The sequence below is a fragment of the Psychrobacter proteolyticus genome (assembly GCF_039762275.1).
GTDB lineage: Bacteria > Pseudomonadota > Gammaproteobacteria > Pseudomonadales > Moraxellaceae > Psychrobacter > Psychrobacter proteolyticus_C.
This window is the reverse complement of sequence record NZ_JBDLOB010000004.1, coordinates 230,686-280,115: the sequence shown is the minus strand read 5'-3', so window position 1 is coordinate 280,115 and position 49,430 is coordinate 230,686. Positions and strand designations below refer to the sequence as shown.

The following is a 49,430-nucleotide window of genomic DNA, read 5'->3' as shown; positions in this document are numbered from 1 at the left end:
GATTGGCGATCCTGTGACCGTCGATGGTGATGGCAACTGGAGTGTGGCAGTTGATGCCGATGACGTGGCGGCCATGGGCGAAGGGGATGAAACCCTAACCGCCACTGCCACGGACGCCGCTGGTAATATCAGTGCCCCTGTGACCAAAGACATCATTGTGGATACGGTTGTACCAACGGCACCAACTGATGCCCCTGTGGTCACTGACAATGTCGACATTGATGGTAGCGAGCTCACTCCAGCAGAAACTGTCATTAATGGTGGCCTGACTAACGACAACACACCAGGCGTTGTTGTACCTGCCGAGCAAGTAGCTAACGGTATCCCGCAACTGTTGGTTGATGGCAGCGTCGTACCTTCAACCTCTACGCCTAATGATGATGGCAGCGTGACCTTAACGCCAACCACGCCATTGACTGATGGCCCTTATACACTCAGTTACAACCTTATTGATGAGGCAGGTAACGTGAGTGAGGATTCGTCAGTCACCAATGTGACGATTGATACTACTACCATAGTTGCTCAAGATGACTCAGCCGATATAGATTTAGGTGAGTTACAAGCCACTAATAACCCACCAGTAACTGACAATAACGTCGCCGTACTTGGTATCGCTGAAGGAAATGGAATTGCCCAAAGAAGTAGTTTCGTGCAAAGGAGTAGTTTCGTTACGAGAAGCGATATTACTGCAAGGGATGTAGACTCAGATGGTATTCTTGGCTTTACTGTAAGTGATGGCGCGATTGGTACAGTTAGTATTGATGTCCAACAAATAGCGCTAGTTGCAGTAGCGGATGCCGTTAATATAGAAGTCTACAATAGCAATGGCGACCGTGTTTATGTTGGTACTACTGGTGGTGAACCACTAATAGGTGATGTAGTCGGTTTAGAGGTACTAGGCATTACTGACAACGACACATTGACAGCGACTGTATCTGGTTTAGAGCCAGGAGACTATACAGTAATAGTGCGTAAAAGTGATAGTGCATTAACTACTTTAGTCGAAGATATAGAATTGGCAGACTTAAGCGACTCTGGCATCGTTTTAGGCTTGAGTAATCAAACGGCTGTCTTAAATGCAGTAGAGGCCTCGCTAAATGCTGACACAGTTGGTCTGGGCACCACAGTCAAAGGTATTCTTACAGTTGCTTTAGGTGTGACAAATGAGCTAAGCATCGATGAATTGGTGACTTTGCTCCAAAACAACACTGTATTAAACAATTTACTTGGGGGCGTAGTTGATCCAGTATTAGATGCTGTTGCAGGTGCATTACTTAGCAATACCCTAACGTTGCTAGAAACGACCAATGTGACGACTACACTAACGGAATATAATTTCGATTCAAATGCAATCCTCACAGGTAATGTCATTAATCCTGATGGGTTAGCAGAAGATGAGTTGGGTGAAGATATAGTCACCGCTAATACTAAGCTGACTGATATCAATAGTGAAAATACTTTATTAGAGCCGACTTCTGAAATTGTTGACGGTCTCAACGTATTTACCATACAGGGTCAGTACGGTATTTTAATCATCAATGAGCTTGGTAACTACATTTACAGGGCCAATGGTGACTACGCATCGTCAGGTAAAACAGAAGTATTTGAATATACTATCTCTAACGGTGCAGCAGGTAACAGTGACACCGCACAACTGGTGATTAATATCAGCTCCACGGCTCCTAGTACGCCCATATCAGTGGCTACTGTCACTGATAACGTGGCCAATGATGGCAGCGGTGACGTACTGAACCCTGCAGAAATCATTGTCGATAATGGGTTCACAAATGACAACACGCCAAGTTTGGTGATTGATGCCAACATTGTTGATGATGGAGACACACCTCAGTTGGTAATTGACGATATTGTGGTTGATGCTATAGTCGTCAAAAATGCGGATGGCAGTTATACGCTAACACCGCAGACGCCTTTAGATGATGGCGAGTATGCGCTAAGTTACAACATCAAAGACGCTATAAACAATGTCAGTGGTAATGCACCTTCTGTGACTATCACAGTTGACACAATTGCTCCAGCTGCCCCAGTTGTTGAAGTGAATACAGATGGCACTGAAGTAAGTGGCACAGCAGAACCCAACTCGTTGGTTGAAATTGATATTGATGGCGATGGCGATGGCGTACCTGACTACAGCGGTACTACAAATGGTGCTGGCGACTATGTCATTGATACTAGTGCTAACCCACTAATTAATGGTGAAACCGTTACCGCAACGGCTACTGATGCTGCAGGTAACGTAAGTGCGCCTACTACTGTCATCGTACCTATCAAGGTGGATGCCATCGACGATAGTACTACAGCTGAAATAATCGTTACACCAGTGACGACTACTGAGATTAAAACGGACTCGGCAACATCAGTATTGAGTCTGCTTGGTGCAGGGAATATTGAAATGCAATTTGATTTTGATATTGCTGAAAATAGTACAGGCTCTGTAGAAATAAGTCTTGCGGCATCTGGGGTGGTAGATCTTCTGAATAATAGTAGTGTGGTTCTCCAAATAAAAGATGCGAATGGCACCTTTGTTGATATTGGGAACTCTGGTACTAATACTGGATTGATTGATGTGCTCGGTCTCTTAGGTGGAAATGCGAGTTACCAATTAACAGATTTACCAACCGGTGAATACCGATTGATAGGTTACGTCAGTCCAGCAATTGGTCTGATTACTACTGGAACCCTGACGGCGAATATCGTTGAGACTGATTCAACAGCGATAGCATCGGTAGCAACTGCAAATGCTACGGGCAATGTTATTGACGAGAATGATGTAGCAACCGCTGATACGGTAGTTACTACAGTTAATGGTGAACCAATTAACAGTAGTGGTACGACAAATATCATAGGTGACCACGGAATCTTGGTTATAGACGCTGATGGTGCCTATACTTATACGCCAAACTCAAATGTTGGTGGTATTGGTAAATCAGACACCTTCTCTTACACGATCGTTGATACAGTTACTGGCAGTACTGATAGTGCCACATTGACAGTAGGTATCGAGAGTGATTACCCAGCGGTCGATTTCCCAATTGATGCGGTAGATGATGTGGCAACCACAGAGCTGATTGTAAATCCAGAAACGATAGAGCAGCCTATCTCTGGTCAAGCTAGTAACGTGTTAGGTCTTTCCAGTGTGACAAGAACGTTCACTATTGACCCAGGTGATATAGGATCAGCGTTACTTACCCTTGAATCGAGTGACCTTCTAGGTGGTACTAGCTTTATGGTACAAAAACAGATTGGTACCTTCTGGGTTAATGTTGCTACTCAGACAGATGCTGGTTTGCTCGACCTTGGCGGTCTTCTAGGGGAGCGCTTAATTATTACGTTAGAAAATTTGGAAGCAGGTAACTATCGTGTTATAGCTGAGGCATCTGGAGCACTTTCTAGCGTTAATCTTAATGGATTTGTTACGAAGACTGATCCAGATGAGCCAGGTACCTATGGCTCTCAAGCTGCTGTTGGTAATGTGATCAGTGACAATGATGATGTCACGCTATCCACGGTTGTTTCGTCAGTTGATGGTACGAGTGTTATTGGCACCACTGTCATAGACGGTCTCTACGGAACACTCACAATAAAACCAGATGGTTCGTATTTCTATACACCTGATCCAGACCTAAGTGTCATCAACCAAGTAGAAACGTTTGAATACACGATACTTGATGATTTTAATAATACAGATAACGCTACACTGACTATAAATATTACTAGTGACTGGCCAGCACCAGAACCAGTCGCTGCACGTAGTATGATGGTAGATGAGAGCTTCACACTAGCTGACGAGACTGACGACGCTATTGAGCTTCCTGATACCTCGTTAATCACTTCAACCGAAGGGCTCGATATCCTAAGCTTTGATGGGGCAGATCAAGTCATTAGCTTGTCTGATCTGATCCAGCCAGAGGTACTAGATATTATCGATATCAGTGGAATAGGTGCAAATACTTTGAACATAGCAGCTAACGATGTTGATTCAACTATCTATGTTAGAGGGGATAGTGATGATACCGTCAACTTAGAAGGCGATAGTTGGTCTAATGTCGAGCAGACTGCCTCAGGTGGTGAGGTTTATAATGTCTGGCAATCAGATAATGATATTTCTAAGCAGATTCACATCGATACAGATATCACCAATATTATCTAGTGCTGAGTAATTGAACTTTAATTTTAAAACGCTCCCAAACTGGGGGCGTTTTTTACAAGGTATACATAACCGTTTTGAGCTATAGTTAATAAGCCTTAAGGGTCTATAGGATAGTGCCCAAAATACTAAAAATAGTGAATAAAGGACAATAAAAAAATGAGCGAAACCACCAGTATGAATGGCCTAATTACTCACTTAAAAAATAAATTACCAGCTATCTATGAACACTGGGTACAAACGCATATTACCCAAGTAAATACTGAAAATAGTACTGGGAATTTTCAGGATTCTGCAGTAGATACGTTGCCTATCACCTTCATTTTATCAGTCTCTGATAGTCATAAAAAAGCCAAAGTAGTCACTTTCATTATTGATGATTTAATAAAACTAGACGAAATAGATCGCATTAGCAACTTCTCTGACTTTGAACAAATATTTCCCATAATTATAGACAAGCTAGAAAAGCTATCCACAAAATTTGATGCCCCTATTATGTGGCTAAGGCTAGAATGGTTAAATCAAGCCTCATTTACCACTTGGTCGGATTTTCAGCAAAGCTTAAAACGATTTAAGCGTAATTATTATCGCTCTGGTATCGCATTTGAAGGTGTACGTGAGCCGTGGTTATTACTAACTGAGATGGAATTGAATGCCAATGCTTGCCTTTATATGGGTAATACTGTTTCTCATGCAGGGGTCAATGCTAACAACTTGAACGTGTATTTAAAGGCGCGTCATGGCAGCAGCCAAATCCCCAGCTTTCACGATGATCTGCCTGTTGTTAGCTTTAATACCGCTGGTGTATTTATAAATATAGAGACAGGTGAGTACCACACTCTCGAAACCAAACCTCGTCATAAGGGCCATCGTAAATTACGACCCTTATTGGCAAGCAGCACCCAACCCATTATTGAGCAGGCTACGAATTACTTAGCCAGACAGGTACAGCCTTTTGGCCAGTATGTGTATGGATACTTTCCTTGTTTTGGCCGCACGATAGATACTTATAATAGCCTGCGTCATGCCAGTAGCACCTATGCACTGATAGAAGGCTATGAAGCTTGTCATAGTTTTGAGGCCTATCGTAACGATGAGGCTAAGCTTGCTTTGGCTAATATGAAAGTTAGTATTGATAATGCCATGAGCTATTTGATTGATGAGCTTATTCAAACCTATGATGACAAAGCATATGTGATTGATACTGGTGGAGAGATTAAGCTGGGTGCCAATGCGGTTGCGATACTGGCCTTGGTTAAATATCTGCAAGTATTTGAGGATACGCCTTTTGCAGGTAAATATCATGAGCTAGCAACCAAGTTAGCGTTAGGTGTTATCGCGATGCAACAAGAGGATGGTAGCTTCGTCCATGTATTGCATAGTAAGGATTTATCACTCAAAGCCGAAAATCGCATCATCTATTATGATGGCGAGGCGGCATTTGCTTTAATGCGTCTATATGGACTGACTAAAGATGAGCGCTGGATCAATTGTGTCACTCGCGCTTTTGACTATTTTATCGAAGCCAAGCATCATCAAGCACACGACCACTGGTTATCATACTGCTCAAATGAGTTGATTATATATAAATCTGAAAAAAAGTACTTTCAGTTTGCAGTCAATAATATTGCAGGCTATACCGATTTTATCAAAAACCGTATCACTACTTTTCCGACATTGCTTGAGCTATCCATGGCATTTCATAAAATGCTATTAAAGCTAGATGAGCATCCGGAGTTTCATGATGTGTTAGCGGGTTTTGATGTTCAAGGGTTTTATCAGGCATTACATGCACGTGCCAATCATCTTATAAATGGTTTTTTCTTTCCAGAAATGGCCATGTTTTATAAATCTCCGCAAACTATTTTGCATGGGTTTTTTATCCGTCATCACTCGTTCAGAGTGCGAATTGATGATGTAGAGCATTATTTATCAGGGCTTATTGGTTACTTTGATTTTTTAAAAACAGTCAATTACCCAAAGCTCGCTGCAAAGAAATATCAATCAACTCATAATGTAATCCACACAGGTAATGAAAACAAAAATCAGCCAGTAGAATCCGATAGTCAGCATTTGAAACAACCCGTGTTAGCGGCCAATTCGCTTGTCCTTGCCACTAAGGGTAGGTGGCTAGTCACACCGCCAGTAGATTGGTCTGCAACAGGATTATGTATTTGGTCACCCAGTTTTGAGTCAGGTCAGTTAATCGTGGCTCGAAGAAAAAATATGGCGGTGGGTTATTTGTCTGAAAAATCGATTGAGTCTTTAGTGAAAAAAGGCGCTTCTGCCATTATCACTGATGATGCCATAGCATATAAAGACTCAAGTATTCCTGTGTTGTACGTGCGCGATATACGTCAAGCGACTATTGCGATTGGACGATATGCTCGGCAAGTCTTTGATGGTCAAGTGATTGGTATTACTGGTAGTGCTGGGAAGACTACAACAGTGCATATGCTGGCACATGTACTGAATGGTTTCGGCGGTGCGAGCTACACTCAATCTAGTGCAAATCTACCGGTAGGCATTGCATGGAATTTGGCTTCTATGCCTCATTCTATAAGTCACTGGGTATTAGAGATGGCGATTGGCTCTATGTCTGCCAATACCAATTTAGTCCGCCCTGATATAGCGCTCATTACCAATATTGCACCCGCACATCTTGAGTATCATCATAATGTTGAGACTATTGCTCTCAAAAAATCACGTATTTTTGAGGGTATGACACCAGGTTCTCTCGCCATTGTTTGCCGAGATATTGAACAGTATGATTTGATTGAGCGTTTGGCAACCACGTGGGGGATTCATGTCGTCAGCTATGGTGAACATGACGATGCAACAATTAAGCTACTCAGTTATCATCAAAAAGAGGCACAAGCACAGATAGCAGTTGATGGTCAGACTTATTTGCTGAATTTACAGACCCGTGGTCAGCACATGGTGCTAAATGCGATGGCTATTTTGGCCGTGGTCAACCATAATAATTTACCTATCCGTGCGGCCATTACTCGACTAGAAAGTTTTAAAGCCGTGACTGGGCGAGGGCAAGTACTTGAAACGACTTATCAAAACCGATCAATTACACTTTATGATGAAGCTTACAATGCCAACCCATTATCCATGCAGGCAGCACTCGAAACCTTTGAACAGTTGCAGGCACCTACCCATCAAAAAGTATTGATTTTGGGTGATATGTTGGAGCTAGGGGGTGACAGTAGTAAGTACCATTTACAGTTGGCTCCTATCATTGAAAAGATGAATTTCAGAGCTTTGATTTTAGTCGGTAGTCAAAGCAAGGTGCTGGTCGATAAGCTTAAAAGTCTAGATATAACACTTTATCACTTTGAAGACGTACAAGCCGTAAGCTTACAATTATATGAGTTCATTAAAGATCATGACCATGTTTTTATTAAAGCCTCTAATGGCATTGGGCTCAATAAGCTATTCATAGAGAGTAAAAAATCTATTGTTTATCAGCAAGAGTTAGCAGTAGTTGAGACAAAAGATACTACTGTTAAGGAGGATTTTAATACAGACGCCGCCATACTGTTTGAGAGTTTTAAATTAAGAAATAATGAGATAACCGATCAGCGTCTTATCATAGAAAACAAGTCAGCAATACCAAAAATGATGGCATCATTGGCTAAATTAATGACGGTTATGTTGGTCTGGGATAAAGTGATGCAGGATAGAATCGATCCTGTTACAACTACGGTAGAGATGCCTGTCAGTTTATTAAGGGGTAGTAGTGAGTACTATCAGTTCTATAAAAAGGGTGAAAAAATACCGTTAATAGTACTTATTGAGTCTGCTTTAGTCGCTAGCTCTAATGAAGCAGTATTTGCTTTAGCCTGTTGGCATTCCGGTAATGAGCAGACATTTGTATCACAAATGGTTCGTAAGTCACATTTGCTCAGCCTAACCAATACTCATTGGACCAGTTGCTCGGGTCTTGACAGAAAGGCTGACACGACAGCTCAAGATATGAGTAAGCTTGCCAAAGTGTTTATCAGTCAGTATGGGGCAATAGCTTCTTTTTGTTCTCTAAAATATTTTGAATTTAATGGAAAAAGAGTTTTTAATACCAATAAGCTTATGCGTTCTTACCCCAATATTCTAGGATTAAAGACAGGTAACTTAGTCGGTATAGGCTCTAACTTAATAAACTATTGGACAAATGGTGATGTGCATTATCTAAGTATTGTGCTAGAGGCTGAGAGTCGAGAGGTATGCTATGAGCTGTCTGAGAAAATCATGAATAGCTTTGCTTAAATTTAGTTATTTGTATTATGTAATATGAATTTGATAACAACTGATATCTGAATATGAGCTTTAATAAAGTTACATAACCTTAGTTAGCTTGATTGGCTATATGAGTTATTGCCTTACCAGCTTAGGTTTAGTAAGGTTTAACACAGAAGTGTTGAATACATATTTGAGAGCGCATCAACAAGGACGATTACTAAAATAATATGAAAAATTCGTCAAATCGTAAGCAGTTACTTCGTAGTATTTCAGTGCGCCATTTTATGACCGCTTTGGCGACTGGTATATGTTTTACAGTGACTTCACACGCAGCAGTAGCAGATTTCCAAATCAATAGCTTAGTGGCGCAGGCAATTCAAACGCATCCTTTAGTAGGGTCGGCTCGAGCGAGTCAAGAAGCAACTACCGAAGGAATTAATGCGGCCAAATTAAACCTTTTACCAACGCCAAGCGTAAGCTCAGGTTACGATAGAGACAATGATTTTGTCTCAGAGGTGACCATTCGACAGCCTCTATGGACAGGGGGTAAGCTCACAGCAGATGTGAATCAAGCCATATTTGATGACAAGGCTGCGGTAGAGTATATCTACGAGCAGCAAAACCTAGTGGCCAAAACAACGATTGATGCTTGGCAAAGCTATATCCAAGCCGTCGCTACGCAAAGTGTCCATGTAGAGAACTTAAAAGAGCTGAATGATTTTGAAGCCATGATGCAGCGACGCGTGGGTCAAGGCGTATCAGCTCGTATTGAGCTTGATTTGGTGACTAACCGTATCCTACAAGAGCAAACATCTTATCAAGCGGCAGTTGAGCAGCAACGTATCGCCGCTGCTAGGCTAGAACAAATCATTGGTCAGCCACTGTCTCAAATGAGTGTCACGAGCATACCGAATCTTAAGGTGTTGGTAAATCAAGCCAAGCAGCAATCCGTTGACTTTGAAAGGATGGCGTTCGATAGAGCTGGCTTTTACAATCCTACCGTCGTAAAAGAGCACTTCCAGATTGAGTCCGCGAAGCAAGGTGTCGAAGCACAGCAAGCGGCTCGTTACCCAACTATCTATGCCCAATATGAGCATGCTTACTATCATGAGGATAACGAAAACGATGGTAAGTTCTCAGTAGGATTGAGCTATGCACCAGGTGCTGGATTTTCGAATTTTGCGCTAGCACGAGCTTCACAGGCAGAGGTCAACAGCCTAGTACAAAACCAAGAAGCTGCACGCCGTAATGTCATCGAGAACATTCAAGTACAATATCAGCAGTTTGTCAGTGCCAAAGACCGAGAAACCTCGTTGGTTGCTGCTGTAGCGGGGGCACAGATTGTGGTCAGCTCTTATCGCCGGCAGTTCATTGCAGGCCGCAAGTCATGGCTTGAAGTACTAAACGCTGTCCGTGAGCATAACGATTATCAAGTCCAGCTAGTACAAACTCGTGCAGAAATGTTGGGTGCGTTTTATAGATTACAAGTAGATTTTGGCATTATGCAGTGGCAGCAGTTTTCTCATAATCGTGACCCAGTGACTTTGTTTAGCCCAGTCAACTCTGTTAAGCAATGGCTCAATAAGCAAGACAAAAACAACGCTAGTAGTCATTTCGGTTATGGAAACAACGCAGCAGAAGAATATATCGATATTAAGCTGCCCGCGACGGCAGAGCAAAGCTTGAACAATGGTGAGTATCTCATGTTAAATGATGATTACAGTATTACGCCGATAACTGAACAAGAGAATATGACAAATAATTAAATCAACAAGTCATATAAACAGGCGTAAATTATCCTACATACGCAACCATCTAAAATATTAAATAAGCGATTCATATGAGTGCACAATTACAAAAGACACCGTCTCAGTCTGTTGACCACCATGAGCTGCAACACTCAGAGCAGGTCGATCTGACCGAAACGTTGACTGATGCGATTAAACATTTACTCGGACAGCAAGGCTATCCAGTAGACAATATACGACTCCATGATGTTGTCAAACGTCATAGTGAGCAGTCGGACAGACAAGGTCAGAGCATTCATGAGTTAGGCGGTGTCATTGCAGTACTACAAGGCATTGGCATAACCGATACACCAGAAATACTAGAGCAGCCTGATGCCGCTTTTTTACCCTTACTCGCGTATCGAACGGATTTAGGTTGGGGCGTGATTGATAGCCAAACGCCGCAAAAAAGTTGGAACTTTAGACAAGCGAACCAGCAGGTACATACGCGTGCCGAAGAGTTGACTTTGGTCATGCGTATTCGTCTAAAAGAAGATCATATTAAGCAGCGAAAGGCCTCATTTTCTGATCTATTAAAGTCTGATTTGGGTAATTATAAAGGTATTTTAGCTGAAGCCGTTATTGCTACTTTTCTAATTAATATGTTGGCATTAGCTGTTTCTCTATTTTCTATGCAGGTTTATGACCGTGTCATACCAACGCGTAGTGAATACACGCTGATCATTTTAGCCAGTGGCGTCTTCTTGGTGATCATGTTTGAAGCGTTTATGAAGTTTTCTCGCTCAAGAATCATGGATAAGGTCGTTGTCGGTCTTGATCAGTACCTATCTCGAGAAGTGTTCCAACGTCTACTCAAAGTACGTATCGACCAAATGCCGGGGTCAGTTGGCTCTATGGCAGCACAGCTACGTGGTTATGAGCAAGTACGTAGCTTTTTTACGGCGAGCACGCTTTTTGGTTTAGTCGATTTGCCCATGACCATTATTTTTATCAGCTTAATAGCTTTTATTGGCTCGCCATTAGTCGCTGTTGTACCAGTAATAGCGGCGGTCATCGCAATTACGATGGGACTGATTGCACGCAAACGCATCGATGCTATTGCATCAGAGGGCGCGACTGCCTCTTATTATAAGACGGGTCTGTTAGTAGAAGCTGTAGAAGGTGTCGAGACAATAAAAGCAGGAGCAGGCAGTTGGAAGTTTCTCTCGCGTTGGCTAGATGTGATGGATGTCACCATCAAAAACGACTTGGATATGAAGCATGCCAATGACAACTTAACGTATTTTACGCAGATGCTACAGCAAGTAAGCTACGTTGGTATCGTGATAGTCGGGTCATTTGTCGTTATGCAAGGTGATATGACAATGGGCGGACTGATTGCCTGCTCGATACTTGGTGGTAGAGTGTTGGCGCCTGTGATGGCGATACCCAATCTGCTAGTACAGTATGCTCATGCCAAAGCCGCTAAAATGAATATTGAGAGTCTGTTTGCACTAGAGCAAGACAACCAAGGCGTTGCATATCCATTATCGCCTACGCATATAAAAGGCGCGTATCAGTGCGATGGATTGTCGTTCAATTACCAAGGCAACGATCGACCAGCCATTACGGTTCCGCAACTGTCGATTAAACCAGGAGAGCGTATAGCGATACTTGGGCCCATTGGTTCAGGTAAATCTACCTTGCTTAAGGTGCTGGCAGGACTGTATGCACCCACGGAAGGACGTGTGTTGTTAGACGGACTTGATATACATCAAATCAGTCGTGAGACACTTAGTGAGCGCTTGGGTTATCTGCAGCAAGATCATCGATTGTTTCAAGGAACCCTGCGTGAGAACTTATTAATCGGTATGGCAGCGCCTAATGATGATGTCCTTCAAGAGACTTTAAACAGAACAGGGCTAATAAACTTAGTATCCAGTCATTCAAGTGGTCTCGACCTACCGATCAGTGAAGGCGGTAAAGGACTATCGGGCGGACAAAAGCAACTGGTGGCATTTACCCGTTTATTATTGACCAAACCTGATGTGTTTTTGCTAGATGAGCCTACAGCTTCTATGGATAACCGACAAGAGCAGCGCTGCCTACAAGTGTTACGTCAGGAGTTGACAAAAGGGCAGACGTTTATTGTGTCGACCCACAAGACAGCATTGCTAGACTTGGTAGATCGGCTGATCATTATGGATAACCAGCGTATTATTATCGATGGTCCAAAACAAGCTGTACTTGATGAGCTCAGAAAAAACGATCAAGCAAAAAATAAAACCACCGTACAGCAAAAAGATAGAATTGTTGATAAAACCAACCAAAAGTCAAAAGAGGGTGCTGAAGAAAATAAGCCTGCTACCTCTAGAGTTAGAAATATCAGCGTAAAACCCATCAGTGCTAAACATTCAACAGACGATCAAGGGAAGTAGGCATGTCAGAGTATAAGTACACACCCACCAAGCCCAAGGTTAATCGTTCAAGATTGAGCATTTGGATAGCATTAATCGGGATCGTCACTTTAATTGTTTGGGCATCATTTGCCAAGATTGACCAAGTGACCCGTGCGCAAGCAACGGTAATTGCCAGTGCTCGAACGCAAGAAATCCAAGCGTCAGAAGGCGGCGTATTGACTCAGCTGGCTGTCACAGAAGGTGAAGAGGTTAAGGCAGGTCAGTTATTGGTAGTGTTGGAGGAAGAGCGTGCTAAAGCAGCTGTTGATAATTCTGCTTCTAAAACAGCTGCATTGACTGCTAAGCTAGCAAGACTAAATGCTGAGATTTTTGAAAAACCGTTGGTATTTCCTAAAGGGGTACAGGACTATCCTGAGTACGTACAAAACCAAAGGGCACTATACAACAGACGTCGTCAAGCTATCAACGAGGAAGTCTCTTCCCTTGAGAAAATGCTAGTGCTGGCACGTCAAGAATTACGCATGAATGAGCCTTTATTAAAGTATGGCGATGTCAGTCAGGCTGATGTTATCAAGCTCAGTCGCCAAGTTGCTGACATCGAAGCGCAGATTAATAACAAGCGCAATAAGTACTTTGAAGAAGCACAGGCTGAAATGACCAAGGCTCAAGAAGAGCTAGATACAGAGCTTGAGCAATTGCGAGATCGGGCGCAAGTACTTGAAGAGAAACGTTTGATGGCGCCCACAGAAGGTAAAATTAAGAACATCAACGTGACCACTATTGGCGGTGTCGTCAAGCCGGGCGAAGTTATCATGCAGATTTTACCGACCAGTAGTGACTTGGTTATAGATGCCAAGGTCAGTCCTGCTGATATTGCTTATGTCAAAGAAGGTCAAGAAGCGACGGTTAAGCTCGATGCTTATGATTACTCTATCTTTGGAGCCATGAAAGGAACAGTCAACTATATCAGTCCAGACACGCTAATGGAGCAAACACCTAAAGGCGAAGAGCCTTACTACCGTGTATTAATTGTGATTAATGGTGCTGAATTTAAAGGGCGCGGTGATGAGATTGTCATAAAACCTGGTATGACAGCTTCTGTTGATATTAAAGCAATGGAGCGTACGGTATTGTCTTATTTGACTAAGCCAATTACCAAAACCTTATCAGAAGGTTTGGGTGAGCGCTAACAGCTTAATATTGAGTGTTTATTGACGAGATAATAAAAATCCTAGTTAATCGCTGGGGTTTTTTTATGTAAAGGTATTGAGTCTAATTGTGCTACTACTCATAACTCTTATATTCTTAGTTAGAGTTTTCAGGAAGTCTTTGGCTATTCGCCTCATTTCTTAACTGTTGTTGCTCATCAATTTTCTGCTGGTTACGCTTTTTGACTTCGTTGATAGCCGCACTCAATTGATCGTTTATCGCTTCCACTTCAGATTTTGCTGAAAGATAGTCTTTATCTATTTTGACGTTACTTTTTTGAGCAGGAACGTCTATATCCAACAAGCTTGCATTGTTTCTAATCTCTTCTAATTTATCATCAGTGTTCGCAACTATAGATTGGGTATTGCTATCTGTTTGAACATTTAGCGCCTTTTCCTTTTGCGGAGCAGTACTGTTCGCTTGAGATGATTCTATCGATGTAGAAGCTGGTTTTTTGGGTTTATCATCGACGTTATTGGCAGCTGAAGAAGAGGGCGCTTTTCTGCCTTCCACGTTGGCTTTTTGCTCATCACTACTTGTTAGGTGAGATGTTTTAGGCTCGTTACCAATCTCAGATTTTTTATTGACCGTGTCTTCTACACTGTCGTTAGTGTCATTAGATGTCTTAGTGCTGGTGACAGTGGTGGTATATACCTTTTCAGGTAGATCTTCATTGTTGATAGCAGCAGGTTTAGTCGTGTTTGTTTGGCTATCAGCTACTTCTACTGAATCCGTCTGATGAGTATTGAGATAGAAAACAAAGAAAACCCCAACATGTACTAATACTGCAAGGCACAACGCCCAAAACCATTTTTCGCGGAACTTCATCATTATATGGCTTTACCTTTATCATATTAGTACACGTGCGACACACCTTGAGGTTATCAAATAATTGGGATTGTTGATAGAGAGAATAAGCTAAGCCTGTTCAGTATTATCTTTAATTTCAGAGTCTCTATTTCCAGAGTCATTGCTCTCAAAGTCATTGGTTTCAAAGTCACTGCTCTCAAAGTCAGCCAGCATTTCTGTGATTAGTTGATCTTTTTGATGCCATATTTGCTCTACCCATCCAAACATCTGTGCTTTTATAGCCTCATCTGTTTCATAGCCGCCGTTTTTGATCGCAGTGAACAGGTCTTTGGGTATATCAATATGTCGCACATCGACGCCTAAACGTTTGATATTGCCTTTCCATAGATCGCTATAAGTGGGTACACCGTCAGGGTAGACAATCGTCATGTCCAAAATCCCATCGATCTCTTCCCCTAATGCACTCATAGCCAGTGATAACCCGCCAGCGCGTGGCTTAAGTAAATGCGTATAAGGGGATTCTTGTTTATCGTGTTTGCTAGCGGTAAAGCGAGTCCCTTCTAGATAGTTCAATAGCGTAAAAGGCTTGTCCTTGAGCAATGCACATGCTCGTTTCGCTTCTTCGATATCCTTACCCTTTAGAGCAGGGTTTTTAGCGATGGCTTCTTTAGAATGTCGACGCATCATAGGAAAGTCGAGAAAGTAGAAAGCCTGACCAATGACAGGGATGTATATGAGCTCAAACTTGGTAAAAAAGCGCGTTAATGGCAAACGTTTTTCGCTGATATATTGCACGATACTGGTATCAACCCATGACTGATGATTGCTCACCAGTAGATACTTACCGTTGGTATGCACATCATCAGGTAAGTTAATGCGCCAGTCTTTGCGCGGTAATACGTTATCGATCAATGCATTGTTGCTATTGATCCAATAGTTCGTCACATCGATAACGGCTTTGTCAGCGATGGCAGCACCAGTGATGGCCTTGGTAGCACCCATGACCCAGACAGGTAGACCAGCTAACATGCTATTAAAAGTGATAACGCTGGTTGCCGTCGTCAGTGAGGCAGCTTTGCCCAATTTTGGAGCGCGTTCATGTAGTTTTTGAACGATTGATTTCAATCGCATATCGAATCCTTTTACTCATACCTATGATGAGATATTGATAATGTTGCTGCATGATTCTAGCAGAAATTAATCTCAGTGTACGAGTGTTAACAACAAATAATAAACAGCATTGATAAATCAGAACGTACGATCGTATCAAGATTTAGCCAAAAAGAAAGACAAATCAAACCATAAAAACAGTCTGTTTTATTTATAAAAATAAACCGATAAAAAAAGAAATATAGATTACTCAAAAGGAAAAATGTTGATGATGATATTTCGAGCTCAAATATAGCCCTTATATGCTGGCTAGTCTATGAGTTTCGTCTAGAAACTCTTTTTGTAGATTGACCTTACTACTCACACGTTAGTACTGAGCAAATACTGATGAAGTTAGATATGAAGCGACTGCGTTTGATAGCAATTAAATTATCAATAAACAAAAAAAGGGCGTATCAAGAATTATCTCGATACGCCCTTTGCAATTCAACTGGTTAGATATTGATCAGCTAAATAATCGAGTGAATCAACACTCTATATTTACTATATTAATTAGCCGTGCATACCACGGATAGGGTAGTTGTTTTCTGGGTTTCTAACAAAAGCCAAACCGTTTGCCAAGGCTTCAAGATCTGGTCTAGAGAACGGTGCGTTCGAGATATCAACAATGTGTACTTTTCCTTCAGCATTGATAACGAACACAGCAGGCTCAGCGAAAGGATGATCGGTTTCTTTTTCTGAACGTGGGTCAGAGATATATAGACCTAGCGTATTCATCTGCTCGATAGTCAGACCATAAGCCATAGGGAAACTAACATCTATCTGATCTAGATGACCTTCTAACTGCTCTTTGCTGTCTGCAGATACTGCGATGATATCGACGCCGACGTCATAGAAAGATTGTTTTACTGTCTCTAAGGTATTTAAGTATTTTGTGCAAATTGGGCAATGCTTACCACGGTATACAACGACTAGTTTCCAGTCATGACCGTTTTCAGGTTTGCCTAATGAAGTCATTTCACCGTTTAATACTTGTACTTCCATTTCAGGAAACGTAGTACCGGCTTGAATTTTTTGAGCATAATCTGTTGACATAGTTCTTATCCTTTTTAGTAGTGTCTTTATAGTTAGTTGGTATTTAACAGCCTTACATTAGCAGTCTTAAGTGCAAAAGTATTGGATGTTTACAGTAGTTCCAAGTAGTAATAGGAAAAGTTAACATTACCTTTAAAATCGATTAATAAGACTACTTAAGTAAGCTAGTAAGTCATAGACAAAGCGTCTATTTTTTCGCTTCTTCAGTTGTCTGAGCATCTAGTTTATCTTGAGTTTTTAACTCAAAATCTGAGGCATCATGACGTTCGTGTAATTGCTCAGCAGGTTCACCCCAAGTGCGATTCACCTTGCGACCACGTTGCACAGCAGGACGTTCTAAAATCTCAGCTGCCCAGCGACGCACATTTGGATAGCTCTCAACTTGTAGGAACTCTCCTGCATTGTATGCTTCACCTAGTATTAGATTGCCATACCAAGGCCAAGTGGCGATATCTGCAATCGTATACTCATCGCCACCTAGATAGCGATTTTCTGCAAGCTCTCGTTCTAGTACATCTAACTGGCGTTTCACTTCCATCGTGAATCGATTGATAGGGTACTCAAATTTTTCTGGTGCATAAAAGTAAAAATGCCCAAAACCGCCACCCAAGTAAGGAGCAGAGCCTTGTAACCAGAAGAGCCAATTCATGACTTCAGTGCGTGCTGCTGCATCTTTAGGCAGTAGTTTTCCGAATTTTTCGGCAAGATAAAATAAAATAGCGCCACTCTCAAACACACGACTACCAGTCTCTGTATCCAAAAGCACAGGAATTTTTGAGTTTGGATTTAGCTCAACGAAACCTGATGAGAACTGTCCGCCCTCACTAATTTGAATCAGGTGCGCGTCGTACTCAGCTTCTGTCACACCTAATGCCAATAATTCTTCGACCATAATGGTGACTTTTTGGCCGTTAGGGGTACCCATTGAGTATATTTGCAACGGATGTTTGCCGCGAGGTAGTTCTGCTTCATGCGTTGGACCAGCGATAGGGCGGTTGACACTTGCCCACTTACCACCGCTTTCTGCATCCCATGTCCAGACGCTGGGTGGCTCGTAATGATTAGAGTTTGACATAATGATGATACCTTTTTATATACTGTGCTCAGTAGGGTGTAATTGGTAAATCAGACCCAGTTTATTGTTTTTATTCTGGCATGTCTGCTAGTTGCTTTAAGATGTTTTTGTAGTTTTCTACACCTTGTGCGCCGCTCACCAGATGACGACCATTAAAGATAACGGATGGTACGCTCTGAACACCTTGCTGCTTTGAATGCTGTACGGCTTCACGTATCACATTGGCAAAGCGTTGATCTGCGATAACGGCAAGCGCCTCAACACGATCGAGCCCAATATCTGCTGCGACGTCTGCCAGTACGGTACTGTCAGCCACGTTTTTATTATCAACGAAATGCGTAACGAATAATGCTTGTTTTAGATCGTGCATACGTCCTTGCTGATCAGCCCAATGCAGCAATTGATGCGCATTAAAAGTATTGTAGGTACGAAACTCATCGGTAAACTGAAAGTTAAATCCAGCTTCTGCACCTGCTGCTGTCATTCTAGCTCGGTTCTCTTTAACGTCCTCAGCAGTTGTACCGTACTTCTCCATAATATGCTCACGATAGTTTCGTCCTTCGTGCGGCGTATTAGGATTTAATTCAAATGGATGCCAATGAATCTCATGCGGCGTGTTGGTTTGTTTTAGTGCCTCGGCCAGTTGACTATAACCGATAGCGCACCAAGGGCATACAACGTCTGACACGATGTCTATTTGTAAGGGTTTTTTTGCCTGTTCCATAGGATCTCTCATTAGCGATAAATTAAAATGAAAAACTGCTGCCCGAAGATGTTTCGAACAACAGTATGAAAACATCAAATGGACTGTGTCAGCGTTAGCCGAAAAACGTATTAGTCAGCTTTATGCCATTCAAATTTCTGGAATGGTTTGTCGACTGGTGTGTTAGCTAGGTGGTTCGTGTAGTTGCTCATGACTTTTTGAGCAGCACCAAGAATAACTTCAAGAATCTGACGTTTAGTGTAGCCAGCATCTAAAAATGCTTGAACCGCGCTGTCATCAACGTTACCACGATTACGGACTACAGATAGTGTGAAGGTACGCAATGCTTCCAATTTTTTAGTTGGTAGTGGCGTTTCATCACGTAATGCATCAGTGATAGCATCATCTACTTTCATGCTCTTAGCAATACCAGTATGCGCAGGCACACAGTAATGGCAAGCATGTTCAACGTTGATAGTTTGCCATACAACGGTAGTTTCTTCATCATCAAAGCTGCTGTCTAAAAACAGTTGATGTAGCTGTTGGTAGCCTTCTAGCAAGCCAGGCGCTTCAGCCATCACGGCATGTAGGTTAGGTACCATGCCAAATGCTTTGATTGAAGAATCAAGTAAGTCTTTGCTTTCTGCTGGGGCTGTGTCTTTATCGTGTAGAGTAAATTCGGTCATAATATAATTCCTAATAATAGGTTTAAGATTTAGTGTGTTTTAGAGTTTTCATGCTCGCTTCAAAGCAGTCGCTGATTTACATTTAATTATTGGCTTGAGTAGTTACTCAAAATTAGCAACTTTGCTTAGTAAGCGAGTCAATAGAGACTACTATAAATGATATTGAGCAATCGCTCAATAATTATTTGAGTAATCGTTCAAGTAAATTGTAATGGCTCAATTACATTCCTCTGCGTAATTCATATTATTCTATTAATATCAGTACCTTAATAAGGTAACACTGTGTAAGTAGTAAGAAAAAATAATGGTAAAAAGGTGATTGTTAGCATTAATAACGTTATTTTCTCTAGTGTTACGAACAAAGCTTATTGAAAAGATTGAATGAATCGAGATTAATTAACTTCTGTCATCTCATGTAGCACGAATGGTTCAACCGCGCCTTCTGTTGCGGCAGAGAAGTCTTTTAGATGTTGGTTTTCCATATGGGTTTGCCATAGCTCGCGGGTGGCCCAGCTTTCATGAAACATAAAGTGAGTGGGTTTTTCATTATCTTGGAACAAATCATAACGAATACAGCCTTCTTCGCTGCGGGTAGCTGGTATGAGTTTTTCGAGTTCAGCTTTTACGAGAGCGATGGTATCGTCCTTTGCTGTTATATGAGCGATGACGGTTAATGTAGTCATTTATAATCCTTTGAATTGGTGTGATGGTTAGACAAGTTGTGAGGATGTCTGTTGGTAAAAGAGTCTATATGCGAACAGGGTAGTACCGGCACTGTGTTTATTATATCAATATATAACATTACTTGAACGACCGTTCATTTGTGGTTATAGTGTATATCAGACAATAAAAATGTGCTTCAAATTTCGACGTCTATTTTTGTTATCTCATTACAGCTTTTATAGTCATTAGTATAGTCACTAGATTTAATAGTCATCAGACGACTGTCTTCATATAATAGGATAAAGTTATGCTTAAATTTTATTTTCATCAAACGCCAAACCCAATGAAAGTAGCATTGTTTCTTGAAGAAACTGGGCTGCCTTATGAACTTGTTGCAGTAGATACGCTAAAAGGTGAGCAGCATACACCTGAGTACCGCGCTATTAACCCAAACGGCAAAACACCTGCGCTAGAAGATGATGGCAAACGCGTGTTTGATTCTACAGCTATCTTGATGTATCTTTCTGAAAAAACAGGAAAGCTGGCAGGACAACCAGAAGATCGTAGCGAAATGCTGTCATGGCTAATGTTTGTAGCATCTGGATTGGGCCCTTTTTCTGGTCAGTCTGTTCACTTTAGACATAAAGCGCCAGAGAAAATCCCATATGCAATTAACCGCTATCTTCGTGAGGCCGAGCGTCATTATGAAGTGTTAGATACACACCTAGAAGGCCGTGAATATATGGTTGGTGATAGCTACTCAATCGCTGATATTTCTACTTGGGGCTGGATTGATAAAGCGACAGTTGTACTAGGCGAAGGCGGCTTGGATAATTATCCAAATCTAAAGCGCTGGTTTGATAGCATTAATGCTCGTCCAGCTGTACAAAAAGCCCGTGACATTCCTAAAGGTATTGATTTCAAAACTGAGTTTGATGACGTTGCTGCACGCGCGCTTTATCCGCAGAACTTTGATAAAAACAGTTAATCGATAAAAATAGTTAATCGAAGCAAAGAGACTTAATAAGTCTTATAATATAAAAAGTGATTAAAACCAGTAACTAAGGTTGATTCTACAAACTTTGCCTTAAAATAGATTTTAAGGCAAAGATATTAAGGTGAAAATTATGAGTGCTCCGATAAAGTTCAATCGTGAGGATGTGATCGAAAAAGCAAAAAATCTCTATTGGGAGAAAGGCTATCACGCGACATCAATGCGCAATTTGCAAGATGTGGTGAATATGCACCCAGGTAGTATTTATGCAGCTTTTGGTAGTAAAGATAAACTATTTACAGAGTCGCTGAATCGCTATGCTGCAGATGGTGCCAAGAGATTGGCCGACTGTATTGAGCAAAAAGACACAGTGCTGGATGGCTTAAAACATTTTATCCATACGGTGATTGTCTGTAATAGCGCTACCGCGCCTAGTGGTATGTGCATGATCGTCAAGACAGTCGCTGAGCTTACTCAAAACGACAGTCCAGATTTGCTCGCACATGCAACAAATATATTGGAAGGTATAGAGGCGTCGTTTGCCGTTCTCTTTGGACAAGCCATTGATAGCGGTGAGATTAGCGCAGAAAAAGATCCAGTTGAGCTGGCGCGTTATTTCCAAATTCAAATTATAGGTCTCAGGACGTATGCGCAGGTTACTAATGACAATGATGCGGTAGAGAAATATATCGATGATATTTTTAAAAATATCGTATAGTAAGGTTGTATAAAAAGCAGATTTTTTAGTTATGACAGCTCGCGCCTTTTGTCGTTGACCAATCATTGTAGTATTACTAAAAACCCTGATTGCTAGTACATTAGCAATCAGGGTTTTTTGTTATCTATTACTGTGCTTTTGGATTATCGTTGATGAACTTCAGGAGAAGCTCAGCCAACGTTTCGCCTTGGTCTTCTTGCAGGAAATGACCGCCATTAACAATAGTCGTATGATTTTGGTCTTTGGTACCCGGAATTAGCTTTTGCATGATGCGATCGCCGCCACCAGTTACGGGGTCGGAATCACTAAACAATGTAATGAATGGCTTGGTCCATTTGCTTAGCACGACCCAAGCAGCACGGTTGTTTTCTGAAGCAGGATCATCTGGTGTCGTGGGTACTAGGATAGGAAACTGTCTGGCACCTTCTTTATAAGACTCATCAGGGAAGGGTGCATCGTAAGCATCCAGTACGGCTTGTGGTAACGTCGTTGTGGTACCGCTTTTGATGGTGCCTGCTACATTAAATTGCGGCGTCTCCTGAGAGAACTTCTGCCACTTGCGAAAACCTTCGCCCGGATCATGATCTCCAGTCGGTAGCATCGTATTTCCTGCTGCAACGCGATCGAATTTATCAGGATGTGCTGCTACTAAGCGTAGGCCGATTAAACCGCCCCAATCTTGACAAAACAGTGTGATATTTTTTAAATCTAATTGATCAAGCACCGATTGCATCCAATCGACATGGCGCTGATAAGTGTAGTCAGTACGCGATGCAGGTTTGTCTGAACGTCCAAACCCAGGAAGGTCTGGTGCGATAACGCGGTGTCCTGCTGCTGTTAGTATGGGAATGACTTTGCGGTACAGATAAGACCAAGAAGGCTCACCGTGTAATAGCAAGATAGGGTCGGCGTCGCTTGGACCTTCATCAAGGTAGTGTACGCGCAGCTCACCACCTTCTGTATCATCGACCATCAAATAGTTCGGTTCAAAATCGTAGTCTTGCAAGTTAGCAAAACACGAATCAGGCGTCCTAAGTTTTTTCATATATCATCCTTGGGTTAGAAAAATAACACTGCATTCTGGCACTGGTGTTAGATAGTCTATTAGAGGTGAGTCTCTAAGTGCGACTCGACTATCACTGGTAATCCTAGCGATAAGGCTATCTAACTATAGTCTATATTGATTAAACGTTCAAAATGAAAACTATACCCTACATGCATTCGTTGCTGCAAACATTAATAGTAGATGCGCCAGTAGCATCCACTATATATAGGATAAGTTTTGAGTTTCATTTTATAAGGCTAAACTAATCGTGACGCCAGTAGACCTTTACCACGACATCGGTACGACTTAGCTCAAGTCGGTCTTTCAGCAATGGGCGCAATGCTTTGGCAGTATTTGCTTCTAGTGCTCCCCAAACTTTATCAACTTGTAGAGGGTTATTAGTCAAATAATCACCCAATTTACTGTCAATTAGCGTGGCTAACTCTGCTCCTGAGTTTGGTTGATTGGTTACTATGGGCAGTACGGTAAAATGATCATCCTTGCGGCTTTCAGTTTCGCAATCAAGGCCACCAAGGCTACTGCGCATTTTTACAGTATCAAAATAGCTTTGATCGCCTGCATCTTGCGTTACACAAATGACCAATGGTGGCGTAGGGTTGTTCCATAGCTCTAGCAGTCGTGCTGCCGTTGGCATCGAGGTCTCATCGACAATCAGTACCGCTTGACCGGCTCGTAAGTGCTCTACCTTTTCTGGAAACTCTCGTTTTGTGACAACGGTCTCGCCTGCTTGTAGTGCTGCTGCCCAGTTGCCGCCTGGCGTATCCCCATGTAAAAAAACATCGACCCAAGCTCGTATCTCATCATCAGCTTGCCATGCTTTTCTCAAAGTGTAATAGCAGTGAGGACGAGCAGGGCGTACGTTTTCCTTCTCGCTACCATTAGTTTTATAGTCACCAGCTTTATTGCCATCAGTACTGTCCGTCGTTGATGCATCGGTCATTGCATTGTGCTCTAAATCAAACAAGTAAGCGTAACCCGCTTCGTTGGTAGGCACTAACGTCGAGCTTGTTGCGCCTTTAACATCGCTTAATTGAGCGGCATTATTTAATGGTGTATCACTATTTAATGACGGCATGCTCAATTCAAGGCGCAGCATATTTTTGCTGACTCTATAACTACTTTGCACATCAAATACTTGCTTGGTCAGCTTGATTGTTTTTTTGCCTAGCTTTTTATCTGCTCTTTGTTTTAGCAAGATATATTGGGCTTGCAAATCATCAAGCTTGGAAATAGGTGCAGCAAAAGCAATAAAGAAAGTCTGGTCATGGATCGAGCTATCTTGAGCGCCAACCAGTTGATTCTCTGAGCTTTTTGGACAAGTCTGTATAGCGATACCCTCAGCATAAATATCAGTTATTTGGGCATCGACCAGATCCGATTCGGCGGTAGATAATGAGGTAAATGCACTCAAAAATCCAAGTAGTTCGTCGAGGTGCTCTTCATTAATATGAGCGACCACACCTGCTATTTCAGGATCGTTTAGGGGAGTGTATTGGCTGTTCTTGTTATCGGTGTTTTCTGTAAAAGCTAAAAGAAGGTTGGTCATATAAATACTCGCAATCAACAGAGCGTTGAAATTAAAGTGAATGAGTTTATAGTTAATGATAATTGTTTTTGTTATCATTTACGAGTAAAATCAGTTTTTATTGTGGTTTGATCCTAAAAAATCGGTCTATAACCGATGGCCGATAAACCATAATTTTTATGACATATTATTTTTATCAACAATGAGTGCTTATATGCTACGTGCAAACCAGCTGACTATCAGCCGTCAAGGAAATACTCTATTAGACAACGTGACTTGTGAGATTGATACCAATCAACTGGTGGCTCTGGTTGGGCATAATGGGTCTGGCAAATCGACCTTGATCAAAGCGCTAGCGGGTGAGATGGCAAGTAGTAGCGGCAATGTCACTTTAGATGAGCACAGTATCAATGACTACGGCAGTAAGGAGTTAGCGCGGCAAATGGCATATCTGCCGCAGCAATTGCCAGAAGCTGCTGGATTCACGGTGCGTGAGCTAGTCATGCTAGGGCGCTATCCCCATCAAAAATGGCTACAAAAGCCAACTCAAATAGATAAAGACAAAGTCGCGCAAGCATTAAAAGTAACTCAAACCGAAGCGTTTGCTGATCGCATCACTGCCACGCTATCTGGTGGTGAGCGCGCTCGTGCTTGGCTCGCAATGTGTCTGGCACAGGATACCCGTTACTTGTTGCTCGATGAGCCACTTGCTGCGCTTGATATGCATTATCAAATCGAGGTCATTCAGCTCATTCGTCGTTTGGTGGATGAGCAAGGCTTAAGCGTGGTAATTATTATTCATGATATTAATTTGGCAGCGCAATATGCCGATCGAGTCATCGCGCTGAAAAATGGCCAAATATGTCATAACGGCGATATCGCCAGTACCATGCAACCTACCGTGCTACACGATATCTTTAATGTCGATATGCAGCTACTCAGTCATCCTATTACTGGACAGCCTGTCGCAGTCGCCTAACGTTTGGTTTTTGCTCCTTCTTTTTAATTCGCCTACAAAGATACGCTTCTATGCCTCCCGTTTTTTATACAGATAAATTATCAAAACATCCAATAGTTACGTCAGTATCAGTAATGACATCACTGAAATGGTTCGCCCTCGCATTGTGCTTGGTATTGACGGCCTGTAATAGTCAGACATCCACGCAAAAAACCGCTACCTCAGAAGCAGAAAACAGTCATAGCGATAGGATGAATATCGTGTCTCCCGACTGGGGTAATGCAGCGACTTTAACAGCGATGGGGCATGCACCAATTGCGACAGGTGATGTCAGGGTTTGGGACAGATGGGTGGGAAGCCCCAAACTGCCAACATCGATAACGGACTTAGGCATACGCTATCAGCCCAACGCTGAGCTAATCGCTCAACTACCTGTCGATATGGTCATAGATAATTATTTTTATGAGCATGCACGCAACTTATACGGTGATGTGCCTGCTGAGTCGGTGATGTTTGCTGCCAAAGGAGAGATGGCAACTTGGGCTGACTATACCGAGCCGACGCGGGAGCTTGGCGTACTGATCGATAACCCGAAGATGGCTGAAGACTATATTGTACAAAGCCAGAAAGACATACAGCTGGTCAGTCAGCAATTCCAGCAGCGCTATCCAAAAGCCAAGAAATTTGCAGTGGTACAGTTTGCGGATGCTAATAACATGCGTATGTATGTGGCAAATAGCTTATTTCAGCCTGCGTTAGAACAGATGAATAGAGAGCTTGTAGTATTGGGCAAGGGTAATCAGTGGGGGTTTGTGCCGATACGAATGGGAGATTTGGCGCAATTAGATGATGAGACTTGTCTATTAATTATCGATCCACTAAGCCCAATCACTAGAGCTGAAATTGATGACAGCTTGATTTGGCAGCGCCTAGGTTACGGCAATACTCGCTGTGTGGGCGAGCTACCACCAGTATGGATTTATGGTGGGATGTCATCATTGGTCAGCTTAGCAAATAACTTGTCAGACGTTTCATTAAAAGGCGGGAATGTACTATGAGCGCCAATATAAATACTCACAACAATCATATCAATAACAACACCGACAGTTCTCATAACGACAGTGCTCATACGATGACATTAGCTTCTCAAGCAGCAACGGTTTCAGGTTCATCGCTATCGTCATCCTCATCAACGTCATCGAAACATTTATCATCACCACTGAATCAACCACCGAACCAATCCAATCCCCAGACTTCTTTATTTGCCAGTATATCTTGGCGACTATGGGCCATGCTCATCGGACTAGCGGCTTTGTCGTTATGGAGTAGTTGGGCGCTGTTAGATCAGCAATGGACGCGCCCACTTCGTGACTTGCTTATACCAAGCTCGCAATTGGATATTGCCAGTATGGCGATACAGCTACATATCGTGGCAACCAGCGTAGTGGCGTTGTTGGCTGGCGGGTTATTAGGCGTGGTCAGTATTTTACTACAGCAATTGGTAAAAAACCCCCTAGCATCAGATACGACGCTAGGGGTGGGCGTGGGTGCACAGTTGGCCATGCTCATCGTCACGTTGTTTTTGCCAAGCTTGGCAATTTATGGCGGACTTTATGTAGCCTTTGTAGGAGCTATCATTAGTATGGGTCTGGTGTTTGCCTTATCAGCACCCAGTCGATTTAATCCATTGATTTTGATATTGGCCGGTTTGGTGGTCAATATTTTGCTGGCCGCAGTAGCCAATGTACTAGTGCTGTTTTTTGCTGAGCGTAGCAATGGCATGCTGTCATGGGCAGCTGGGTTTTTGGCACAAAACAGCTGGCATACCAGCATTGCGCTAGTCATCACGGCTATTTTGATGGCGGTTGTATGTCTGCCATTACTAAAACCATTAACGCTAATGAGCCTAGATGACACCCAAGCAAAACGTCTGGGTGTACCTATTAATGGGATTCGCGCACTTGTTGTATTGGTGGTCGCCGTTGTGACTGCTTTAGTGATTAGTGAAGTTGGTTTGATTGGTTTTATTGGTCTTGGTGCAGCAAGTTTGGTCAATGCGCTGGGTATTTCTGCTATTGGTAAGCGTTTGGCCATTGCCTTTGGTTTAGGAGCATTGCTGTTATTATTGACTAGCAATGTCGCGTTACTGCTTGAGCCAATACTTGATATGCAGATTCCAGCTGGTGCCATGACAGGTATCTTGGGTGCACCGCTGATTATTTGGCTGATTTTGCGTCAGCGCCGCGCGCGGATAGAGACAGTGACGCCGATGCTTGCGGGTAAACATACATCCATTGCCTTTTGGCGATGGGGCGTTGGTGTGCTAGCTATCATCATGCTGGCTTGTCTTTTTGTACAAGATATCAATGGTTGGGGGCTCAGTACGGACTGGGCGCTCACGCAGCAGTACCGCTTGCCTCGCAGTTTGAGCGCTGCGGCCACAGGTTTGATGTTGGCAGTTGCCGGTGTGCTACTGCAAACTTTAACGCGTAACCCTATGGCCAGTCCAGAGGTATTAGGAGTCAGTTCAGGCGCGGCACTTGGGGTTATTTTAGGGTTTTTATTATTACCAAGTTTAGGGCTATCTGCGGGAGCAGGGACGTTGCTGATTTCAGGACTGTCAGGGGCGATGGCCGTGCTGCTATTGATTATTTGGCTGGCGCGCAGGGTCAGCTCAGGTTATTTATTGTTAGTGGGCATAGGCATTGCCGCCATGATGGATGGGGTGATGCATATGGTCAAGCTCTCAGGAGACCCGCGTCTAGAAGCGATGCTCAGCTGGCTGTCAGGGACAACTTATAGCGCGCAGCCCAGTACGGTATGGTATCTCATTGGCATCGCTTCTATCTTATTTGTACTCAGTCTACTGCTGATTAAGCCTTTGCGCGTTCTTGGACTAGGTACAAGTGTGGCGCGTAATCTAGGTGTGGCAGTTACGCCAGTGACTTTGTCGTTATTGGCATTAGTAGCAGCGCTTAGTACGGCCAGTACGCTTGCCGTTGGTCCGTTGAGCTTTATTGGTTTAATGGTGCCTCACTTAGCTACCTCACTAGGAGCTGTGAAGCTTGAACGGCAATTGCCACTAGCTGCACTTTTAGGGGCAGGGGTGATGGTGATAGCGGATTGGATTGGCCGTTATGTTATTTTCCCTTATGAGCTGCCTGCGGGTACGATTGCTGCCATTATCGGTGGTGGATATTTCTTATGGCTCATTCGTAAGGTGCCAGCCTCAGCAAATAGATAGCTTATGTCTGCAAGCATTGAATAGCCGACAATTTTGACTTTATTCAGCAGAGGCCTATCAAACCTTATTTGATCAGTATTTTGATAAGAATAACGATGCTAAGTTTCAGCTAAATTGGATGACGCGCTTGGCAGGCTAGCAAAATAATAACTAGGAGTAAGTCATGCCGACCATCACCCAATTTTATGATGCCACTGCTTAATGAGCAAAGCCCCTATAAATAACACATCTACAAATGAGACGTCTATAAACGAAACCTCGAATAGTAGCAGTCATGGCTTTACCGACAAACAGGTACAGCAGGTATTATTGACACTATTACTCGGCGGTACGGTGGTCAGCTTCAGTAATAGTGCGCTTAACCCAGCCATTCCTGTTTTTATGTTGGTGTTTGATGTCGACATTGTGATGGGCGGCTGGGTGTTGAATGCTTATGTCTTGGCCATGAGTGTGGGGCTGATGCTGAGTGGCTACTTAAATAAAAAGTTTCCTTTTAAAACTGTTTATTTGGCAGCAATTTTTGGATTTATGCTGGGAGCAGTCATTGGCATGCTGGCATCTAGCATGAGCTTTGTCATCATTGCCAGAGCCATACAAGGACTGAGTGGTGGTCTGATCATTCCGCTATCTATTGGTATGCTGTATCAGATTTATCCGCAGCAGCAGCATGGCAGAGTAATGGCGCTATGGGGCGTTGTTATTATGATGTCATTAGCGTTTGGCCCTTTGGTCGGTGCTTATTTGGTTGAGCAGTTTGCGTGGTGGACATTGTTTGCCATTACCTTGCCACTCAGTGCAGCGGTCATGGCGATGGTGTGGCGATTGATACCTGATATGCGCTCACATGATAAAAAAAGCCCCTTCGATACCATTGGGTTTGTCAGTTTGCTTATTTGGCTATTGGCTATGATGGTTTGGCTGAGTACGCTGGAGATAGACTTTACTAGTGAATTGTTCAGTAGTGACGGATTATTAAAGATAGCCACATTGGGTTTATTGTCTGTCGGATTTTTACTGTCCGCAATGGTTTGGTGGGCCTATGAGCGGCGGCAGAAACATCCATTATTAAACGTGCGCTTGTTCAATAATAAAACCTATTTGCACAGTAATATCATTAGCATTACTCAAACAGTCGGTTTGATGTTGTGTCTCTTGCTATTACCCGTGCTGATACAAGACGTGATGGGTGAGAGTGCTTTATGGACAGGCATTGTCCTAATGGTCGCGACGCTCATAGCCAGTATCACCACGCATTACGCTGGCAAGATGGTAGACAAGCGCGGTGCCAGAGGGATTGGCATCGTAGGAATTGCGATTAGTGCGCTGTCTACCTTGATGCTGGCATGGTGCTTGTATCAGCCCACACTTTGGCTATTAATGTTGATTATGAGTATGCGCGGTGTCGGAGTGGGTCTAGCATACCTGCCAACCACGACCGTTGGGTTTAGCAGCTTACCCAAAGACTCAGTCACTGAAGGAGCCGCCCTAAATAACATCAGTCGCCGCATCATCTCTACCATATTTATCACGCTGTCGACCCTTTATATAGGCAGTCGAAGTGCGCAGTTATTAGCAGCAGGTAGTAGTGATGGCATGGCAAGCGCGATCCAAGAAATACTGGTGGTCATCGCGGTGATTTTATTATTCACGATTCCTTCAGCGTGCAAATTGCCACGATCCCCATAGACAAACACCCCGTATCGGGGTTTTCTTTAACTTATCAAGACTGAAATATCACTGATTTTTGGCACTAGACATTAATCGCTTTAGGGCAGTGGACATCTTGATCAATCGTCCTTTTCACCTACTGGATAAAAGTAAGTTAGGTTTCCCTGTGTTTGCGCAGGGTATCGGCGCTATAACTACCTTCAAGAGTAACCAAACACAAGGTAAGCTAGCGCCCGATATTGCCTGTCGCTTAGGTAAGCAGATAGCGATTATTCGTTCAGGCGATATTGCCATTATGGATAGTGATGATGTATTTATATTATCTGTTGATATAGCATAGCAGCTATTATCAGGTCGTCAAAATGAATATAGAGAGGATGAGATGGAACTCCAACGTTTCTTCAAGGTCTATCGTAACAATGAGCTAGATAAATTATTCAATGACTAATGAAATTATCAAAGATTAAATAGCAAACTATACCTGTGAAAACAACACAAATAAACGCTGATAACAAGATATTAATACATATGGAAATAAAAACGATTATCATTTACAATGCTCTTCACAAAGTTAGTACATACAGTATTATTAGCTAAATATTACTCATATCACTGTTTATCTATCCAACTAAGTGAAATAACCTAAGTGAAAAAATTATGAAAAGCCATCATCAAGTTGCTCTATCTGTTCTCACCCTTTGTATTAGTCAGCAATTATATGCACAAAACAATGTCAATGAAACGGATGCCTTATTAGATGCGCAGACCTCAGCGGAACTGGCTTCAAGTACTGTGTCTAACGAGACGCCTAATGTGACTTTAGACACTATCAATGTCACGGCCAAAGCCAGAACGGGCACGGCGCTGGCACAAAAAATTAGTGGGATGCCAGCAGTTACTCAAGTAATTACTGAAAATGAGATTCAGATACAGGCAACGGGTGACCGTACCACTGGTGATATCTTGGCACAGTTGATACCGAGTCTGGGTGCCAGTAGTGGTTCAACCAGTAACTATGGTACGACCATGCACGGTCGCCCTGTACAGTTCTTGTTGAATGGTGTGCCTTTAAGCAGCTCACGTAGTCTTTCACGCGAGCTCAATAGTATCGATCCTACGCAGCTTGAGCGAGTAGAGGTACTCTCAGGTGCTACCAGTATCTACGGTGCTGGTGCAGCAGGTGGCCTAATTAACCTTGTAACCAAATCTTTGGTAGGTTATGGCCCTATCAGACAGACTAGAGTTGGTGTCAGTAGCAGTCGTAATTTTGAGTCAGACTCATTGGGTTATCATGTAGGGCAAACCTTAGGATATGGCGGCGAGCGAGTGTATGGTCGCTTAGATGTTGATTACGATAATAAAGGCGGTAAGTTTGATAGCGAAGGCAACCGAATCAGCCCAGATGTTAACCAAACTGACCAGCAAGATACCGAATCGCTAAGCGTAAATGGTAGCTTGGGTGTAGAGCTCACTGACAGCCAACGTCTTGATCTTGCAGTGACTTACTATAAAGATGAGCAAGACACCGACTACGGCCCAGATTATGGTGATGGTTTGGCAGTGTTATTTGGCGCAAAACCTTCCTTAAAAGCTATCGATGGTGCAAACGTAGAGAACGAGCCTTATACCACTAAGACCTCAATAAACTTGAACTATAATAATGACGATATAGCAGGGTCAAGTCTAAGTGTGACGGGCTACTATCGAGATGAAAAAGGCCGTTTTTATCCTTCTGCCAAGAGTGCAGCAACCCAAGCAGCTGAAGTATGGCAGGCCAACGGTTTGACTGATGAAACAACCGTGAACAAGCTTACCAGTGCTGCAGTATTTGTAACCCAGTCAGAAGCTGATATTGAAGTAATGGGTTTGCGAGCAGCCATGCAAACCGAAACCGAAATCGCAGGCAAAAAGACACTGTTTAGCTACGGCGCTGATTTCGAACGTGAAAACAGTGAGCAGACTTACTACGGTCAAGACTTAAATACGTTCCTTGCTAGTAATGGCTTGACCGCCCAAACCAATGGGCTTACTTATAATGGTGGACCAGATACTACCATCGATAAGTGGGGCGCTTTTGTCAATGCAGATGTAGATATAACTGACAAGTGGCATACCAGTGCTGGTGTGCGTTACCAAAAGCTAAAATCTGAGACTGATACCTTTACGCCCATCTATGAGAAACTGCTTGAAGAGTATTTTAATAGTTCTGCTATTAGTGGAACAAGTGCAGCTTATGGCATTGACTATCAGGCAGGCGATGTAGAAAAAGGCAGCACAGACCACGACAAAACCTTGTTCAATCTCGGTACTAGCTATCAATTAACCCCAAATGACCAAATCTTTGCTAATTTCTCACAAGGGTTCACCACAGCGGATATCCAACGTGCGCTGCGTGATGTGCGTGCAGGGTTTGTAGTTAATTCAGACAACGTACAACCGATCTCGATCAACAACTACGAGTTTGGTTGGCAAGGCAAACACGGCGATACCGCAGCACGCTTGAGTGGTTTTTATAATGAATCAGATAAAGTTGTGCGTTTTACTGACAGCTATACCGTAGAAGTCGTCGATACCGATGAGCGTGTCTATGGGGTAGAAGGGTCGCTTAGTCATGATATCAGTGATAAATGGCAAGTGGGCGGTAGTGTGGCCTATACCCGTGGTCAGTATGACAAAGATGGCGATTGGCTAGAGCTCGATGCAGTACGTCTAACACCGTTAAAAGGTACGGCATTTGCTCAGTATAACTTCGATGAAGGTAGCAATATTCGTCTACAAGCATTAGCAATCGGCGGTGATGATAAAGCCTTTAAAGACCAACAACAAGACCCTGACTCTAGTGCCTTACCTGTCACGGGTTATATGACCCTTGATGTATTGGGCCAAGTGAACATGACAGTCGGCCGCGTAGATTATGGTGTTTATAACTTGCTTAATAAAGACTATCTAACGGTCTATCATCAAACCACATTTGGTGATTTAAACCGTTTACCCGCCTCAGGCACCACTTATGGCTTAAGCTATACCGTCGATTACTAAAAAGCGCCACGCATTAAAAAACCCTTCAGGCTATGAAAATTTAGCGTGAAGGGTTTTTTATGTTCATAACTCTCTAAAGTATTCATCTGCTCCAAAAGTATTTGTCAACGTTTTCCATTCTATATTTGATGAGGTGCAAAAAATTATTTTTTGGCATTTTATGATTGACTTATAGCGTATCAATGCTAATCTAACCTCTCTTTGGGGAGTAGCCTGCTTTCGTACTGCGAAAGCGTTCGTATCAACATACTTGGCCACATGCCATGGTGCGAACACCTCTCGGTTGGCGAGACCATCGATATATCTACACTGCAGGTCGGGGGTGTGGCTATGTCGTGGACTCTATACTCGACCAGAGAAAATCACATGAATCCTATCGCACTTCTATTACTTGCTTTTTCTATGTCTACGGATGCCTTTTCCGTGGCAATCAGTAAAGGCGCAAGTCTTAAAAACCCTCGTTTTACCGAAGCCTTCAGAATGGGTGTTATTTTTGGCACCATTGAAGCGATCACGCCTATTATTGGTTGGTTAATTGGTCACTCTGCCACAACCTTTATAGATGCGTCTTTTATTGAGGCGTGGGATCATTGGGTCGCGTTTGTCATACTTTTTGCGCTTGGTCTGCACATGCTGTATGAGGGACTGAAGCCAAGTGATGAAATGGCAGAAGCGCCGTCGAGACATTATTTTTTCAAACTTGCCATAACTGCATTTGGTACCAGCATCGATGCCATGGCTGTCGGTGTGAGCCTAGCATTTGTAAAGGTCAATATTTTACTGGCGGCAGGTCTTATTGGCTTGGCCACTACAGTAATGGTCACGCTAGGGGTGATGTTAGGAAAGGTATTGGGCTCCCTAATCGGTCATAGAGCCGAAATATTTGGTGGTGTGATGCTCATTGCCATCGGTGTATGGATTTTATTAAGCCATCTTCAATGATTATATAAAAACTGCCGACTACGAACAGATGGTCATTACGTGTATAGATCTGTTACTGTCTTTTGGATGTAGAAAACATGTTTATCTTAAAAAATCCTATCTATATCAATAGTTAGGCTTTTTGGGTCTAAAACTAGCACATTAAGCTGTAGCGGCTCGCAAGAGGTCTGAAAAAAAACAGCACTACAAAACTATCAATAATTATCCGTTGTCAGCGAAGAGGCTTGAATAAAGTGCCTATATCTATGCTTATACACATGAATGTTATTTACTAAAAAAACAGCAGACAATAAAAAAGACCTCCAATCTCTTGAAGGTCTTTTTTATTAATACTTAAATGTGGTGGGCCCAGTAGGACTTGAACCTACGACCAAAGGATTATGAGTCCTTGTTCTTACAACAACAATACACAATACTTATCAACAAATAGCTATAAGTATTAATGCTAACCCTTGATTCTTATTGGTTTAAGATGAGAGATGACTTCATCTGTCAACAAATAGATATATCCATCAACAAATACAGAGTATCAAAATAGTATCAAAATTAATAGTAGCAGCAGTTCTTTGAAATATAAGGGTCTACAGATGAAACTCTTTAATGATTAGTAATAAAGGATATATCTTTCGTTCAACGTATGGAGAAAGTTAGTAGCTAGCTGGCTTTTTTATAGAACTTATATCTCCAAGAAAATTTATGTAAAAATATTTACTCAATCTGAAATACAACTCTTCGGTTTAGTGCGTGTGCAGACTCGCTATTAGATGTATCAATAAGTTCACTTTCACCCATTCCTAATGAGATAAGCCTCGCATATAAGCTTGGTGTTTTTTCTTGGATATAGTTACTAACCGTTCGTGCTCGTCGTTCGGATAAGTGCTGGTTATATAGGTTTGTACCTTTGCTATCTGTATGTCCTATAACTTTAATTTGCTCAATAGAGTCGCTATTACTATTTAACGCATTAATAATTTGGTTAAGTGTATCTTTGCTGGCAAGGGTTAGCGATGATGAGTCGCTTGAAAACTTAATATCCATATCTATTTGTACGCTTGATGATGATGTATCGTCATCAATGCCAATAACAGCTAAATTTCTATTGCTAGGTTCATCTGCTTTGTTCAGCCCTATCTTTAATTCTTCTGCAGTTACCGGTACTTCTGTTAACTGCTGTTTATTTTTTCTATACAGAGCTTGATAAGATTGCTCAGATGCCATGTCCCAAGTCATTCCATTTGCTTTTAATAACTGGATCTTACGGGCGTATTGATTGACAGTTAATCGCTCTGCCTTACTATTATAAGCGTACATTAAGCGCATAAAGATATTTGCTTGTTTAGCTTGAGAGTCACTAATTGAGCGATTTAAAGTTCTAGAATAGGTGTTGATAGCATAATCTAGTTGCTGGTTTTCAAAATAAGCATCACCTAGTTCAAGTAATATCTCATAAGTTGCCGAGCATGCTGTAGTAGCCTGCTGTAAGAGCTCAAGCTTGTGTGTAATATCAGGTGCTGAAATAGCCGTATTGTACTGTTCAATGGCTTTAGCATCGTTGCAGCTTTCCGCTTGAGAGTTAGTAGAGATGGCTAAGAAAGTACAGCCAAATACAATAGCACTAAATTTATTTAAAGATTTGCTCACTTTCAAAATGCACTGATTATTCATAATGTTTCTCTACATTATTTTAGTTATATTACTATCTTAACTTTCATTAGGAAGGGTTTGAATATTTAATTTACGCATAGCGGTCGCTTTACTTTCAATGATGCTGCTAAGTTTCTTTATTTCCGGAGTATTCATTGTAGAGTTGCTGCCCGAAAATAAATTAGACATCTCATTTAGTTCTGTATGGGTTAATGGTGAAGATAAAGTAATAAAAACAATTTGATCTAGTCCAAATGGCGCCTTGACGGGTATTTTCTCTTTTTCCGGTATTGTTTTCAGTAGGTTTGCTGCTATCATTTGGTTTTCTTCAGAGTTTATAGGATACAAGATATTAATATCCCCTTGGCTGTTTATATTAAAAGCAAGTAATGCACTAGGTCGGTCAACACTAATAGCAAGCTGAATATCTTCACCTTCTTTAAAAACGTTGCCTGCCACTTCTGGCAGCGCATTGACACGCAAGTTTGCTATGCTCGGAATTTTGGCTATATGCGATCTTAGCCAGTGTTCAGTATTTATGCGATTTTTAAGTTGTTGGTTGTTTCCTTTGTCTAATATATTGGTTCCATTACCAGCCGATAACTGCCATTGGCTGTCTTGACCAGTCACTACAAAGTCTATTAAACCGCTATTTTGTGATACAAATAAGCTGTTATCTACTATTTGATTGAAAATGTCTAAGTTATCTATTTTTATTTTTAGACGATCATTGCTTGATCGTTGTCTCATCACATTCCTATTAAGTCCAAATAGGGGACGGTTCATCAGGTTATGGGCATTTGAATTGGTTAAAAGTGGTTGGAAGTGTGGGGTTTGTAGTACCTCTTTACCTATAGGGTAATTAACAATATGAGACTTCATCGTGTTCTCTAGGTCTGTGTAACTGATGATGCCGTCTTCGCCACCAGCATCAATATCACCATCTAAGATGCGTATTAATAAATCTGAGAATAGACCATGAGGCTTGTTATCAAATGTGGTGTGTGGGTTGTTATTTAAAAACGGGATATTAATATCTATAGCGGGCTGTGCTTTGCTAGAGGCCGCAATTGTCACTGTATTTTGATAAGGATATTCATCATCGTTAAATTCAGATATATTTGAGGTTGATGATACACTCAATTTTTGAGGTGTTGCTTTATTGAACGGTAGTAAGCGATTAGGCAGCGCATTTTCTGTAGTTATGCCTCTAAAGCCATGCTCAGAAAAACAAGCATCTATGATCCCTGTAATACGACGATTTTTTTCTAATTTTTGAATGATAGGTTTGATGTGGTATTGACCAGTAATAAAGTTGTTTTTAACCGCTTCTAAGACGTCTTCTTTGTCTAGTGCAGCTAGGATCTTTTGACTATCGTACTCATAAGGAACAAATGCGCCTGAGTTACTGGACAGCCCGTTTTTAAACCTGTTACTACCACCTTCCTCATCGAATATGCTAGTGCCGTGTCCGCTTAAATAAATGAGTATTTCATCGTCTGCCTCTGTTCGCTGTTCTAAATTATTTAAGGCATTGATGATTCCTTGTTGAGTGGCTTGAGAATCAATCAAGGTAACAATGTTCTCAGGTTTAAATTGCCAGTTTTCAATTAATACACTCTGTAAAGCCTTTACGTCGTTCTTAGGACCGTCAAGATCGTTCTTTTCTAGGTTTTTATAATCACTCACTCCAATAAGTAAGGCGACATTTTTTGCATAACTTATTGAGGTGGTGGATACTAAAGAGACTGTAATCGCAATTTTTGCAAGATTCTTAAAGTTATTGATCATGATACACCTATGGTTATTAAACGATATTTAAACAGTGATAACTATCTCAACCTCAAATATAACTTAGATGATAAATCAGCAATTATAATGCGGTTTTGTCATCTGTCATGAGGACATCCATTTCACGAACTGCGCTCGTAAACATTACCTTGTCTCCATGACGAATCATAAATACAAAAGGGCGATTTACTTTAACCGTTATCGGTAAGGATATACTTTTAGACACCATGATCGAACTTAAGGCTGCAGCTTCGGCCCCTGCTTCGTTCCAAGTGATGACAGACTGGTGAATTAATTTAGGACTTTTTAGTATTTTTCCGGTAACCAAATTCGACAATTGCCACGAGCTGATTTCTGGCGCAATCTCATTTAGATCTACGATGTTCCCTTGCAGATTCAGCTTGGGTAGTAATAACTGTATTTTTCTCTCCGTACTTTCTCTTAGCAGTGCTGCTACGATGTCATTATTTGGAATAGCGATACCCTTATTTTTTGGGGTTAAAAACAGCTGTAACATACTACCGTCCTCAAAGGGGATTCCTACGTACTCCCAATCTTCATGTTTTGAATATAACAGTTCAAGTTCTTGAGCCATAGTTGGTACCATTTGTGTTTTACCTGAGGCAGTAATAAACGATGAAAGTTTAGTATCATCTGTCTGAAATGGCGATAACCAGTTCGCTTTAAAATACAAGACGTTGCTTAACATGGCATCGTTTTGTATAAACATATCTGCTTTAAATACATTGTCAATCATACCGCTAGTTTGGGTGCTTACCCATTGATTGGCTTGGGTAGCAGCAGTCACAGGCTCATTGAAATTAAGAGGGTGGGCTTTACCGTTTAAAGCAGCTTTATAAATGGTATCGTAGGCAGGACTTATGGTATCGCCTTCGTGATAAAACAATTGGTTGTCATTTTGATAGCTATTAGGCAGTTTTGATAGCGGTTGATTTAGACTTAGCGGCGTCAGGTCTGATAATAGCCAATTTGGACGCTGAGCTTTCATAGGCTTAGGCATAGATAGTAGTGCTGTTTTAGCGGCTTGATCTAGACTATAAGTAGAGAACACAATGTTTTTAGTTAAGGATTTTTTGTTTAACTGCTTTAGTAAGTCTAAGTTTTGAGTAATGCTGATAGAAGGTGATGTAACCAATGAGGAATGATTTAAGCTTTGGTTATCAGTAGACTGATGACAATCGGTATTTATCATTGACGCATTATCAATGGATGCGTTTGATCTGGCAAAGTCACGTATCTTTACTGCCTGCTGTGAATTTACCTCTTCGGTATCCAAAACAACTGGTTGTGACATAGCAGTGTCGGTAGAATTACGATGGTTCACAGTATCTAGTACTTGAGGTTGGCAGCCCATACACATCAAAAGCGTGCCACCAGTAACGAAGTGATAAATAAGAATTGCAGGTTTCATAAGATATCCTCCAGGCTTTTTAGCCTAAACACATTTTTGATTCTAATGCCAAGATTAGATTTATTTTTATATTAAACGAGAGGTGTTACATTTTAGGGTTAAATTTTTTAACCCTTTTTTTTGTGTATTTACGTTTAATCTTAATAAGTACTACATAATAAGTATGACTAGATGACCAATGTTGGCTTGGATGTAATCAAGCTTGCTGGACGGATAAAAGTTATTGCCAATCTATATGAGGAGTAGGAGTATGTCTAAAAAAACATTACTGCACATCACACTTTGGGGGTGTTTAGCCAATGCGCGTTATCGTCAGTTAGGCACAGCCGCTGCTGTCGCATTCACCATTGGTATGGTGCCACAGGTAAGTATGGCAAATGACATCAGTGAAGCTCAATTTTTGGTTCAATTACAAGCGGTAGAAGATGCGTTAGATTTAAGTTATTCACCACGGATAGATAAGCTCATTGAACTGAGTAAGCAAGGCAATATCGCAGCAGATATGACTCTGTATCGATATATGCATAGAGGCGAGAATGTTGACTACACACCCAATACCACAAATGTGACGCAAGCCATCCAAATATTAAATAACAGTGTCGATGACAACAAGGGGCTAGTCGGTCTATTCAAGGGGTACAACTATACCAATGGTAATTTTAACCTAGCGATAGATTATGCCAAAGCCATACAATCAATGAAGCAAGCAGCGAATAAAGGCAATGCCAATGCCATGGCCAGTATTGGCAATCGGTATGATAATGGACAAGGCGTTACCCAAGACTACACCACCGCTATGAGCTGGTATAAAAAAGCCGCCGATAAAGGTAATACTGTTGCAATGTATAATCTTGGTGTTATGTATGAGAACGGGAAAGGTGTGACCCAAGATTACCGCACCGCTATGGGCTGGTACAAGAAGGCCGCTGATAAATATGATGCTGCTGCAATGAGAAGCATTGGTTATCTGTATGATAAAGGAGGATATGGCGTTACTCAAAACTACATCACTGCTATGGACTGGTATAAAAAAGCAGCGAACAAGGGTGATGCCTCTGCAATGAACAATATTGGTGATATATATTATCACGGGCAAGGTGTTGCTCAAGACTATACCACCGCTATGAGCTGGTATAAAAAGGCGGCGGATAATGGCAGTGCCTCTGCAATGTATAACATTGGTATTCTGTATGATGAAGGATATGGCGTCACTCAAGACTATACTATCGCTATGAGTTGGTACAAAAAAGCGGCGGATAAGGGTAATGCGAGTGCGATGGGAAACATTGGCATTATGTATCGTAACGGAGAAGGCATTACACAAAACTACCGTACTGCCATGGAGTGGCTTGAAAAGGCTGCGAATAAAGGTAGTGCTAATGCAATGTTAAGCATTGGTAGTATGTATCACGAAGGACAAGGCGTACCCCAGAACTACAGCACTGCTATAGAATGGTTTAAGAAAGCTGCGGATAAAGGTAATGCTCGTGCAATGTATAACCTTGGTAATATGTATCGTTACGGAAGGGGCGTTCCGCAAAACGGTACTATTGCTTTGGAATGGCTTAAAAAGGCTGCCGATAAGGATGTTTTGCAGGCTATGAATCACATTGGTTATCTGTATCGTGATGGACAAGGCGTCACTCAAAACTATAGTACTGCGATGGAATGGTTTAAGAAAGCTGCAAATAAAGGTAATGCTAGTGCGATGGATAATATGGGTGTTCTGTATTATAACGGTCAAGGTGTCACTCAAGACTATCGTACTGCCATGGAGTGGTTTGAGAAAGCTGCGGATAAAGGTAATGCTAATGCGATGAATAATATGGGTTTTGCGCATAAAGAAGGAATAGGCGTACCACAAGACTCAAACAAAGCGGCTCAGTTTTTCGTCGCAGCCTATGAAAGATTTGCAGCATACAACAATAAAGGTAGCTGGGAAGAAGATACTTTCACTAAAATAAAGCAAGATTTAGAAAACCTCCTCGCCACCGACAAAATAACCGACCCTGCCATCCGTAAGCAAGTAGAAAGTATATTTGCCAAACCACCTCTCATTGCATGGAAGACCCAACCACCAAGCACCACTAATAGCGAAACCCTATCACTCTCCGTCCTACTCACCGACCAGGGCGGCGGCATCGGTGACGTGCGCGTCTTACTTGATGGTATTGCCATTGACCAAAACAGTCGTGGCTTGACGCGAGCCGTCAATCAAACCACCCGTGACTTTACCCTATCTATTCCAGAGGGCGAGCATACTCTCACCGTAGAAGCCTATCCAGAAGAAAACGTAGGGATTACCAGTACTGTTAGTAAACAAATCACCTCAACCTATGACCCGATTCAAAGGCCCAAACTGCATGCCGTGGTCATCGGCATTGACCAGTATAACAACCCAGATCTTAAGCTAAACTATGCTACCAAGGATGCCAGTGCCATCTATGACGTCTTAAACAAACAAATTGGAAGCATCTATGACAAAGGCAATATCAGCCTATTAAACACCGCTAGCACCACCTCTAAAGCCAATATCACTAGTAAGATTAATCAAATCAAACAAACTGCCAAAATGAATGATGTGTTTGTCTTCTACGTCGCCGCGCATGGTTATAACTATCCTGATACTGGCTATCATCTGTTTACCTCTGATGTGGGCGCCACCTCCAGCAGGCAAGTGACCAAAACAGGTATCAATGCAGATGACTTGCAGAGAATGCTTGCGCAAGTGAACACCAATAAGAAGCTTATCTTGTTAGACACTTGTGATAGTGGCGGCTCAATCGATGCAGGGCAGCTGCTTATCTCAAGAGGACTCGATGATCAGGATGTGATAGATATAATGCAGCGTAAGTCAGGGGCGACAGTCATTATGGCAAGTACCGACAAACAAAAGGCACTCGAGGGCTATCAGGGTCATGGGGTGTTTACTTATGGACTATTGCAAGCCTTTAATGGTGCTGGTGATATGAATAAGGATGGCTATATGAAGACAGGGGAGCTGTCAAACTATATCGAGGATGAGATACCCAGTATTGCACAAAAGGCGTTTAGTCAACCACAGTATCCGACATCAAGTATGATCGGCAATGGCTTTGAGTTTAAGGTGTTTTAGTAACTCAAGAATAAAGGAATAAAACCTTGTTAAAAAGAGACCTACCTTAAGATGGATTTAAACTAGTGGCACTATGGTTTCGTTTAATTTGAGAATGGCGTATAAAAACAAATATTTAGGAGATAGCCTTATGGAACTAATTTTGAAATCAGTGTTGATGTCGTTATCTTTGCTTAGTGTCTCCAGTCTTAGCTTAGCAGCTGACAAAGCGTTAATAATTGGTGTTGGTGAATATGAAGACCCTATGAATAATTTAACAGGCATTGATTTAGATAGTGGCATGATAGATGAAATGGCACAACGTCTTGGAATTGATGAAAGTAACATTACGCATTTATCAGACAGTCAAGCAACGCGAAAAAATATCTTGAAAGAGTTAGACAGTCTGGCTAATACAACAACGAGTCAAGACCGTGTGCTAATTTATTATTCTGGTCATGGTTCGCAGGTTGAAGATACTAATGGCGATGAGCCAGATAACATGGACGAGACTTTATATGTCTATGATGGTCATCTAATTGATGATGATATCAATGAAGCATTGTCAAAAATTAAAAGCAACAATATGGTGGTTTTGATAGATGCTTGCCACAGTGGGACAGGTACAAAGTCCTTAGCTGCGAACATGTTTAGTCAAAACCGTCAACGTGTCCAAGTGAAGTCTATAGGGTATGACAAGCGCTATACAGATAGTAATTTAGCACTTATGCCTTCAAGTAAGGCTAAGCCTAAGAACAGTATGCAGCAGTATATTTCCATCGGTGCGGCTCAAGATGATGAGCAATCACTTGCGACGCCTGAAGGTAGCATCTTTACTAAAGCCATATACGAGTCATTCGAAGAAGCAAGACGTGACGGAAGTAGCAGCAGCTGGCAGGCCTTATATGATTCGACCGCATATAAGATTAGTAGTTTATCACTTGATGCTAGTGAAAGGTTCAGTCCTAAAATTGATGGTGATACATCATTGTTAAATAAACCTATTTATTTTGCTAATAATACAGACACAATTGAGGTAAATAAGCAAAGAGTGATCGATTTGGTAGGTCAACTACCGAAAGACGTTGTTATTAACTCTCCAAGCATGCTTAATGTTGGTGAAGAGTTTGTCGTTGAGCTAACAACACCTGTATCAGGTTATCTCAATGCTGTAACGGTAGGCGCTGATGATTCAGTCACAGTATTGTTTCCTAATAAATACGCTACAAACAATAAGATACAGGCACAAACCATAAGTTTGCCAGGTAATGGTAAGTTTAAAATCGTTGCTACTGAGCCAAGAGGTGAGACCTTGGTAGCTGCATTTATTACCCAAAAGCCTATCGACTTAACCAGTAAAGGTTTTGGTTTTCTAGATGCACAAGGCAAAGTTAAAGATGAAGCTTTTGCAAAAATTTCTGGAGCATCAATTGACCAAGCGTTAACTAGAAGAAACCTAGCCATTGTACCCATAGAGGGTTCAACCACGCCAATTGCAATCGCGAACTATGCAATTGTTAATATAAAATAGTATTGATAGATTTGTAGTACTCTAGTCGATGAATTCATAGCAATCTATCTGTTAATAGTCTAAGGAATGATTAATAGTCAAAAGTGGGTTCTACTGTTAAATATTAAAGGTCTTCGGCTTCAGTAATATAGTACTGAATGATTGACGAGTCGATACCACTTTTGAATAAATGCTTTTTGATGCCTTTTTTCGCATATCGCAATCTACTTTTGGCGCATTCGTGAGATTGATCAGTAATTTGGGCTATATCTTTTACTTTCAATCCTTCTAAGTAATGCAATTTTATGACAACAGCCTGTTGTTTAGGTAAAGACTGGATGGCACGACTAAGTTTTAGATGTACCTCATATTTTAATATATCGTTAAACTGTTTATTAGGATAATCAATGGCAAAGTCATTGCTGTTTTCAATAAAGGAGTATGAACATAGTTGCACAGTACGAGTTTTTCTATAATGGTCTATATGAGTATTGAATAGAATTCGATATAGATAGGTACGGAACTTAGCTATTGGCTTATAAGAGGCTTTACTTTTTATAATCTTCTCCCAAGTTTGAGAGACTATATCTTGTGCAACATCTTCAGTAGTACCATACTGATACATGATGTAGCCAATCATATTCCTATTATGCTCTTTGAACAATAAGTTGAACGATAGCATACAGTCTTCATGAGCATATTTAAGCATCAATTCTTTGTTAGAAATAAGAGAGTTTTGAGTTTTAGGTAGCATTCTATTCACCAATCTATTTATTCAAATTTAATACTATTAAATGTTGAACAATCATCAACGCAAAATTAAAACAGCACACCTCGAAATATTAAACCTTCATCACTCTGCTCAAAATACAGTGGTAATTCTTCATCTTGGCTTTTAATGACTGCACACCCCACGAAGTATTGATTTGAAAATAACTCTTTTAACTGAGATATATTCTCTCTAATCGCATCTAACGAGCAGCCCTTGAGAGTATCAGCATCAATACTTTGTAATGTATCCATTTCATCTTTACTGTATTGGGAAAGCTCTATACCTGAACACCGTGAAGGGTTATTACTAATACATTCTTGTGCTTCCTGAACTTTAGAGGCAGCTTTTGAATGAAACGCATCATCAGCTTGCAATCGTAGTTTACCAATTGTGAATCTTTCAACACTTATGACGTGTGACGGCGTACAAGTGCCAGAGGTGATGTATTGCACAGTTGTCATCAAGTAGTTTGAATCTAGCAAATTTGGATTTAACTCAGAAATCGGTACTTCAAAAGAACTCATGAACGTTAATGGGGGAGGGTTAGTTTTATTATCCATTGTGCTCAGGATATAGTTAACATCAGACTTCGACTCTATTTGTGTCAAAAAGCTATCTTGATCGTAACTACATCGACCACCATCCATTCCAAAGCAGCCGATAAGTCCTAGGCTAAGAGTACTTAAAATTGTTATCGAGCCTGCTGAATTAAGATGCATATTGTCACCTGCTTTTTTTAGTTTTTTTAAAATAAAATGGATATTATTTAAATGTAAGTCTTTTTAACGACCATTGAAAATAGTCGTTAAAGTGAATTTATACTTGCGATGTTTATTTTTTTAAGTCAATATAATATTTAAAGGAGAATATATTGGAATAAGGATGTTAAGCATGAGCAGGTTAAGCTGGCTTGTAAGACTCAGTATTATCACATTATCAATCCTAACGATTGTCTCTCAAGCTAGTGCCTCAGAAAAATCTTATACTTGTGCGCCAACATTAGACCTTCAGGAAACTGAAGGTCTTTATTTTTTTGAGGGTCTAATTGAAGTTGAAAAAAATGGTAAATATGGTTTTGTAAACAAGAAAGGTCAAAACGTCATCCCTATCGAATATGACTCAATAAGTCCTAAGTTTTCAGACGGTGTATTAGGTGTTGAAAAAGACGGTAAATATGGTTTCGTGGATAGTAAAGGTAAAGAAGTCATATCTGTGGCATATGATTTTGTGGAGTATTTTTCAGAAGGTTTGGCAGCTGTTCATCGAGAAGGGAAGGTCGGATTTATTGATAAACAAGATAAAGTGGTTATACCTATCATATATGATGATGTTAGTAGTTTTTCAGAAGGGGTGGCTGCCGTACAGAGAAATGGTGAATATGGTTACATCAATTCAAAGGGAAAAATGGTTATTTATTTTCAGTTTGATTTTGCTCAGCAGTTTTCAGAAGGGTTGGCTCAAGTAATAAAAGACGGGAAAGAAAGCTATATCAATAAAAAAGGAAGAGAGGTTATCTCAATAGATAATTCATACAATATAGCTATTTTTGAAGATTATTCAGAGGAATATGGCTTTGCAAACGGCCATTTAACGAATGGGGTGCTGATAGTACAGAATAAAGAAGGAAGATATGGCTTGCTTAACAAACGAGGAAAATTAGTCATTCCTCTAGAATATGATTATATCGTCCAACTCATTGACTCTGAAAAGATGATTGAGCGAGAAGGGAATATAGTAAAAGTCAAAAAAGGTAATGAATATGGTCTCATTAATAGCTCAGGAGAGTTAGTGCTTCCTCTTGAATATGAAGATATTAGATCGTTTTCAAACAAGTTATTAGTCGTTAAAAACAATGGTAAATATGGCCTAGTTGATGAAAAAGGCAGAGTGATCGTAGAGCCAAAATATGATGAGCTTGGTTCTATCATTTCTAATATGGCAGAGGCTGTGAAAAACGAGGAAGACAAATTTACTAACCGATGTGGTATGGGGTAATAAGGGCTAAGAGTTTATAAATATAATAAAGAGGTTAAACATGATGATGAGTCGAACTTTGAAAAAGAGTGTAGTAGCATTTTTCATGCTTACTGGTACTTCTTATGTTTTTGCCTCTCAGGTCTCAGAGCGTTGTGAGATAGATCAAGAATACCAATCCTCTCACGGCACGGTACTATGTGAAACCTCTTCTGAGGGTTTAGTGGCGGTTGAGCAAAAAGGTAAATATGGATTCATGAATAGCCAAGGCAAGCTTGTTATACCTATTAAATATGATGATGTTGGCATTTTTTCAGAAGGGCTTGCTAGTGTTGAGAAAAATAATAAATCTGGGTTTATAAACATCCAAGGAAAGATAGTCATTCCGTTTGAATACGATCGACCGAGCAGGTTCTCAGATGGCTTGGCACGAGTCAGAATAGATGGACGATATATATTCATTGATAAGACAGGGACTAAAGTTTTAGATGTCGATCGCTACTACAACTTGAATCCTTTTTCTTACTCAGAAGTGTTTATGGATGGGTTAGCTTTAGTTGAGAAAGAATCTAAGCAAGGATTAATTAATAAGCAAGGTGAGTTAGTTGTCCCAGTCGAATACGATCTCATTGACTTGCCGTTTTCAGAAGGGCTAGTAGTGATCAAAAAAAATAATAAATACGGCTTCTTAAATAAACAAGGTCAAGAGGTTGTGCCACCAAAATATGATAATGCGGTTGGCTTTTTAGAAGGGCTGGCACGTATTAGATACGAAGGTAGATATGGATTTATCAACCAGCAAGGACAAATTGTTATACCAATAGTTTTCGAAGAAGCTTCTTCTTTTTCAGAAAATATTGCAAAAGTTAAAAAAGGTAGGTTATGGATCACTATTAATAAGAAAGGTGAGGAGAATAAAAAGCGTTAGGGTTAATAAATTTTCTAATGGAGATAAAGGTTATGAATGGATTCACTTTGAAAAAGGCATTAAATCCTCAAGTATTAGCGCTTGGGCTATCATGCAGTTTTATGACAACAATAGCATTTGCTAATACGGGACTTCTCAATGAAGATATTTCTTATTTATCAGATAATATAATTAATACAGATGTTAGGCAAGTTAATAACGACTCTCCTGATACTCATTTAATGAGAGCCGAATCCTTTTTGAAAGGTAGGCATAGGGAAAGGAATTTTAAGAAGGCGTTCGAAAATTATTACTTGGCAATGAAAAATCGGGCTGATGAAACCAGTATGACTCTAGATTATAATGAGCCGATTAATAAACTTATTAGAAGTCAGAATTTTGCAATGAGCTATGAAGATGGTAAAGAATATCGTGAAAGTATCAAGTCATGGTTTAATCAAGCATGTTATGAACATGACGATATGACTAGCTGTCAACTGTTGGCTATGATGAAAAATTCAGATGACTTTTTTGAGAAAGAGGCAAACAATAAGGTCGCAGTTACCGAGAAGTCTGGTACAGATCCATCTGATGGCTCTCACTTAAGAGGTCTTCCCATGACTCGTGATTTTATTTTAGACTCATATGATGACTTTCAAAGCTTTGATTCTGCTTTTGCACAAGCAGGATCAAAAGGAAGCAAAAAAATATTTTCAATAAAACCGACTGGAGATACAAAACCAAGAGCAGTTATTTTGTTGAATAAAAAAGTATTTAGGAAAGAGAAAGGGTCTTGGTTCCCTAAACTTGATTTAACTATTAGTAGAAAAAACATAACACTTTGCGAAGGTTTTATGACATTACCTCTTGCTACTGCAAGTACATCTGCAGAATCAAGAGAAGCACGCAAAAATGAGGTTATTACATTTCTACCTGTTCTAGGTGGAAATATTAGTAATACTCTAGCATCTCCTGATGATTGTCAGCGAACACTGAAAAGTAACTATGATTATGACAGTGCTAAAGAAGAGTTAGATTTTGTTTTGACAGGTTTTAATAAAGGGAGGTCGCCTTACTTAGCAGTATATGAGAGTGACCAAAGTCCATACTCGTCTATGATCTTAAGTCTGGGTGAGTTAAGTCCAGAAGCTATCAAAATATTATCAAAAGACTGGTCTGAACTAATTATTAAGGTTTATGAAAATGGAGATAGTATTGACCCAACAGTCGCAATGGCGACAATGCTATCTTATGACCCTAGATTACAGCAAGCCCAGGAAGACAGTAATTGGACAAATATTTCTATTGCTATCAGAGCAGCTACCTGTGGAGGTGCGATTGTTGCTGGCTCAGTTATTACGCTCGGTGCGTTCGCTAATACTCCAATGTGCATGAATGCTATGGAAGAAGCAGCCTATGCAATGGGATATACAGTACCCAGCTTTGTGAATCTTATATAGAACACGATAATAAAAACTTAGAGATGCTCTCGCTAGGCACTATGCTTTTATGAAGGTAACTTGTCGTAAAATAATCAAAAATAACGGTGACGGCTATGAGAGTTCTGTAGGGCTGAAGTGACCGCTAGAACCACCGTAGTTTTACTCAATATTCAGCCTAACACTGCTGCGCTTTTCTATCATTAAATTAGGCTTGTGGTAAATTACCATCTCTTATTAGAAGACGATGAGCTTTCTGATGGTGAAGCTTATTTTGGCGGGATGTATGCAAAGGTAAAATTAGCTGTGTCGCTACTAATAAAACAGTCGTGTTGGATATTCTAAAGCGAAATAGTAAGGTTTATGCTATTTCTATAGCAAGAGAGTAAATAAATTATAATAGTACTCATTACCAAGCCTGGCAGCTTTGTTTATACTGATAGCTATCAGAGTTACAGTGAATTGTATGTGAGCGAGTTTAGATTTAACTAGAATAACCCTTTCGTCAGCTCAAAGCTTTGAGCTGACGAAAGGGTTATTCAATACTTATCTAATATAGTTCCTATACCTATTCAGTTCCTTATTTCTAGAAGGAAGATCTTGGGAACTACTTACGTAAGTTAAAAAAGCTATATTATTTCTAATAAGGTAGGAAATTAAAGGCTTCCCACAGTTTATACACAGTTTGAAAAGTAAGATTTTCCCGAAGTTCCCAAAGTTCCCAGCATATTTATGCATAATATCAGTATTGATATTTATGAAGTTCTCTTATGGGAATAGATACTAAATCGGGAATTTATATACA

At 41.1% G+C, this 49,430-nt stretch carries 33 protein-coding genes and 1 riboswitch; of the genes, 19 read left to right on the top strand and 14 right to left on the bottom strand.

The features are described 5' to 3' along the window. The 5 genes from ABFV72_RS08870 to ABFV72_RS08850 all read left to right on the top strand — a co-directional run. Positions 1 to 4,168, top strand: a 4,168-nt coding sequence (locus ABFV72_RS08870) for a beta strand repeat-containing protein (RefSeq protein WP_347163243.1), incomplete at its 5' end; no start/stop codon positions are given. A gap of 156 nt (positions 4,169 to 4,324) precedes the next feature. Next, positions 4,325 to 8,437 (top strand): Mur ligase family protein, encoded by a 4,113-nt coding sequence (locus ABFV72_RS08865; RefSeq protein WP_347163241.1) that lies wholly within the window; start codon positions 4,325 to 4,327, stop codon positions 8,435 to 8,437. Between the two features lie 200 nt (positions 8,438 to 8,637). Continuing rightward, positions 8,638 to 10,176, top strand: coding sequence for a TolC family protein (locus ABFV72_RS08860; RefSeq protein WP_347163240.1), 1,539 nt, complete (start codon positions 8,638 to 8,640; stop codon positions 10,174 to 10,176). A 74-nt stretch (positions 10,177 to 10,250) separates the two neighbouring features. Next, the gene (locus tag ABFV72_RS08855; protein ID WP_347163238.1) at positions 10,251 to 12,575 is read left to right on the top strand and encodes a type I secretion system permease/ATPase; all 2,325 of its coding nucleotides are present in this window, start codon (positions 10,251 to 10,253) and stop codon (positions 12,573 to 12,575) included. Between the two features lie 2 nt (positions 12,576 to 12,577). Further along, positions 12,578 to 13,747, top strand: coding sequence for an HlyD family efflux transporter periplasmic adaptor subunit (locus ABFV72_RS08850; RefSeq protein WP_290177149.1), 1,170 nt, complete (start codon positions 12,578 to 12,580; stop codon positions 13,745 to 13,747). Between the two features lie 115 nt (positions 13,748 to 13,862). Here ABFV72_RS08850 and ABFV72_RS08845 read toward each other — a convergent pair whose 3' ends face one another. The 7 genes from ABFV72_RS08845 to ABFV72_RS08815 all read right to left on the bottom strand — a co-directional run bounded on the left by ABFV72_RS08845 (position 13,863) and on the right by ABFV72_RS08815 (position 19,928). Beyond that, positions 13,863 to 14,597: a hypothetical protein gene (locus ABFV72_RS08845; protein WP_347163237.1), complete on the bottom strand. Its 735-nt coding sequence runs from the start codon at positions 14,595 to 14,597 to the stop codon at positions 13,863 to 13,865. An 87-nt stretch (positions 14,598 to 14,684) separates the two neighbouring features. Beyond that, positions 14,685 to 15,707 (bottom strand): acyltransferase, encoded by a 1,023-nt coding sequence (locus ABFV72_RS08840; RefSeq protein WP_347163235.1) that lies wholly within the window; start codon positions 15,705 to 15,707, stop codon positions 14,685 to 14,687. Between the two features lie 531 nt (positions 15,708 to 16,238). Continuing rightward, positions 16,239 to 16,781 (bottom strand): peroxiredoxin-like family protein, encoded by a 543-nt coding sequence (locus ABFV72_RS08835; protein ID WP_101205252.1) that lies wholly within the window; start codon positions 16,779 to 16,781, stop codon positions 16,239 to 16,241. A 187-nt stretch (positions 16,782 to 16,968) separates the two neighbouring features. Then, on the bottom strand, positions 16,969 to 17,856 hold the full coding sequence (gene yghU, locus ABFV72_RS08830; protein WP_347163233.1) for a glutathione-dependent disulfide-bond oxidoreductase: 888 nt from the start codon (positions 17,854 to 17,856) through the stop codon (positions 16,969 to 16,971). 70 nt (positions 17,857 to 17,926) lie between these two features. Beyond that, entirely contained in the window at positions 17,927 to 18,580 is a 654-nt protein-coding gene (locus ABFV72_RS08825) for a DsbA family oxidoreductase (protein ID WP_347163232.1), read from the bottom strand. Between the two features lie 110 nt (positions 18,581 to 18,690). Then, positions 18,691 to 19,245, bottom strand: coding sequence for a carboxymuconolactone decarboxylase family protein (locus ABFV72_RS08820; RefSeq protein WP_347163230.1), 555 nt, complete (start codon positions 19,243 to 19,245; stop codon positions 18,691 to 18,693). Between the two features lie 392 nt (positions 19,246 to 19,637). Beyond that, positions 19,638 to 19,928 (bottom strand): putative quinol monooxygenase, encoded by a 291-nt coding sequence (locus ABFV72_RS08815; protein WP_347163229.1) that lies wholly within the window; start codon positions 19,926 to 19,928, stop codon positions 19,638 to 19,640. 287 nt (positions 19,929 to 20,215) lie between these two features. Here ABFV72_RS08815 and ABFV72_RS08810 point away from each other — a divergent pair, with 287 nt between their 5' ends. Beyond that, the gene (locus tag ABFV72_RS08810) at positions 20,216 to 20,896 is read left to right on the top strand and encodes a glutathione S-transferase family protein (RefSeq protein WP_057760571.1); all 681 of its coding nucleotides are present in this window, start codon (positions 20,216 to 20,218) and stop codon (positions 20,894 to 20,896) included. A 139-nt stretch (positions 20,897 to 21,035) separates the two neighbouring features. Next, positions 21,036 to 21,620 (top strand): TetR/AcrR family transcriptional regulator, encoded by a 585-nt coding sequence (locus tag ABFV72_RS08805; protein WP_101205246.1) that lies wholly within the window; start codon positions 21,036 to 21,038, stop codon positions 21,618 to 21,620. 127 nt (positions 21,621 to 21,747) lie between these two features. Here the strand turns inward: ABFV72_RS08805 and ABFV72_RS08800 are convergent, their stop codons facing one another. After that, positions 21,748 to 22,665 (bottom strand): haloalkane dehalogenase, encoded by a 918-nt coding sequence (locus tag ABFV72_RS08800; protein WP_347163228.1) that lies wholly within the window; start codon positions 22,663 to 22,665, stop codon positions 21,748 to 21,750. A gap of 262 nt (positions 22,666 to 22,927) precedes the next feature. Further along, complete coding sequence (locus ABFV72_RS08795) at positions 22,928 to 24,232, bottom strand: SIP domain-containing protein (protein WP_347163226.1); 1,305 nt, start codon at positions 24,230 to 24,232, stop codon at positions 22,928 to 22,930. A gap of 193 nt (positions 24,233 to 24,425) precedes the next feature. Between ABFV72_RS08795 and ABFV72_RS08790 the strand changes: the two genes are divergently transcribed. From ABFV72_RS08790 to ABFV72_RS08760, 7 genes are all read left to right on the top strand, one after another. Then, a complete protein-coding gene (locus ABFV72_RS08790) occupies positions 24,426 to 25,190 on the top strand; it encodes an ABC transporter ATP-binding protein (RefSeq protein ID WP_101205244.1) in 765 nt (254 codons plus the stop codon). A 113-nt stretch (positions 25,191 to 25,303) separates the two neighbouring features. Beyond that, the gene (locus ABFV72_RS08785) at positions 25,304 to 26,227 is read left to right on the top strand and encodes an ABC transporter substrate-binding protein (RefSeq protein WP_347163225.1); all 924 of its coding nucleotides are present in this window, start codon (positions 25,304 to 25,306) and stop codon (positions 26,225 to 26,227) included. Continuing rightward, on the top strand, positions 26,224 to 28,413 hold the full coding sequence (gene fhuB, locus ABFV72_RS08780) for a Fe(3+)-hydroxamate ABC transporter permease FhuB (RefSeq protein ID WP_347163223.1): 2,190 nt from the start codon (positions 26,224 to 26,226) through the stop codon (positions 28,411 to 28,413). Before ABFV72_RS08785 ends, fhuB begins: the two co-directional genes overlap by 4 nt. Positions 28,414 to 28,614: 201 nt before the next feature. Continuing rightward, positions 28,615 to 30,099 carry an MFS transporter gene (locus tag ABFV72_RS08775; RefSeq protein ID WP_347163222.1) on the top strand — a complete coding sequence of 495 codons (1,485 nt, stop codon included), beginning with the start codon at positions 28,615 to 28,617 and terminating at the stop codon, positions 30,097 to 30,099. A 58-nt stretch (positions 30,100 to 30,157) separates the two neighbouring features. Beyond that, entirely contained in the window at positions 30,158 to 30,421 is a 264-nt protein-coding gene (locus ABFV72_RS08770) for a hypothetical protein (protein ID WP_347163220.1), read from the top strand. A gap of 317 nt (positions 30,422 to 30,738) precedes the next feature. Further along, the gene (locus ABFV72_RS08765) at positions 30,739 to 33,120 is read left to right on the top strand and encodes a TonB-dependent receptor (protein WP_347163219.1); all 2,382 of its coding nucleotides are present in this window, start codon (positions 30,739 to 30,741) and stop codon (positions 33,118 to 33,120) included. A 191-nt stretch (positions 33,121 to 33,311) separates the two neighbouring features. Continuing rightward, a riboswitch (yybP-ykoY riboswitch) is annotated at positions 33,312 to 33,479 on the top strand. 7 nt (positions 33,480 to 33,486) lie between these two features. Next, positions 33,487 to 34,062, top strand: coding sequence for a manganese efflux pump MntP (locus ABFV72_RS08760; RefSeq protein ID WP_347163218.1), 576 nt, complete (start codon positions 33,487 to 33,489; stop codon positions 34,060 to 34,062). A 708-nt stretch (positions 34,063 to 34,770) separates the two neighbouring features. Here ABFV72_RS08760 and ABFV72_RS08755 read toward each other — a convergent pair. From ABFV72_RS08755 to ABFV72_RS08745, 3 genes are all read right to left on the bottom strand, one after another. Beyond that, positions 34,771 to 35,727 carry an OmpA family protein gene (locus ABFV72_RS08755; protein WP_347163217.1) on the bottom strand — a complete coding sequence of 319 codons (957 nt, stop codon included), beginning with the start codon at positions 35,725 to 35,727 and terminating at the stop codon, positions 34,771 to 34,773. Between the two features lie 36 nt (positions 35,728 to 35,763). Then, a complete protein-coding gene (locus tag ABFV72_RS08750; protein ID WP_347163216.1) occupies positions 35,764 to 37,497 on the bottom strand; it encodes a caspase family protein in 1,734 nt (577 codons plus the stop codon). Positions 37,498 to 37,579: 82 nt separating this feature from the next. Next, positions 37,580 to 38,929: a serpin family protein gene (locus ABFV72_RS08745; RefSeq protein ID WP_347163215.1), complete on the bottom strand. Its 1,350-nt coding sequence runs from the start codon at positions 38,927 to 38,929 to the stop codon at positions 37,580 to 37,582. 250 nt (positions 38,930 to 39,179) lie between these two features. Here ABFV72_RS08745 and ABFV72_RS08740 point away from each other — a divergent pair, with 250 nt between their 5' ends. Both ABFV72_RS08740 and ABFV72_RS08735 read left to right on the top strand, forming a co-directional pair. Further along, positions 39,180 to 42,044, top strand: coding sequence for a caspase family protein (locus ABFV72_RS08740; RefSeq protein ID WP_347163214.1), 2,865 nt, complete (start codon positions 39,180 to 39,182; stop codon positions 42,042 to 42,044). Positions 42,045 to 42,117: 73 nt separating this feature from the next. After that, positions 42,118 to 43,554: a caspase family protein gene (locus ABFV72_RS08735; protein ID WP_347163213.1), complete on the top strand. Its 1,437-nt coding sequence runs from the start codon at positions 42,118 to 42,120 to the stop codon at positions 43,552 to 43,554. 103 nt (positions 43,555 to 43,657) lie between these two features. On the opposite strand, the gene ABFV72_RS08730 is transcribed toward ABFV72_RS08735, so the two are convergent. Both ABFV72_RS08730 and ABFV72_RS08725 read right to left on the bottom strand, forming a co-directional pair. Next, complete coding sequence (locus tag ABFV72_RS08730) at positions 43,658 to 44,287, bottom strand: RNA polymerase sigma factor (protein ID WP_347163212.1); 630 nt, start codon at positions 44,285 to 44,287, stop codon at positions 43,658 to 43,660. 65 nt (positions 44,288 to 44,352) lie between these two features. After that, entirely contained in the window at positions 44,353 to 45,024 is a 672-nt protein-coding gene (locus tag ABFV72_RS08725; RefSeq protein ID WP_347163211.1) for a hypothetical protein, read from the bottom strand. 172 nt (positions 45,025 to 45,196) lie between these two features. Between ABFV72_RS08725 and ABFV72_RS08720 the strand changes: the two genes are divergently transcribed. The 3 genes from ABFV72_RS08720 to ABFV72_RS08710 are packed head-to-tail and all read left to right on the top strand — an operon-like array spanning position 45,197 to position 48,646. Then, positions 45,197 to 46,300 (top strand): WG repeat-containing protein, encoded by a 1,104-nt coding sequence (locus ABFV72_RS08720; RefSeq protein ID WP_347163210.1) that lies wholly within the window; start codon positions 45,197 to 45,199, stop codon positions 46,298 to 46,300. A 40-nt stretch (positions 46,301 to 46,340) separates the two neighbouring features. After that, a complete protein-coding gene (locus ABFV72_RS08715) occupies positions 46,341 to 47,207 on the top strand; it encodes a WG repeat-containing protein (RefSeq protein ID WP_347163208.1) in 867 nt (288 codons plus the stop codon). A 32-nt stretch (positions 47,208 to 47,239) separates the two neighbouring features. Then, positions 47,240 to 48,646 (top strand): hypothetical protein, encoded by a 1,407-nt coding sequence (locus tag ABFV72_RS08710; protein ID WP_347163207.1) that lies wholly within the window; start codon positions 47,240 to 47,242, stop codon positions 48,644 to 48,646. The last annotated feature ends 784 nt before the right edge of the window (positions 48,647 to 49,430 follow it).

Excerpts from the sequence above, each read along its gene's own strand:
- ABFV72_RS08845 (WP_347163237.1), bottom strand. The coding sequence starts at position 14,597 with ATGATGAAGTTCCGCGAAAAATGGTTTTGGGCGTTGTGCCTTGCAGTA.
- ABFV72_RS08785 (WP_347163225.1), top strand. The coding sequence starts at position 25,304 with ATGACATCACTGAAATGGTTCGCCCTCGCATTGTGCTTGGTATTGACG.
- ABFV72_RS08755 (WP_347163217.1), bottom strand. The coding sequence starts at position 35,727 with ATGAATAATCAGTGCATTTTGAAAGTGAGCAAATCTTTAAATAAATTT.
- ABFV72_RS08750 (WP_347163216.1), bottom strand. The coding sequence starts at position 37,497 with ATGATCAATAACTTTAAGAATCTTGCAAAAATTGCGATTACAGTCTCT.
- ABFV72_RS08825 (WP_347163232.1), bottom strand. The coding sequence starts at position 18,580 with ATGGAACAGGCAAAAAAACCCTTACAAATAGACATCGTGTCAGACGTT.
- ABFV72_RS08745 (WP_347163215.1), bottom strand. The coding sequence starts at position 38,929 with ATGAAACCTGCAATTCTTATTTATCACTTCGTTACTGGTGGCACGCTT.
- ABFV72_RS08765 (WP_347163219.1), top strand. The coding sequence starts at position 30,739 with ATGAAAAGCCATCATCAAGTTGCTCTATCTGTTCTCACCCTTTGTATT.
- ABFV72_RS08725 (WP_347163211.1), bottom strand. The coding sequence starts at position 45,024 with ATGCATCTTAATTCAGCAGGCTCGATAACAATTTTAAGTACTCTTAGC.
- ABFV72_RS08860 (WP_347163240.1), top strand. The coding sequence starts at position 8,638 with ATGAAAAATTCGTCAAATCGTAAGCAGTTACTTCGTAGTATTTCAGTG.
- ABFV72_RS08840 (WP_347163235.1), bottom strand. The coding sequence starts at position 15,707 with ATGCGATTGAAATCAATCGTTCAAAAACTACATGAACGCGCTCCAAAA.
- ABFV72_RS08715 (WP_347163208.1), top strand. The coding sequence starts at position 46,341 with ATGATGATGAGTCGAACTTTGAAAAAGAGTGTAGTAGCATTTTTCATG.
- ABFV72_RS08730 (WP_347163212.1), bottom strand. The coding sequence starts at position 44,287 with ATGCTACCTAAAACTCAAAACTCTCTTATTTCTAACAAAGAATTGATG.
- ABFV72_RS08710 (WP_347163207.1), top strand. The coding sequence starts at position 47,240 with ATGAATGGATTCACTTTGAAAAAGGCATTAAATCCTCAAGTATTAGCG.
- ABFV72_RS08775 (WP_347163222.1), top strand. The coding sequence starts at position 28,615 with ATGAGCAAAGCCCCTATAAATAACACATCTACAAATGAGACGTCTATA.
- ABFV72_RS08795 (WP_347163226.1), bottom strand. The coding sequence starts at position 24,232 with ATGACCAACCTTCTTTTAGCTTTTACAGAAAACACCGATAACAAGAAC.
- ABFV72_RS08820 (WP_347163230.1), bottom strand. The coding sequence starts at position 19,245 with ATGACCGAATTTACTCTACACGATAAAGACACAGCCCCAGCAGAAAGC.
- yghU (WP_347163233.1), bottom strand. The coding sequence starts at position 17,856 with ATGTCAAACTCTAATCATTACGAGCCACCCAGCGTCTGGACATGGGAT.
- ABFV72_RS08855 (WP_347163238.1), top strand. The coding sequence starts at position 10,251 with ATGAGTGCACAATTACAAAAGACACCGTCTCAGTCTGTTGACCACCAT.
- ABFV72_RS08790 (WP_101205244.1), top strand. The coding sequence starts at position 24,426 with ATGCTACGTGCAAACCAGCTGACTATCAGCCGTCAAGGAAATACTCTA.
- fhuB (WP_347163223.1), top strand. The coding sequence starts at position 26,224 with ATGAGCGCCAATATAAATACTCACAACAATCATATCAATAACAACACC.
- ABFV72_RS08740 (WP_347163214.1), top strand. The coding sequence starts at position 39,180 with ATGTCTAAAAAAACATTACTGCACATCACACTTTGGGGGTGTTTAGCC.
- ABFV72_RS08720 (WP_347163210.1), top strand. The coding sequence starts at position 45,197 with ATGAGCAGGTTAAGCTGGCTTGTAAGACTCAGTATTATCACATTATCA.
- ABFV72_RS08815 (WP_347163229.1), bottom strand. The coding sequence starts at position 19,928 with ATGACTACATTAACCGTCATCGCTCATATAACAGCAAAGGACGATACC.
- ABFV72_RS08850 (WP_290177149.1), top strand. The coding sequence starts at position 12,578 with ATGTCAGAGTATAAGTACACACCCACCAAGCCCAAGGTTAATCGTTCA.
- ABFV72_RS08810 (WP_057760571.1), top strand. The coding sequence starts at position 20,216 with ATGCTTAAATTTTATTTTCATCAAACGCCAAACCCAATGAAAGTAGCA.
- ABFV72_RS08805 (WP_101205246.1), top strand. The coding sequence starts at position 21,036 with ATGAGTGCTCCGATAAAGTTCAATCGTGAGGATGTGATCGAAAAAGCA.
- ABFV72_RS08800 (WP_347163228.1), bottom strand. The coding sequence starts at position 22,665 with ATGAAAAAACTTAGGACGCCTGATTCGTGTTTTGCTAACTTGCAAGAC.
- ABFV72_RS08735 (WP_347163213.1), top strand. The coding sequence starts at position 42,118 with ATGGTTTCGTTTAATTTGAGAATGGCGTATAAAAACAAATATTTAGGA.
- ABFV72_RS08835 (WP_101205252.1), bottom strand. The coding sequence starts at position 16,781 with ATGTCAACAGATTATGCTCAAAAAATTCAAGCCGGTACTACGTTTCCT.
- ABFV72_RS08760 (WP_347163218.1), top strand. The coding sequence starts at position 33,487 with ATGAATCCTATCGCACTTCTATTACTTGCTTTTTCTATGTCTACGGAT.
- ABFV72_RS08865 (WP_347163241.1), top strand. The coding sequence starts at position 4,325 with ATGAGCGAAACCACCAGTATGAATGGCCTAATTACTCACTTAAAAAAT.